A 55826-nucleotide genomic window follows, 5' to 3' on the forward strand; every position below is an offset into this window, starting at 1 on the left:
GCTGCCCGGTGGTTCGATCACGCAGACGTTGGCGGACGGCACCGTGGTGACGGTGAACCTGACGGACGAGAGTGCGAACATTTCGCCGTCGATGGGTTCGACGCCGTTGCACCGCAACGTCTGGGTCAACGGCAAGGCCGCAGTCACGCTGGACGGTGCCGGAGCCAAGGGCGCCACCATCACCCCCGGTTACATCCTCGCCTGCCAGGTCGACTTCGGCGCCAAGGGCGACGCCGGCGCCAGCAGCAAGATGACCATCGACGACGAGAGCGGCAACCTTGTGTCCGGCCCGTTGGCAGGCAAGAGCAACGGTGCCATCACCCTGGGCCCGGGCCAGGCCAAGAACGTCACCGTTCTCGACCTCGAGAAGAAGGATGCCTACGGCGGCGAGTCGCACACCGGCGGCAACAAGTTCACGGGCAAGACCGGTTCGGTCACCTGGGCCGACTCGACCCTCGGCGTGAGCGGCTGCGCCGGCTACGCCCAGGCGCGCAGCTACGTCAAGGTTGCTGTCAGCACCGACAACGTGAGCAGCAACGTCACCCTGTGGGGGCAGCCCTTCAGCATCGGCTGATTGCTTTCTCCATAAATAAGTAGGAAATACCCGGAATCGGGGCGCGGGAATACTCGTGCCCCGATTTTCGGTGTTCAAAATGCGCTATTACACGCAAATAACGCGCCTTTATGTACGGTAACGCTTACGTAAATGCACCCTTCTGGATATTACGTTTCGGACTCGAATGCTCTAACTTTGGACCGTCACTAGGTGGTTGGGCTTTCTCCGAAGGTCGGAGCAGCTACGCCTGATGAGGGGAACGAATGAGCGAGAACCGCAAGTCCGGCCTGCGCCGTGGCGCCCGTATTGCAGGCCTGGGTGCTGCTGCGGCTGTTGCACTCGGTTTGATGTCTACTGGTGCGGCGAGCGCGGATACTTTCATCCCGCTGCCTGATGGTTCGAAGGCCGGTCCGAATGCGACGTTGACGCGTACTGCGGAGAGCGCTCTGTCGTCGCCGTCGTTGGCTGCCAATGGCGCCGGTCGTACGGCGTGGGTGTCGGGAACTGTGACTGCTGATGTCAAGGGCATCAAGGAGGTCACCGACGTTCCGGAGGCGAACAGCACGACGAACAACGCGGGCACGTACAACGGTACGAATGCGACGACGACGCATGGTGTTTCGCGGGTGTCGACCGGGTACATCGTGGGTTGCCAGGTGGACATCACCGGTCTGTCGGCGAGCCCGTCGTTCTCTGCGGATCTGTCTTCGTTGACGCCGAGCCTCGGGCTGTCGGTTCCGTTGAACTCGGGTGAGGTCAAGTACGTGCCGATCGCGGCGAAGGACATCAAGAAGGACGGCGTGTACGCGCTGCAGTACCAGGATGCGGAGCTGCAGGTTCAGAAGTGCGGTGGATTCGCGCAGGCTCGGTCGTACTCGGTCGTGGAGATCGTGGGTAACGACTACTCGAAGACCGTTCTGTACGGTGCGCCGTTCAGCATCGGCTGATTTCGGTCTNTTTCGCAGTTCTTCCCANCCACTTTCTCGCGTGTGCGAGGTTTCTATCCCTGAGAGGGAACAATGATCATCAACCGTAAGAACGGTGTGCGTCTGGCCGCGGTCGGTGCCGCTGCTGCCGCGACCATGGGCTTCTTCTCCGTCGGTGCGGCGAACGCCGATACGTTCGTTCCGCTGCCCGGTGGTTCGATCACGCAGACGTTGGCGGACGGCACCGTGGTGACGGTGAACCTGACGGACGAGAGTGCGAACATTTCGCCGTCGATGGGTTCGACGCCGTTGCACCGCAACGTCTGGGTCAACGGCAAGGCTTCCGTCCACCTGGACGGCGCCGGAGCGACCGGTGCGGACATCCAGCCCGGCTACGTCCTCGCCTGCCAGGTCGACTTCGGCGCAGAAGCCGGCGCGGGCGTCGAATCGGGGAACCTCGCGGACCTCGTGACCGGGGCTGCCACATCCATTCCCGTTACGCCCGCCGGCAGTGGTGCTGTAACCCTCGGCCCCGGTGAGGCGGTCAGCGTCGACATCATCGACCTCGAGGCGGCGGACGCCTACGGCGGAGAGTCGCACTCGGCATACAACAGCTTCGAGGGTACCGACGGTTCGGTCTCCTGGGCCGACTCGACCCTCGGCGTGAGCGGCTGCGCCGGCTACGCGCAGGCGCGGTCGTACGTGAACGTGTCGGTGGAGACGGACAACGTGAGCAGCACCGTCACCCTGTGGGGACAGCCCTTCAGCCTCGGCTGATATTCGTTCCACTCATGACTCCGGGCCCGTGCAAGCAGCTGCTGCACGGGCCCGGAGTCGTCGAAACGCTATTCGCGAGTCTGCTCGAGCTTCGCGGCCTTCTCCGCCGGCATGGCGTGCGCTCCGTCGGAACTTGCTGCCGCCCCGTCGGTTTGGAGGCTCGCTTCGAGGATGTCGCGAATCTGGATCAGCAGGTCGGCCTCGCTGGCCTTCTTGTCTGCGGGTTCGGTGATGAACCGCTTCTTCGCGGCGTTGGCCGGGACGATGAGAATGAAGTACACGACCGCGGCGATGATCACGAAGTTGATCACGGCCGTGATGACGGCGCCGATGTTGATGAAGGTGGCCGGGTTGTCGGCGATTATCTGATAACCCCAACCCAGGTCGTTGGCGCCGCCCGCAACGGCGATCAGCGGATTGATCACGTTGTTGGTGAACGATGTGACGATGGCGGTGAACGCGGCTCCGACTACGACCGCGACGGCGAGGTCGAGGACGTTCCCCCGGAGCAGGAAGTCCTTGAATCCCTTGAGCATGTCGACGTCTCCTCGAGTGGGTGGCAAGTCATCCAGCACTGTCTCCCGGAAAAGCCTAGATCAGCCCGGCTCCGCGTGACGGGTCACTGAAACGTCACGGTGATCGCGCTCGTGAGGGACGCTGCGGCCACCGTCGTGGCGTCGGAGGCCGGAAGCGCCAGCATCACCACCCGTTCGCGCTGGTCACGTCCGTTCTCGGACGGAGTCACCAGCACGACGACGGCGCGGGAGGCCAGGACGGTGGCTCCGGACCGCCGGTCCGGATTCGCTGGTGTGCCGGGATCGACCGTCAGCACGTCGACGCGATCGCCCTCACGCAGGAGTTCCGTGACGGCCGGGTCGGCGAGCCGGACGGGGACGATCCGTGCGTCGTCCATGCCGGCTGCGGCAGCGGCGAGGCGTGGGCCCAGCACCCGGACGTCGGTGAGGGCTTCACCGGCGCGGGTCGGCCCGGCGAGGGTGCGTCCGTCGACGTCCGACACGGCGGTGACGGCCCCGTCGGGGAGGCTCCCGGCCTCGAATTCGACCAGTTCCACGTCGGCGTCCGTGAGGACGACGCCGGGTTGCAGATCACGCGCGGCCACCACGACCGCGGAGCGGGCGGAGCCGGGGTCCGCGCGGGCGAGGAGGGCCAGCGCGAGGCAGACGAGGGCGGCGGCCAGGACGCGCCGGGCGGCGAGAGTGCGGGCCCAGCCGGGATGGGTGAGATCCGACAGCCGGTCGGCCCATGACGGGCTCAGGCTTCGGTGTGCGCGGTTCGACCGGTGGTGACCGGTCTGGGCGGGGTCGAACGACATGGTTCGACGCTAGGAGACCGGCAGGCCCGTAGGTACGCCGAACGGGCCCGCCTGTGGATGGACGAGAAGTTGTGGATAACTCGCGAAAGCGCGAGAACTAGCTGGCAGCAGCCTTGGCCGGTGCGGCGGTCGCGGTGCTCGTGGAGCTGGACGAGGCCGTCGACGAACTTTCCGACTTGGCAGCGGGAGCAGAGTCGGTCTTGGCCGGCTCGCTGGCCGCTCCGGACGTGCCGCGGCTGTCGGTGCGGTAGAAACCGCTGCCCTTGAAGACGATGCCGACGGAGTTGAACAGCTTGCGCAGCTTGCCCGAGCATGCGGGGCAGACGGTCAGGGAGTTATCGCTGAACGACTGGACGATGTCGAAACGGTTGTCGCATTCCGTGCACGCATATGAATAAGTGGGCACTGGGTTCCTCCGCACTGTGTAGTCAAACCGCAGGTTTTAGCACTCTACAGTCGACAGTGCCAACAACGCTAATCAGGGAACTATTCCGGGCCCAGGATGCCCCCGTTGTTCGCCGAGCGCGACGAGTCCCGAGTCGGGCGTGAGGGCCCATCCCATACGCACGTCATGAGGATCCTCCGGCAGTTCGGGCACCAGTTCCTCGTCGCGGACCATCGTGATCAGCCGCGCGTCGGGGGCGGCGAGCCCGAGGGTGCGGTCGTAGAAGCCCGCGCCGCGGCCGAGTCGCACGCCGCGTCGATCGACGGCCAGGGCGGGAACGAAAATGGTGTCGGCCGAACGGATCTCGCCGGGTTCCTGCACCGGTCCGGTGGGTTCGCGCAGGCCGTAACTCGCGGGGGCGAGACAGTCCGCGCCCGTGAACTCGGACCAGTAGAGCGGGCCGGGACCGCGGGTGACGGGCACGAGGACGCGTCCGGCGACTTGCCGTAGGGCGTCCAGAAAGTCCAGCGACCCGGGCTCGAGCGCGGTGGGGACGTAGGCGCAGACGGTCGATCCGCCGGCGATTTGCTGTGTGACGAGCGCGACAATCGCCTGGTCCTCGGCGGTGCGGAGTTCGGGGGTCAGCGCACGCCGCCCGGTGAGCACCAGTTGCCGCCACTCGTCCTTCGTTCGTGCGTGCATGTCCCAACCTTAGAGCCGGCCCGGCAGCGTCTCCGGCGGGTTCCGGGAGGTGGCTGACAGGATCTTGGTGACTGACTGGTAGGTCCGCACAGTTAAGGTGTGGGCATGACAGACGCCGCCCCGCACACCGCCAGCGCCTTTCGCACGGCTGTCGTGCCCGCAGCGGGAATGGGGACGCGATTCCTCCCCGCGACCAAGACCGTGCCGAAAGAGCTGCTCCCGGTCGTGGATACCCCGGGTATCGAACTCGTTGCCGGAGAAGCCGCCGACTCGGGTGCAGGCCGGCTCGTGATCGTCACGTCGCCCGGTAAGGACGGAGTGGTCGCCCACTTCGTCGAGGACCTCGTCCTCGAGAGCAAGCTCGAGGCCAGCGGCAAGTACCACCTGCTCGAAAAGGTGCGCAAGGCTCCCGGCCTGCTCGAGGTGGAGTCCGTCGTCCAGGACCAGCCCCTCGGCCTCGGCCACGCGGTCGGCTGCGCGGAGTCGGTCCTCGACGACGACGAGGACGCCATCGCCGTGCTCCTCCCGGACGACCTGGTGATGCCGCGCGGCGTGCTCGAGACGATGTCCCGGGTCCGCCGCAAGCGGGGCGGCACCGTGCTCTGCGCCATCGACGTCCCCAAGGACCAGGTGAGCGCGTACGGCGTCTTCGAGGTCGAAACGGTCCCCGACGCCACGAACCCGGACGTCCTCAAGGTCACCGGGATGGTCGAGAAGCCGGCCATCGAGGACGCGCCGTCCACGTTCGCCGCCGCCGGTCGCTACCTCCTCGACCGCGCGATCTTCGATGCGCTCCGGCGGATCGAACCCGGCGCCGGCGGCGAACTCCAGCTCACCGACGCCATCGCACTCCTCATCAAGGAAGGCCACCCCGTTCACGTCGTCGTGCACCGGGGCACGAGACACGATCTCGGAAATCCCGGCGGCTACCTCCGCGCTGCGGTTGACTTTGCGTTGGACATGGAAGAGTACGGCCCGTCGTTGCGCGAATGGCTGATCGACCGATTGAAGCGGACGGAATCCTAGAAGCTCGGGAGGCAAGAACTTGCGGTCGGTCGAGGAGCAACAGACGATCGTGACCGCGGCCGCGGTGGCGCCGCGGCCGGTCCGTGTGGCGATCTCCGAAGCCCAGGGGCTGCTGTGTGCCGAAGAAGTGGTCACCGAGCGGCCGCTTCCCGGGTTCGACCAGGCCGCCATCGACGGTTACGCCGTCCGTAGCGTCGACGTCCAGGCTGCCGGAACCGACATCCGGGACGACGAGGGTGCGCCCGTGGAACTGTCCCTTCCCGTGGTCGGCGAGGTCACGGCCGGTTCGCGGCAGCCGATCCGGCTGCAGCCCCGTCAGGCCGTCAAGGTCGACACGGGGGCTCCGCTTCCGACGCTCGCCGACGCCGTCCTCCCGCTCGACCGCACCGACGGCGGCCGGGCCCGCGTCAAGATCTACAAACCGGTCCGCTCCGGCGACTACGTGCGCCGCGCAGGCGACGACGTGCAGCCCGGCGACGTCGCCGTCCGGGCAGGCACCATCATCGGCGCCGCCCAGGTCGGGTTGCTGGCGGCGGTGGGACGCGACAAGGTGCTCGTACATCCCCGGCCCCGGCTGTCCGTCATCTCGGTAGGTGGCGAACTCGTCGACGTCGACCGCACCCCGGGACCGGGTCAGGTCTACGACGTCAACTCCTACGCGCTGGCCGCCGCCGCCCGCGACGCCGGCGCCGACGTCAACCGGGTCGGTATCGCGAACGCCGACGCGCGCCGTCTGCGTGAGGTGGTGGAGGGTCAGCTGATCCGGTCCGAGATCGTCGTCATCGCGGGTGCGGTCGGCGGCGGAGCCTCCGAGGACGTCCGGGACGCGCTCGCCGATCTCGGCAACCTCGAGGTCGACCGGGTCGCCATGCACCCGGGATCGGTCCAGGGTTTCGGCCAGCTCGGCCGGGACGAGGTTCCGACGTTCCTGCTCCCGTCCAATCCGGTGAGCGCCCTGGTGGTATTCGAGGTGATGGTGCGCCCGCTGATTCGCATCGCACTGGGTCGCAGGCAGCCGATGCGCCGCGTCGTCACCGCCCGCACCGTCGCGCCCATCACGTCGATCGAGAACCGCAAGGGTTTTCTCCGTGGTCAGCTCATGCGCGACGAGGCCACGGGGGAATACCTCGTCCAAGCTCTCGGCGGGGCGCCGGGCGCGTCCTCGCACCTGCTCGCCACGCTGGCCGAGGCCAATTGCCTCGTCATCATCGAACCCGAGATCACCGAGGTGCGGACGGGTGACCAGGTGGACGTGGCCTTCCTGGCGCAGCGTGGCTGATGACACTGCGGCAGTGTGGAACGAGATGACACAGCATCGGCGTGAGACGAGATGACACAGCATCGGCGTGAGACGAGATGACACAGCATCCCGGTTGGCCTCCGCATCTCGGACCCCTGCGGGTGAAGGGTGGCGTCGTCACAGTGCGCGCCATCAGGTTGCGTGACGCCTCCGCGTGGAGTCGTCTGCGCACCCGTGACCGCGCGCACCTCGAACCGTGGGAGCCGACGGGGGAGGCGCCCTGGGAAGCCCGCCATCACATTTCGGGCTGGCCGGGACTGTGCAGCAGTCTGCGTTCGGAGGCCCGCAAGGGCCGGATGCTGCCGATGGCCATCGAACTCGATGGCAATTTCTGCGGCCAGATCACGATCGGCAACGTGGTGCGGGGTGCGCTGCGCTCCGCGTGGATCGGCTACTGGGTGGCCAGCGACGTCAACGGACTCGGTGTGGCCACGGCTGCGCTCGCACTGGGACTCGATCATGCCTTCGGCCCCGTGGGTCTGCACCGCGTGGAGGCCACCGTGCGTCCGGAGAACCTGGCGAGCCAGGCGGTACTCCGCAACGTCGGCTTCCGCGAGGAAGGTCTGCTGAAGCGCTATCTGGACGTCGACGGGCAGTGGCGCGACCACATTCTGGTCGGAATGACCGTCGAGGACGTGCCCGGCACCGTCGCGGATTCGCTCGTGCGGAGTGGCAAAGCCACCTGGGCGTGACCGCCGGCGCCGTCTGGGCGTGACCGGTGAATCCACCCGGATTTGCCCGCCGAATCGGACATGGACAAACGTCCAGCTACGCGGCAGTTATTTCACGGTATCAAAGCTCGCCGACCGGGACTCCGCTTTCGGTGAGTCTTTGCCCGATCGTTTCCTTCGCCTGTGCGAGGCATGTCGAGCACCACATTTTCGCGTTACGCATGTGACACCTGAGTATGGTGAGATCGGCGCGTCTGCGAAGATGTGCGTGTTCATGCGGTTAGCCTGGATGGGTCAACAGCGGTATCCATGCTGGTAGACGATTGGGAGGAGGTCGCCGAATGCCGAACTCGTTTCTCTGGATCGGGCTCGTCGTCGTGTGGCTCTTCGTCCTGGTCCCGATGCTGGTGAACAACCGCCCCCGAATTCGGCAAACCAGTGACGCAGCACTCGCGACGCGCGTGCTGCACCGCGGCGACGAACGTCCCGTGCAGCGTGGACCCGCGGCAGGGCACCGCAGCGACCCGTACTGGCAACCGGAACCGGACCACTACGGCTACGACGCGGAGGACCTTGTGGACACTCACGCAGAGGAAGACTATTTCGACGGTGAGCGGGCCCCGGTCGGCGAGTACGTGCCGGTGCGCCGGGGACGTGGCGGCTTCGATCCCGAGGCCGACGCGATCGCGCGCGAGGCCCGCTACGGGTTTCGGCAGCGATCGCTTCTCGGGCTGGTGTTCGCGACGATCATGTCGGCGGCGCTCGGCCTGATCATCTCTCCGCTGATGTGGTGGGCGTTCGCGGCCGGCGCGGCCGGTCTCGTCGCCTACATGGCGTACCTGCGCCGGCAGGTCCAGATCGAGCAGGAGATCCGTCGGCGGCGGACCGCGCGTCTCAATCGCTCGCGGCTGGGTGTCGAATCCCGGAGCGACGACGAACTCCGGCTCATCCCCGCACGGCTGCGGCGTCCGGGCGCCGTCGTCCTCGAGGTGGACGACGAGGACCCCGAATTCGATCACCTCGACCACTTCGACGACGAGCCGATGCAGCAGGCGACGATGCGCCGGGCCGCCGGTGAGTAGCCCTCGGATCCGGGCCGAAAGCCACGTCGGTGCAGGCGATTCGCTCCCTCCGCGGGTTGCCTGCTAGAGTTTGCCGAGCGGATCGCAGGATCCGCGCGGGGCTGTGGCGCAGTTGGTAGCGCGCTTCGTTCGCATCGAAGAGGTCAGGGGTTCGATTCCCCTCAGCTCCACCGCAGAAGAGGCACTCACTCCATCCGGAGAGAGTGCCTCTTCTGCGTTCCGGCCCAGGTGAGTGCCGTCGTCGGGGGTTCGAGGTACCTGGCATTCCGCTTCAAATTTGCCAAAAGGTAACTGAATGCTGTGTACTGTCCGTAGGTCATCAAGGGGTCGATCGCACGGGGTGGAAATACATGCAGGCAATGCGCAAGATCTCGCAGTTTCTCGAGCCGGCGACGGTGGTTGCGACCATCACCGCGACGATGTTGCTGGTGAACGCTCTGTGAACTCCCGTCGGCCAACCGACGCCGCGACGACCCCGACCGATCAGCACCTCCAGGCGGCAACGCCGAGCCCGTAGGGGTTCACCGAAGCTGCTCGAGTCCCACCTGGCTCGGGCATCGCTGGTGGTGCCGGTTCCCCGACACCGGCACCACCAGCACCTCCGCTCGATTCGCTCGTTACCATGACAGCGGCGATGTCGCCGTGAACGTGGTGTCGTGTCGTGAATACGAGGGGGGTGCATTGTGAGCGCGCGTCGCGTCTTTCGAAGGCTGACCGTGGCCGGGCTGGCTCTGGCCTTCCTGTCTGGGCTCGCCTGGATCACTGTTTCGGCGTTCCCGTCCGACGCCGTCGCCGGCCCCCAGTACCACGAATGCGACGGCGGCCGCTGCGAAGACGGTTCCACCGGGTCTCCCGGCGGTGGCAAACCTCGAGATCCAGACCCACCGTGCGACAGCCGGAGCAGATGCGGTGGCGGAGAGCCCAGCGGGACACAGGAACCCAGCGAGACGGCCGAGCCCAGCGAGACGGCCGAGCCATCTGGGACCCAGGAGCCGTCCGGGACCACGGGACCAACCGAGTCCGCTGAACCTACCGGGACGTCGACTCCTTCGACGTCCCGTGTCGTCGTCGCTCCGCCCAACCCGATCGAGTTGCCGCCCCCGGGCGAACCGAAGGTTGTGCGCCCGGACACGTCCGGAGGCGACGACTCCGGTGACGTGGGTTCCGGAGACGTAGGTTCCGACGCTGCTGCCGCCCCGGGCGCGGAGAGCCCGGCCGCGCCCCCGGCGTCCGGGGGAGCGCCGGCAGGAGGGTCCGGTCCCGGCGCCGCCGTGGCAGGTGCGAGCGGTTCCACGGATTCGGCGCCCCAGGACCGGCCAGCGGGGGAGACCGCCGGCAGCGACGCTCGATCGCCCGGCGCGCAGGCGCCTGCCCAGGGCGATCCCGCTGCCGCACCGCCGGGAATGGTTCCCGTGGTCCACAGTGAGCCGTTGCCCGCGATCACCGTTCTCGGTGGGGTCGGCGTGCTGCTGTGCTGCGCCGGCGGAGCGGGAGCGCTGACCTTCAGGGGTGGTCGCGCACAGCAGGCGCGCATCGCGGCCGCTCGGGCGGAATTCTTCCCGCCCGCTTCGAATGGAGGGGTGTAGTCGTGGGGGCGAACAGATCTCATCGTCGGGTGGCGGCGGCCGTGGACGCGGTGTGTGACGCGGCGGCCAGAGCCGAGGCAGTGACGCTCCGGCACGTGGTGGACGCGGTGGCCCGTGAACGGCAGCGTTCCATCGAACTCGACTTCACGAAGCCGATGGCACCCGGGGTCTGCGGCCAGCGGCGTGCGTACCCGGACCGGGACGTCATCGTGCTGGCGCCGGGCCTGCCGGACCTCGACCGCACGCTTGCGCACGAGTTGGGTCACATCGTGTTTCGGCACGAAGGCGCAGAGATCGTGGCCGCGACTCTCGAAGCCGGCGACGATCTGATCGCCTACATGCTCAGCCAGCGGTCGCGGCGGCGGGGAGACGAACAGCCGTCCGACGAGGTGGCCGAGTGGGAGGCCGAGACGTTCGCGTCGATGCTGCTCATCCGTTTGAAGACGATGCAGGGGCGCGGTACTCCCGTGTCCGTGCTCCGATACGACGAGGCGATCGGCTGATGGGCTGGCTGATTGCGCTGGTCGTATGGACGGCGGCGGGTGCCCGGATCGGCCGGGTCGCCGCGCGTCGGCCGACGCCACTGCGGGTGGCGATGGTGGTGGCCGTGTCCAGCGCGGCAATCGCGTCGACCCTCGCCGTTCCGGACGTCGCCGGCCGCCTCGACACCCTGGCCCCGACGGCCGGCCTGTCGGAGATCGTCCTCGAACTGGCATGGACGCTGTTCGCCGCCGCGAGCGCGGTCGGCGCGGTCTCCGTGTGGCCGATACTCCCACGTCCGGCGCTGCGTGCGGTGGCCGTGATCGTCTACACCATCGCCCTCGTGCTCGGAATCGGGCTTGCCGGTGGAATTCCAGTCCCCGCGCTCGTGTTCATCGTGATCGCGCTGACCGCGGTGGTCGTCACCGGCGGCCGGCACGTCGCGTGGACCCCGCTCGGCCGGGGAATCTCGCTGATCGTCGTCGGATCCGCGACGGCCCTCGCGGCAGCCGTCGTGGGACTGGTGCGTGAGCTGTCGGGGCAGACGTGGATCGTCGGCTCCTCGCCTGCGTACACCGTCGCGGCCGTGATCGTGTCGGTCGGCACCGTGTGGGTGCTCGTCGAAACCTGGCTGCGCGCACGGCAGGACCTGCGCCGCATGGACACTCTGCATTCGGTGCTCGTCACCCGGTTCCCCGAAGTGGTCGAGGGCGACGGCAAGGGCAGCACCACCGTTCTGCGCGCCTCGGACGCCGTCGCCCATGTGATGGACGCGCTGTACCTGCAGGCGGGTGCGGGCATGCTCGACACGAACGAACAGCAACTTCCGGAATCGACGGCCGCGCGCGCCGAGATTCTCGCGCGCTGGATCCACGACCCGGTCACCTCGGACGTTCTCGACACCGAATGGATCGCACCGCCCCAAGGCATGTCGCCGCGCCGATGGGTCCTCGAACTCGCGGACGCGTATACCGAGTTCGGGTCGTCGTCCTCGGCTCTCGCGCAGGCGGACACCGCGGATTCGGCTGCGGACTAGCCGGAGCGGCCCGTGAGGCCGGTCAGTCCGGCGAACCGGTGACCAGCCACCCGCACGGCGCGGCGAGGTCCTCGGCCTCGGGCGGTCCCATGGATCCCGCGGGGTACGGCTTGGCCGGGGGAGGGTCACGCAGGAGCGCGTCGGCGACGGTCCAGACGTGGGCCAGGCCGTCGGGGCGCGTGAACAGCGACCGGTCGCCGTGCAGGACGTCGAGGATGAGTCGCGAATAGGGTGCGAGGGCGTGGCCGAGCGGCACCGTGTCGAGGGGCAGCCCCAGGTGGCCCACCGACAGGCTGTCCTCGGGTCCGGGCTCCTTGACGACCATGGAGATGTCGATCTCGCCGTCGCCCTTCAGATCGAACGTCAGGACGGCGCCGTCCGGCGGAATGTCGGTGAGCGGGCCCTGCGGACTGCGGAAGACCAGGCTCACCCGTTGCTTGCTGACGCCCAGCATCTTTCCGGTGCGGAGGAGGAACGGCACTCCGCGCCAGCGGTCCGTGTCGACCCACAACCGGGCGGCGACGAACGTCTCCGTCGTGGAATCGTCCGCGACACCGTCGACGTCGCGGTACCCCTCGTACTGGCCGAGCACCACGTCGGCCGTGTCCAGGGGCCGGAACGCCCCGATCACGGATTCCCGTGCGGATTGGAGATCGTCGGCGCCCAACGTCTCCGGCGGTTCCATCGCGATCTCGGCGGCGACCTGGAACAGATGCGTCACCAGCATGTCCAGGACGGCGCCGGTGGCGTCGTAGAACCGGGCGCGGTCGTCGATGTCGAGTGTCTCGGGCACGTCGATCTGAATCTGCTCGACGTGTTCCCGGTTCCAGACACCCTCGACCATCCCGTTGGCGAAGCGCAGGATGTGCAGGTTCTGGGTGCTCTCCTTGCCGAGGAAGTGGTCGATCCGATAGATCTGCTTCTCGTCGAGGACGTGGTGCACGGCTTCGTCGAGTTCGGTGAACGCCTCCTGGGAAGTACCGAACGGCTTCTCGTACACGACGCGTGCGCCGCGGGCCAGATCGTGAGCGCCGAGCGCACGGGTGGTCTCGGCGAACGTGCTCGGCGGCAGCGCCAGGTAGTGCACCAACTGCGCGTCGGCCGCACCGAGGTCCTGCCGCGCCTGCTGCACGGCCGCGGGGAGTGTTCCCGGATTGTCGGGGGTGAAACCGCCGCCGGCGAATCTCAGCCGCCGGGCGAACGGTTCCCAGTCGGCGTCGTCGTGCGGCACTCCGAACTGGTTCACGACGTCGTGCACGTGGTCGCGGAACTGATCGTCGGAGACGTTGCCGCGCCCGGTGCCGATCAGCATCCACTCGGAGTTCAGGAGCCCCGACAGGGCGAGCTGGAAGAACGCTGGGAGGACCATGCGTTTGGACAGGTCTCCGGTGGCACCGAAGAGGACGAAGATCGTGGGACCGAGCTGCGGTCTGTCAACCATTGCTCCATCATGCGCCACGGAGCCACGCCGGGCAGGGCAATCCGGCGGTGTCGTCGGGCCCGCGCCAGTGAGTCCTACGTAGATCTCCGAAGCGATTCTCCGCGAACTCGTTGCCGCCCAACGGCTCTCGTCGTCAGCGGGACGCGTCCGGCGGGACCTCCGGCAACCCCTCGCTGGCGCGGAGTTTTTCGGCCATCGTGGTGAGCAGATTCTGCGACTCTTCGGAGAGGTCGAACGCGCGGCTCGAGAGCTTGCGGAGTCCGTATCCCTGGAGTTGCGAGAGAAGCTCGAGATCGTGGTCGATCTTCGCGGCGTAGATGTCGTTGAAGAAGTAGTCGGGCTTCACCTTGAAGAAGCGGGCGAATGCCGCGACCGTCTCGTCCGAGGGATTGGTGCGTTGGCCTGATCGGAGCTGGGAGATGTAGGGCTTCGAGATCTGATGCCCGTCCTCGATCAGCGCCGCCGCGACCTCGGCGTTGGTATGCGGTTTACGTCCCGGAGGGTGGACCGTGTCGAAAAGCTTGTTCAACCGCGCAGCAAAATCTGCCATTGTGAGCCGCCGGGTCCTCTCTCGTGCGCGCGTCAGTCGTGTGAACGACACCGTACCACGATGATAACCGATTGATAACTCACGGACATAGAGGCAAAACGCCGTTCGCTCGAGCGGGGCTTATCTCATATATGTTTCAATCACCGCGCGCCGCTCGCGCGGGGTTCGTCGGCTTTTTGGGGACTCTCTGTGCTCGTCACGCCCGTTCTACCGTTGAAAGTTCAAGGGCGGACTCGGCCCGGGCTGAGATGTGCTCGCGTCAGCGTCCGCGGTCGAGGGCGTGGCCGCATGGTTGCCGTTTCAATCACTGAGAGTTTGCTGGCACCATCGCAGGGGCGTGCGTCGCGAGGCGGGAGTGCCCATCGCCCCTGTTCAGGACCGCAGTGTTGCGTTGCGCATCGCAACGGCCAGAGGTCGCTCGCGACCCGCGGGGCTCGGTGAACACTACTGTGAACCGGTGCCGTCTGCACGGGCGGCGGGCCGCGCGCCGTCGATCCGGCTCTCGGCTGCCGCGAATGACCGGCGGTCCCGCCTCGTCAAGCTGGACGATAGTCCAGCCCAGGTGGGGTTCTAGCGGCCGCCGCAGACCTCCGAGTCTGGTCAAAACTGAAGCCGTCAGGGATGATTGTGATATGGAACACAGAATGAGTGACGCCGAGCTTCGGAAGGCGATTCGAGTTCTGCGCGAGCGCGCCGACGACGCCCGGCACCGAGGAAACGACGACGATGCCAATGGGATCGAGAGGACGATTCGTACTTATCAGGAAGAAATGACCCAGCGGTTGTGAACCGTCACGAACCGGCCCGCCGAGGGCCGGTTCGCGTCTCTTCCGGGCAAATGCGTCGCCGCGGTTGCGTGCGCGCAATCAGATTGCGTGCGTAGACTTCCAGCCGACACGGATCGGTGACGACGGGGGCGCACACGGCTATGGCGATCAAGACGCTGGACGGCAAGAAGTGCCTGATCACGGGTGCAGGTAGCGGAATCGGGCAGGCAACCGCCCTGGCTGCCGCGGCGGAAGGCGCCGAACTGTTCCTCACCGACATCAACGAAGTCGGCCTGGCGCAGACGGTCGAGCAGGTCGGCAGCGGTGGGGGCACCGTCAGTTTCTCGCGCGCGCTCGATGTGTCCGACTACGACGCGGTTGCCGCATTCGCCGCCGACGTCCACGAACAGTTCGGCAGCCTCGACGTCGTGATGAATGTCGCCGGCATCTCCGCGTGGGGGACGGTCGAGAATCTCGAACACCGTCACTGGAAGTCCATGGTGGACGTCAATCTGATGGGTCCGATCCACATCATCGAGAGTTTCGTGCCCCCGATGGTGCGGGCGGGGCGCGGCGGACATCTGGTCAACGTCTCTTCCGCCGCCGGCCTCCTGGCACTTCCGTGGCATGCGGCGTACAGCGCAAGCAAATTCGGGCTCCGCGGAGTCTCCGAGGTCCTGCGGTTCGATCTCAAACGGCACGGCATCGGCGTGAGCCTCGTGGTTCCCGGCGCGGTCAAGACGCCGCTGGTGGGCACCGTCGAGATCGCGGGTGTCGACCGCGACGATCCACGCATCCGAAAGGCGATCCACCGTTTCGAGAAGCGGGCCGTCACGCCCGAAAAAGTTGCTTCCTGCATCATCGCCGGCATCAAGAAGGACCGCTACCTGGTGTACACGTCGCCGGACATCCGGTTCGGCTACTGGTGGGCCCGCAAGTTCTCGCCGCCGTACGACTTCGTGATGCAGCGGGCGAATGACCAGTTCAGCAAGTTCCTGTAGCGGCTACGCCTCGCCGGCGCGGAGCACGGTGCCGTCGGTGAATCGGACGCCGTCGGTGCACCGGCACTCGACCTGCCCGGCGCCGAACTGCTCGGCGTGGAGGCGCGCGTACAACCCTTGCCGCGCAAGGAGTTCGGTGTGCGTGCCGCGTTCGATCAACGTTCCCTCGTCGATCACGAAGATCACGTCGGCGTGCTGAATCGTGGACAGCCGGTGAGCGATCGCGAGGGTGGTGCGTCCGCGCATCACCTCGCCGAGGGCGCGTTGGACGAGTCGCTCGGAGACCGTGTCGAGCGCGGACGTCGCCTCGTCGAGAATCAGTACGCGAGGATTCTTCAGCAGCACCCGGGCGATGGCCAGGCGTTGCTTCTCGCCGCCGGACAGGCGGAATCCTCGTTCTCCGACCAGGGTGTCGTAGCCGTCGTCGAATCCGAGGATGCGGTCGTGGATGTTGGCGGCTGCGGCGGCCGCCTCCAATTCGGTATCCGTCGCGTCCGGTTTGGCGTACCGAAGGTTGTCGGCGATCGACGCGTGGAACAAGTACGGGTCCTGGGTGACCATTCCGACCGCGTCGGCGAGTGAACTCATCGTCAGATCGCGCACGTCGTGGCCGTCGACGAGGACGGCGCCCCTGTCCACCTCGTACAGGCGCGGCACGAGGTAGCAGAGCGTGGTCTTGCCTGCCCCGGACGGTCCGACGAACGCGGCGAGCTGACCGGGTTCGATCTCCAGCGACGTGCCCGCGACCGCCCAGCGTCTGCTGCGACGTTCCGCCGGTGCGGTTTCGGGCGCCGCCGCGGCCGGGAACCGAGACGCGACGGTCGCGATGCCGCGCACGCCGCCGCCCCCACCTCCGCGGCCCAGGCTGCGCAGAGCCACCGGGTCGGGATCCGCGGTGGCCAGGCGGACGGGCGCGGGATACGCGAAGTACACGTCGTCCAGTTCCACCCGCCCGGGGGAGTCCGCGGGCAACTCGACGGCGTCCGGCCGGTTCACGATCGCGGGTTGCAGGTCGAGGTACTCGAAGATGCGGCGGAACAACGCCATCGACGTCTGGACGTCGAGCGTGACCCGCATCAGCGAGACCAGCGGTTGCAGCAACCTGGCCTGCAGCGTCGAGAACGCGACGAGTGTTCCCGCCGAGAGCGCCGCGGACCCGCCGCTGACGAGATACCCCGCCAGCAGGTAGACGAGGGCGGGAGTGATCGCCATGAACGAGCTCACGACGGCGAAGAAACCCTGCCCCGTCATGGCTTGGCGCACCTGAAGTTCCGTCTGCCGGGCGTTCTCGGTCCGATACCGGTCGAGTTCGGTGTCGGCCTGGTTGAACACCTTCGTCAGCAGCACACCCGACACGCTCAGCGCTTCCTCGGTGATCGCGGTCATGTCCGACAACGACTCCTGCGTCTTGCGCGCCAGGACCCGCCGCCGGGCGCCGACCCGCCGCTGCAGGTAGACGAAACCGGGGAGCAACGCGACCGCGAGCAGCGTCAGCTGCCACGACAGCAGCAGCATTGCGATGAGGGACGCCGTGACGGTGACGACGTTCGAGAGGATGCTCGACGCCGTGGACGTGAGGACGGACCGCACCCCTCCGACGTCGTTGGCCAGTCGCGACTGGATGGAACCCGTCTTGGTGGAGGTGAAGAACGCCAGTTCCATCTTTTCGAGATGGGCGAACAGGCGTTCCCGGAGATCCGCCATCGACAGGTTGCCGACCTTGGTGGTGAGGTAACTCTGGCCGACGCCGATCACCGAACCCGCCAGCGTCACCACGATCATGGCCACCACCAGCCACAGCAGCAGCGTCAGATGCACGCCGCTGCCGTCGGTGGGGAACAGTGCGCGGTCGAATACGGCCTTCGTGAGGAAGGGATTCACGATGCCGAGGAGCGCGGAGACGACGATCGCGGCCGCGACGAGCGCCAGCCATCCGCGGTAGGGGCGGAGGAGCGCCCAGATGCGGGGGAGTAGCGAAGGCTCGGGCGCCTGCTGTGTGGATACGGGACCGGTCGCGGACATCTCCCCATCGTGCCCACCGAGCGGAGCCCTGGCGAGTCGATTCGGTCCGGTTACGGCCGGTCACCGTGCCCGGGGATGCCGAGTTCGCCTCGCACTGCGGCGAGGAAGTCCTCCTGGGCGCCCTTCCCGGACTGGAAGTGGTCGGCGAACTGTTGCTGGCGGGTGGACAGGGCGTCCGCTGACACGACATCATCTGCCGCGAAGTCGTTGCTCAGCCAGCCGATCGTCTCGGCGCCGGCCAGATACTCGACCACCATTCGCCGTGCCGATTCCACTACCGCCTCGGATCCGATCAACTCCACCGCCGCGAACTTCGAGCCGAGCACGATATTCTGCCGCGGTAACGGCCCGAGGATTTCGAGCATCACGCCCGAGAGGACGGGGCCGTCGAAGTGGTCGAATGCCACCGACACGGAACTCGCGGTGGTGCACACCTCGTTGGCCGCGGTGAGGAACTCCGAATAGATCTGCTGCCGCTGCGTTCGCAGGAACTCGTTCGAGGACTGGTTCACCGTCGCCTCCACCTGATTCGACGTGTTCAGGAGTGTGAACGCCCCTCCGGACACGGAACCGATCAGGGTGCCGACGACGGCCATCGTAGCGACGAGCATACTGAGTCGAAACTCGTGGCGCCGCACAGTCATTCGATCGCCAGTTTCGGTGCTCTTGGTCTCGCTCATCGTCCCGCTCCCGTCGACGCTCCACCGGTGTACGTCGACTCTCCCGCACGGCCTGCGACCCGTCGCGCGTAGTCGACTACGCGGGTTGTGAAACTTTTCGAGGGGGTCGGAGCGATATGCGTAGTAGGTCGGGACTCTCCGAAATTGAAGGTCGGGGACTCTGTGAATCGAAGGTGAGCACAATGAACAAGAACGCACTCCGCACCGCAATCGCTTCGGCCGTCATCGCTCCGGTGATGCTCGTCGGCGCCGGAGCGGGCACGGCGACAGCATCCCCCATCCTCAGCACGGGTACGGCCAGTGGCGGGATCGTCATCAACGTACCGAGCGGGGAAAGCTGGAATTGCTTCGGGCTGGATTCGAATTTCGGTCTCAAAGCCGGTGTGGGACCAGTCGGTGGTTTCGCCAAGGGATCCAACGTGACCGTGTTCTGCTTCGGCACCACGGCACCGTTCTTCTTCACCGGCAGTGTGAAGGCGGGAACCTGATCTTCGCCGACCTGAGGTGAGGTCGCCGCAGAGCCCGGTTCAGCGTTCAGCGCTGAGCCTGGCCACTTGCGCCGCGAGGTACTGCTGCTCCGGCACGCTGGTGGTGCGGTTCGCCGCGGATCGGTAGTGCGCGACGGCCGATTCGGTGTCGCCGGCCATCTCGAACAGGTGGGCGCGGACGGCGTCGAGCCGATAGTGCCCGGCCAGGGTCTCGTCGAGGGTCCCCAGCATCGTCAGTCCCGTGGCCGGTCCGTGCACCATCGCCGCGGCCACCGCGCGGTTCAGCGTCACCATCGGATTGTTCGACATGCGCTCGAGTAGACCGTACAGCGCGAGGATCTGCGCCCAGTCGGTGTCCTCGACCCGATCCGCGTCGTCGTGCACCGCCGCGATTCCGGCCTGCAATTGGTAGGCCCCAACCGAGCCGTGGGCGACGGCATCCATCACCACCTGCTGGCCCTCGTCGATCAGCTCCCGGTCCCACAGCGTGCGATCCTGCTCCGCCAGCGGGATCAGCTCGCCGTGCGGACCCGTGCGGGCGGGGCGACGGGCATCGGTCAGCAGCATCAGCGCCAGCAGCCCGCCCACTTCACCGTCTTCCGGCAGCATCGCGTGTACCGCCCGCGTGAGCCGGATCGCTTCGGCGGACAGTTCGGTGCGGTGCAGATGATCGCCGATGCTACTGGCGTACCCCTCGTTGAAGATCAGATAGAGCACATGCAGCACGGACCGCAGGCGTTCCGTCCACTCGTCACCCGTCGGCCGGCGCAGTGGTATCCCGGACGACGTGATGCGTTGCTTTCCGCGACTGATCCGTTGTGCCATCGTCGCTTCCGGAACCAGGAACGCATTGGCGATCTCGGCGGTGGTGAGACCCCCGACCGCGCGCAGCGTCAACGCGATGGCCGAGGCCGGCGTGAGAGCAGGATGGCAGCACAGGAACAGCAGGAGCAGGGTGTCGTCCTGATCCGGCACGTCCGTGGCACGCATCTGCCGGGCAACCACCTCCTCCCGCGCGCGGCGGGCGATCTCGCTGCGGATCTGATCGGTCACCTTGCGGGTGGCGGTCTGGATCAGCCAACCCCGCGGATTGTCCGGTAGCCCCTCCCGCGGCCAGTGCTGGGCCGCGGCAAGCAACGCTTCCTGCACCGCGTCCTCGGAAGCCTCGAAATCGCCGGACCGCCGCACGAGCGCACCGAGGACCTGCGGCGCCAGTTCGCGCAGCAGGTTCAAGGTTGCGTAGTCGGTCTTCACAGATCGACGTCGGGTGCGCCCATCACCTGCCGGACGTCGATCGGCTGCTGGATCGGCGCCCCACCCGGACCCGGGGCCGCCGACGTCCGCGCGGCGATCTCCAGCGCCCGCGCCTCGGATTCGACGTCGATCAGGCGGTATCCTGCAAGCAGTTCCTTCGATTCGGGAAACGGTCCGTCGGTCACCACCGGAGCACCCTTGCCGTCGAACGTGACACGCTTCGCGACGTCCGGCCCGGCGAGCCCCTGCGCGTCGACGAGTTCGCCGTTCGCGACCAGCTCCGCGTTGAGGTCCTGCTGGAACCGGATGTGCGTCTGCATCTCCTCCGGCGTCCACTCCGTCATGGGCACGTCGCATCCTGCGCCGGCCTGGTAGTGCTGCAGCAACATGAACTTCGGCATCGTCTTGCTCCTCGTCGTGTGGTGCGCCCATTCTGGCGCTTTCACGTACAGGACGGAGCCCAACCGGCGTTCTCGACATCCTTCGAGAACTTTCTTCGAAGAATTTTTCAGCGGTGCCCGGCGTGCAGGCAGTCCTCGAACAGCGTGCGCACCTCGTCGACGTGCCGGTCGAGATCCGCGAGGTCCCAATCGTCGGTCGGCACGGGCGCGAGGACGTCGACGTCGACGGTGCCGGGGTGCGCGACGAGCGAGTTCCGCCACATCCGTTCGCCGGCGTTGTGGATGACGATCGGCACGATGGGCACCCCTGCCTGCATGGCCAGGTGGAATCCGCCCTTCTTGAACTTGCCGAGGCGCGGGGTCGGTGAGCGGGTGCCCTCGGGGGCGATCGCGATGGAGATGCCGGACTGCAGTTTGTCCACGGCCGGGCGGAGGGCCGCCCGTGCCTTGGTGCTGTCTGACCGGTCGATGTAGGCGACGTCGAGGAGGGCGCCCACGGGGATGAACCGGGGGTCGCGCGCGGCCTCCTTCTTCGCGACGCCGGTGACGTCGCGCCGGATGACGCTGCCGATCACCAGCATGTCGAGGGAACTCTGGTGGTTGAACATGAAGACCGCGGGCCTGGCCGACCACGCGTTCTCCCTGCCCTTGATGCGTACGTTGATGCCGCAGATCGCGAGCGCGAGGTCCGGTCCGAAGCTGCCGACCAGGTTGGCGCCGGTCTGCCGGTTCTGGGTGAGCAGGCCCGCGGAGACGCCGAACGCCGCGGCGCCCATCAGCGCGCCGATCGCGGTGGTGGTGCGGGCGATGGACATCGGGTCGGCGCCGCTCTCGGGAGGGCGCAGATGCACCGACGGCCACCCGTTCTGCCGCGCAGTGGCCGCGAGCTTGCGGTCGGGGTTCAGTGCCACGGGATGTCCCACCGACTTCAGCATCGGAACATCCTCGGCGCCGTTGGAGTACGCGAAGCTGTCACCGAGATCGGCGTCGTGCTTGTCGGCGTACTCGCGCAGTGCCTCGGCCTTGGCCGGTCCCCACAGTGGTGCCGATTCGAGCTTTCCGGTGAGCATCCCATCCAGAATCGCGGGCCGGGTGCACAGCACGTCCTCGGCGTCGATGTCGAGGTCGGCGGCCACCGACAGCGCCTGATACGGGGTGGCGGACGTGGCCATCACCACCCGGTGACCGGCGTGCCGGTGCGCGGCGAGCAGGCCGCGGACCTCGGAGAAGATCATCCTCGCGATCTCCTGCCGGAACAGCCGCTGCCCCCACTCCTGCATCTCGTCCTCCATGCGCCCGGCCAGGCTCTCCACGCCGATGCGCATCAGGTTTCCGACGTCGGCGCCCCGGAAGCGGGTCTCCACCGCGGCGTTCGTGGTGCGGAGAAGCTCGGCCACGCTGATGTCGAAGCGCCGCAGGCGGTCCCGGTAGACGACGCTCGCGGAGTACCCGCTGATCAACGTGCCGTCCAGGTCGAACGCCGCGAGGGTGGCCGGGCCCGGCACGGCGGCCGCGATGTCGTCGTGGAGACTGCGGAGATCGCTCATCTACTCACCTACCGCCCATCTGGTCGAGATTCTCGTGCGCGATGGCCCGGATGCGGAGCACCTGGCCGATCAAGGTCTGGAGTTCGGCCTCGAACTCGACCCGCCGGGCCGCCATGTTCTCGGCATTCGGTTCGACGAGTCCCCGGTTCCGTGCCAGTTTGAGCGCGGTCGTGAAGAGTTCGGCCGAAATCGACTCGCTGCTCCCGATCTGCTGCCGGAGCCGTCGCTGCTCGGCGAGCGCGAGGCACGCCGTCATGAATGCCTTCTCGTCGAACTTCCGGTCCACAGGGGTGCGCAGCAGCTGAGCCGCGACCACCGCGTACGCCTCCAGGAACGGCTGCAGAACCCGGTGCGCCAGGTGAATGCGCATCCCGGACAACAGGTTCGCCGCATGCTGGGGGTCACCCAGGTTCGATTGCCACGCCGGGTCTATCAGGTCCAGTTCGGCGCGCAGTTCCTTCCGGAAACTGTCCTTCTCGCTGAAGAAGAATTCGAACTTGAGGAGGTCGCGGATGCGGAGCGCCGCATTCCATCCGTCCTCGAGCGGGTCGGTGAACTGCTGATCGACGGCGGCGCGCAGTACCATCTCCGCGATCGCCCGCATCACCAGGAAGTGAATGGTGTTGTTGCGGTAGAACGCTGCCACGAGATGCTGGTCGCGGCCGAGGTAGAACACCCGCTCACTGCCCTGGTCGAAACTCTTCAGGACCCCGGAGTCGAGATGGGTGCGCACGGCCTTGCGGATCACCTGCGGATCCGTCAGATCCACGTCGCCCGCGGTGGGCAGCGAGCGCGCCGTGATGTAGTCGACGAGCGGTCCGAGGATGCCGCCGACCTCGGCGACGGTGAGCGCCCGGTCCTCGATGCCGAGGAACGCGAGCATGACGAGTGAGGACGCCGTGACGGGGGTGACCTCGTTGATGCGGTGGCACACCTCGAACGCCGTCTTCTGCACCGCCAGCCGCAGGTCGTCCTCCTGGCCGAGGTAGTCCGCCAGCGACATCGGCCTGCCGACGTTGACGTGCGCGACCCCGTGCCGTTGACCCTGCGCCCGAACATATCCGAAGAGCCAGCGCAGACTCTCCTTGCTCTTCGCCTGGCCGTGCGCCTCCGCGGCCATCGCCCCGACCTCGTACAGCTGGTCGTAGGTCAGCGACACCGGCACGAGGTACACGTCGGACATCCCGCTGTCCTGGAACGCTTTCGCGAGGTAGTTGAGCAGGCCGAACCGCGGTGGCCGCAGTTTCCCGGTGCGGCTGCGACCGCCCTCGATGTACCACTCGAGGTTGAACCGTTTCGTGAGCAGGTAGCGCATGTACTCGCGGAGCGTCCACTTGTAGATCTCGTCGCCCTCGATCTTGCGGCGGATGAACACGGTGCCGCTGCGCTTGCCGATCGGCCCGATCGGCCAGAAGTTGATGTTCAGCCCGCCCATCACGTGGTTGAGCGGAAGGTCGTTCGCGAGCAGGGCAGGCCGCAGCACCAGCGGGTCCAGGTACGAGCGGTGACTGGGCAGGAACACCAGGGAATGTTCCTTGTTCAGCTCCCGAAGGTCGTCGAGCCGGGTGGTGTCGACGTCGAGGCGGTACGCGCGGGAGAAGTAGCGGCCCAACTGATCCCACAGTGCGATTGCCCGCCGGCTCTGGGCGGCGACCATCTCGTCCAGTGCGCCGCGGGCCCGGCGATCCACCTCGGCGACGGGAAGATTCAACTGGGCGGACAGTTCGTGCGTGCCGTCGTGGTACCGGCTGGCGTCGGTGATCTCGTCGACGACGAACCTCGACACCTTGTACTGCGTGCCCAGCACGGTGCGCTCGGCCCGTTCGAGGGTCAGCGCCGCCTGGCGGCGGATGAAATCCGGAAGGGATCCACCCCCGTTCTCGGCGAGCCGGCGTTCGAGGTCACTGAGCGGGGCCGGGTCGCCCTCCAGAACCTGGCATCGGGCCGGGTCGTCGCGCATCACCCGGCGTTGCATGTTCTGGCCGGGGTGCAGCGGATCGCGCAGCGACAGCGTCTCCCGGAATCGCTGCGCGCCGTCCGGATGGGTCTCCTTCGGCAGCCACACCACCCGGAGCGGGGTGAGCAGCGGATCGTCCTTCCGGCGTGCCAGATCGGCGAGGGCCTGATCGGTGACGCGGACGGTGGGCGGTGGCTGACCGGAGTCGTTCGCCTGCCGCTCCAGCCACGTGCGGAGAACGTCGTCCTCCATCTCGCTCATCGTCTCGATGAGATAGACCCGTGGCCGTGTCGTCTGCTCGTCCATCGCGCCAGCCTTTCCTTTCACCCGCGGCCGAGTTCGACGATCTCGTCGAGACTCTCCTGCAGGCACGACATGAACCGCGCCGGTTCGGTCACGGCGGCGGTGTCGAGATTGACACCGATGCAGCACGTGCCGACGTGGGAGACCAGAGTTGCCATGACCGCGCAGCCGGGGGCCGGGCCGAACGGGAACATCCGCTCGATCCGGGCACCCGCGAGATACACGGGCACGGGCACACCTGCGACGTTGCTGGCCTGCAGATCGAGGCCCGTCGACTGCGAGAGGTACCAGTTGGCCAGCACCACCGTCGGGATCCGGACCAGGATCGGGGCGGCGGAATCGAGCAGCCCGAGCGCCGGTTCCTGGCGCAACCCGAGAATGATCGTGCGTACCTTCTTGATCCGCGCAATCGGGTCGCGCTCACCGACCGGTCCGGCGAACCGGGCCGCCGCGAACCGGTTACCCCCGGTCGGATCCGACGCCGAACGCATACTCACCGGCATCCCCACCGGGATCGTCTCGAGGTCGTGGCCGAACGATTCGTGATAGCGGCGGAACCCGCCCAGCAGCGCTGCCACATACGCGTCGTTCAACGAACCGCCCGCGACGTGGGCGGCGGAACGCAGTTCGTCGACACTCACCTCCAGCACGCCGAACCAGCGTCCGAGCCCCCGGTCGCGCAGCAGGTCCGACCCCGTGGTCGGGGGCGGGGTCACCACCCGGCGGATCGAGTTCGCGTAACCGGCGACCTCCGTGACACTGCCCACCGGGTCGCCGACGACCGTCATCGCCGTCCGCACCGCACCGCGGATCAGGCCGCCGAGACGGCCGGGGACGCTGCGCACATTGTCGAGCGCCTGCTCGAACAGGGCGCCGCCGCCCGACATCTGCTCCGGCAACGGCGCAGGCCGATCCGGTTTGTCCGGCGACGGTTCGGGGCGCCTGCTGTGCAGCAGCGTCATCAACTGGATGCCGCCGAGACCGTCCGTGATGCTGTGGTGCGTCTTCACCACGTAGACGGCGCGGCCGTCGTCGAGTCCCTCGATGAGCATCGCGCTCCACGGCGGCCGGGCGCGGTCGAACGGCTCCGTCGCCATGTGCCTGCACATCCGCAGCGCATGGTCGAACGTCGCAGGCTCCGGCAACCGCACCCGCGACAGGTGATAGTCGAGATCGAACTCGGGGTCGACCGACCACATCGGGTTGCCCAGCCGCAGGGTCGGCTCCACCACCCGCATCCGGATGCGCGGCACCATGTGCGACGCCCATTCGTGGGCACGCACGAGCCGCTCCCAGTCCGGCGGCTTGTCGAGGACGTCGACCGCGACGATCGGTGAGCGCAGCTTCGGCTGCACCTCCTCCATCCGCCACATCCCGGTCTCGAAGTCGGACATCGTGCGGTCCGCTCCCCAGGCGACGTCGGAGAAATCCACGTCGACGGCACTCGGTGGTATCAGAGGTTCGCCGTCGGCCATGCCCACCCTCATTCGGTTACTCGAGTTGCCCTCAGCTGCTGCTTTTCCAGTGTGGACCCGCCCCGCAGATCGCGTCCCTGGTTCCGGCGGATTGCGCTCCGGACTTTCCGCCTGAGGCGCTCCGCGCCCGTGCGTGGCTGACGAGTCCCTGGACTCCTTCGCCACTCACGGAGTTGTCGTAGGCTGCCGTCATGGCGAAAAGCTTCGACTACTCCGAACAGGTCGCGTACCCGATCGACCGCGTGCACGCGACGGTGACGGACCGGGCGTTCTGGCAGCACCGGTTCGAGGAGGCGCCGGAGAAGCTCACCCTCGACGACAGCCGCGGCCCCGGCACGCTGACGGCGACGATGCGCGACACCATCGGCGCGTCCTCCCTCCCCGGGCTGGTGCGCAAGGTCGTCTCCGGTGAACTGAAGGTCGAGCGGGCCGACGAATGGGGCGCACTCGACGGCGACCGTGCCGACGGCCGGATCAGCGGCAGTTCCACCGGGATCCCCGTGAAGATCGACTGCACGTCGGTGCTCCGCGCGTCGGGCGACGTCACGGTCCTCGACGTCTCCGGAACGGTGCAGGTCAAGATCCCGCTCGTCGGGGGACAGATCGAATCGCTCGTCAGGAAGCTGATCGGCGACATGATCGGGCAGGACCGCGACGCGATCGAGAAGTGGCTCGGCGACAGCTGACGCTCACGCCTCCGGCGCGGGGCCGTCCAGTTCGACGTCCAGCGTGCGGGCGCCCGGCCCTGCCGTCCCCAGCCGGTCGTGGCTGTTGACGATCGCGCAACTGCCCAGCGACAGGCACCCGCAGCCGATGCAGCCGGTCAGGTTGTCGCGGAGCCGGATCAACTGCTCGATCCGCTGATCCAGATCGGCGTGCCACCGCGTCGACAGCTTCTCCCAGTCCTTCCGGTTCGGGGTGCGGCCCTCGGGGAGGGTCGCGAGGGCGTCCCGGATCTCGGCCAGCGGAATCCCGACCCGCTGGGCGATGCGGATGAACGCGACCCGCCGCAGCGTGTCCCGGCGATAGCGACGCTGATTGCCGGACGTCCGCCTGCTGGTGATCAGCCCCTCGCGCTCGTAGAAATGCAACGCCGACACCGCGACGCCACTGCGCTCCGACAGCTGCCCCGGCGTCAGTTCCTTCGCTCTCCATTCGGGCATCTCCACGACAGGCAACCTTTCACCGGGTTACCTGAACAATACTCGAGGTCAGTCGCGGCGGAGATGACCGTGGAGGTGGTGCGTGAGCGGAGTCAGGTCGTGCGCCATCCACAGGTCGTACGTGAGGTCGCCGCCGCGCACCGACAACTGCCGCCGGATGCTGTGCACCGGTTTGGCGTCCGGGGACGCACTCAGCGCCACCATCGACAACTCGATGATCCCCTCCCGGATCTGACCGCGGTGGATCTCGGTGAACCCGGTCGGCTGGGCGACGAGCAGTTCCGCCTCGTCCTCGGAGACGAGCCGCAGATACCCGGACTCCGAGTGCAACGGCCGCCCGGTGCCCGCCTCCCGCGTCCGAGACCGGTACGCCAGGAACGGTTTACCGCTGGGAGCGAATTCGATCTCCTCCGTGTACGCGAAGTCGTCGATCGTCGGGTACGCGCCCTCGCCCTCCCCGCGCCACACACCGGCGAACGGCGCCAGGGCGGGCGGCACCGACGGAACCGGCGCAGACGAACTCGCCGTCGCATCCGGGTGCGCCGGCGAGAGAGTCGAGTTCTCGTCCATGAGATACCTCCGCCGCTTCACGGTACTCGCCTGCGGGGCCGAGGGACACGGTCGGCGGCGGAGCGTTTGAGCGTGCCTGCCGGGCCCGCCGGCATTACCGTCTAGACATGAACGCGTCGGGTTCTGCACCGCTGGGGGCCAACTCCGAAGTCGGGCAGCTGCGTGCCGTCCTCCTGCACCGGCCCGGGGACGAACTGAAGCGGCTGACGCCCCGCAACAACGACCAACTGCTGTTCGACGGACTGCCCTGGGTCGACCGCGCACAGGAGGAGCACGACGCGTTCGCGGACCTCCTGCGCAGCCGCGGCGTCGAGGTCCTGCTGCTGTCCGACCTGCTCAGCGAGACACTCGGCGCCAGCGGAGCCGCCCGCATCCAGGGCATCGGCGCGGCCGTCGACCCCCGCAAACTGGGCCACACGTTGGCGCAGGAACTCGCCGCACACCTCCGCGGCGTCCCGGCCGCCGAACTCTCCACCATCCTCACCGCGGGCATGACGTTCGACGAACTGCCCGTCGCCGCGAACACGGCGTCGCTGGTCCGGCGCATGCACCACGGCGGCGACTTCGTCATCGACCCGCTGCCCAACCTGCTGTTCACCCGGGACTCGTCGTTCTGGATCGGACCGCGCGTCGCGATCACCTCGCTGGCACTGCCCGCCCGCGTCCGCGAAACGTCCCTGACCGACATCATCTACGCCCACCACCCGCGTTTCCGGGGCGCCCGGCGCGCCTACGAATCCCACACGGCCCCCGTCGAAGGCGGCGACGTCCTGCTCCTGGCACCTGGCGTCGTCGCCGTCGGTGTGGGGGAGCGCACCACACCGGCCGGCGCCGAGGCGTTGGCGCGCAGCGTCTTCGAGGACGAACTGGCGCACACCGTGCTGGTGGTGCCCATCGCGCAGGCCCGGGCGTCGATGCACCTCGACACCGTGTGCACGATGGTCGACCACGACGCCGTCGTGATGTACCCGATCATCCAGGACACGCTGTCGGCGTTCACCATTCACCGCGAGGACAAGGGCGTGTCGATCCGCGGCGCCGACCCGTTCCTCGCCGCCGCCGCCGAGGCCATGGGCATCGGCAAACTGCGCGTCATCGACACCGGGCTCGACAACGTCACCGCCGAACGCGAACAGTGGGACGACGGAAACAACACGCTCGCACTCGCACCCGGCGTCGTCGTCGCCTACGAACGGAACGTCGAGACCAACGCCCGGCTAGAGGCGTCGGGCATCGAGGTATTGCGGATCGCCGGTTCCGAACTCGGTTCGGGCCGCGGCGGTCCCCGCTGTATGTCCTGCCCGGTGGCCCGCGACCCGCTGTAGGCGGCTCCGCCGCCCGTGCGCCTTTCTGGTAGCTGGAACAACCAGAAAGGCGCACGAGCGCGAAGCGCCTAAAGGATGTCGCTGACCTTCGCGGCCGGGCGGGCGAGGACGGTGCCCTTGTCCGTCACGACGATCGGTCGCTCGATGAGGATGGGGTTGTCGACCATCGCTTCCAGCAGTTCGTCCTCGGACGCCTCGGCGAGCCCGAGTTCCCTGAAGACGGCCTCCTTCTTGCGGATCGCCTCGCTCGGCTTCAGTCCGGCGTCGTCGAGAAGTTTGCGCAATCCGTCCCGCGAGGGCGGGGTGTCGAGGTACTTCACGACGGTCGGCTCGATGCCCGCGTCCCGGATCAATCCGAGGACGGTGCGGGACGTGCTGCAGCGCTGGTTGTGGTAGATGGTCGCGGTGGTCGCCATACCCGACATTCTGCACCTGGGGAACAAATGTGCCCGCACCGAACGCTGAACCGGGGGTAGTAACTCGTGACCAGTCGACGAAAGAGGGAGTGATCGATCATGGCCGAGCACAGGGACGCGACTCCGCGGCGCATCGTCATCGCGGGTGGGCACGGGAAAATCGCCCGTCACCTCATCAAGATTCTCACCGCGCGCGGTGACCGAGCGGTCGCGCTGATCCGCAACCCCGATCACGAGCACGAGGTGGCGGCGCTCGGCGCCGAACCGGTGGTGATCGATCTGGAGACGGCGAGCGCGGACGACGTGGCGAAGACGCTCGTCGGTGCGGACGCCGCGGTGTTCGCCGCAGGCGCAGGCCCGGGCAGCGGTATCGCCCGCAAGGACACCGTCGATCGCGGGGCCGCGGTTCTCCTCGCGGACGCCGCCGAGAAGGCGGGAACGCGGCGATTCGTCCAGATCAGCTCGTTCGGGGCGGGGGAGCCGATCCCCGAGGGCACCGACGAGGTGTTCGCGGCCTACCTCGTCGCGAAGACGGCCGCCGAGGAAGACCTGCGCGCCCGGACCCACCTCGATTGGACGATTCTCCGCCCGGGCGGTCTGCTCGACGACGACCCGACGGGTCATGTCACGCTCACTGCGCCGCCGCTCGAGCGCGGCACCGTCCCGCGCGCCGACGTCGCCGCAGTGATCGCGGCGCTTCTGGATCACCCGGAGACTGCGAAGAAGACGCTCATGCTGACGTCCGGTCCGACGCCGATCGAGGACGCCGTCGCAGCGCTGTAACCATTGCGGCGCCGCAACCGCGCAACTACGGTCTGATACAACGCGTGGAACAACGGAGGTGGCGCCGGCCGTGGACATCGACATCGACCCCGATTCGTCGACCGCCCCGTTCGACCAGTTGCGATTGCAGATCATCGAGCAGGTGCGCAGCGGGCAGTTGATCGCGGGAACGAAGATCCCCACGGTCCGCGCGCTCGCCGTCGAGGTCGGCCTCGCACCGAACACGGTCGCCAAGGCGTACCGGGAACTCGGCGAGCAGGGTGTCATCGAAACCCGGGGCAAGCAGGGCACGTTCATCGCGAGCGGCGGTGACCCGATCCGCGCCGGAGCCGAGAAGGCCGCAACAGGATATGTGCACGAACTGCGGAAGCTGGGGGTGTCCGACGAGGAGATCCTCGGCTTCGTGCAGTCCGCTCTCCGCGGCGCCGAATGAGGACGGCGCCGCATCCAGAACGTGTGACCCCAGAGGGTGTGACCCCAGAAAGGTAGACGCTCGGTATGGCTTCTGCGCTCTTCCGTGACTTCGCACTACTGATCGCCCGGATCGGGCTCGGCGTGATCTTCGTCGCGCACGGCTGGCAGAAGTTCTTCGACTACGGAGTGAAGGCCACCCAGGCGTCGTTCGCCGACATGGGTGTCCCGCGGCCCGACATCTCGGCTGTTGCGGCCGCCACTGTCGAACTCGCGGGTGGATTTGCTCTCATCGTGGGCGTCGCCACACCGATCGCCGGAATCCTGCTGTTTTTCGACATGCTCGGGGCGCTGATTCTGGTGCACGCGGACAAGGGTGTCTTCGTCGCGAACGGCGGGTACGAACTCGTCGTCGCACTCGGCGCCGGGTCGCTGCTTCTGGCTGTGATCGGTGCCGGACGCCTCGGCATCGACGGGCTCCTCGGAAGAGGCTCGGGATGGGGCAAAACCGCAGCTTAACGACACCGTCCGCTGGGTCTCGATTCGGTGTGAAGCGGTGGGCTAGCTTGCTTTTACCATCGAAAATGACCAACGTAGTTGTTCATGGCAATGAATACTGATCTGCCTGATCAAGGTTCCGACACCGCTGACGCGGCCGTCGGCGGAGGGCTCAAACGGGTCGGTGTTCGCACCGATCACGTCGTGTTCTCGGCCGCCGCCGCCGCGGTGTCGGCAATCGTCGTCTGGGGGCTCGTGGCCCCCGACAATCTCGACACCACGACGGGTAAGGCGCTCGACTGGCTGGTCACCGACATGGGCTGGTTGTTCGTCCTGTCGGCGTCGGGGTTCGTCCTCTTCTCACTGTGGCTCGCGTTCAGCAAGTTCGGGCACATTCCGCTCGGCAAGGACGGCGAGAAGCCCGAGTTCCGGACCGTCAGCTGGATCGCGATGATGTTCAGCGCCGGAATGGGCATCGGACTGATGTTCTTCGGTGTCGCCGAACCGCTCGCGCACTACGTGACACCCCCTCCGGGTTCCAGCGGTGGCATCGGAACTGCGATGGCCACCACCATGTTCCACTGGAGCCTGCACCCCTGGGCGATGTACGCGGTGGTCGGACTGTCGATCGCGTACGGCTCGTACCGGAAGGGTCGCAAGCAGCTGTTCAGCTCCGCGTTCATCCCGCTGCTCGGCCGCCGCGCCGAGGGGCCGATCGGCAAGTTCATCGACGTCCTCGCGATCTTCGCGACACTGTTCGGCACCGCCGCTTCGCTGGGTCTCGGCGCACTGCAGATCGGTTCCGGATTCCAGGTCGTCGGGTGGATGTCGGAGGTCAGCACGTTCCTGCTGGTCGCGATCGTCGCCCTGCTGACCCTCGCGTTCGTGGCCTCCGCCGTGTCGGGTGTCGCCAAGGGAATCCAGTGGCTCTCCAACACCAACATGGTGCTCGCCGTCGTCCTGGCGCTGTTCGTGTTCGTCGTCGGACCGACGGTCCTGATCCTCAACCTGCTGCCCACGACGATCGGCGCCTACGCCGCGCAGCTCGCGCAGATGTCGGCCCGCACCGGTGCGTCGTCCGATCCGGCGACCGGCGAATGGTTGTCGTCGTGGACCATCTTCTACTGGGCGTGGTGGATCTCCTGGACCCCGTTCGTCGGCATGTTCCTGGCCCGCATCAGCCGCGGCCGCACCATCCGGCAGTTCGTGGTCGGCGTGATCGTGGTGCCGAGCGCCGTGAGCCTCGTGTGGTTCGCGATCTTCGGCGGTGCGGGAATCAGCGAGCAGCGTGACGGAATCGACCTCGCCGGGCAGGACACCCAGGAGGGGCAGCTGTTCGGGATGCTCAACCACCTGCCGCTCACCGGCATCACGACCGTCCTGGTGATGGTCCTCGTCGGGATCTTCTTCGTCTCCGGAGCCGACGCCGCCTCGATGGTGATGGGCACCCTGTCGCAGCGCGGTTCACTGGAACCGCAGCGCTGGGTGGTCGTGTTCTGGGGTGTGCTCACCGGTGGCGTGGCCGCGCTGATCCTGTGGACCGGTGGCGACACCGCACTCGACGGACTGCAGACGATGACGATCATCGCTGCGGCGCCGTTCGTCATCGTGATGATCGGGTTGTGCTTCTCGCTGTACAAGGATCTGTCCCGGGACCAGATGATCGTCGACGGCCGGGAAATGCGGAGGGAGATGCGGAGAGTGGCGGCGAAGCGTCGTCGCGACCGGATCTCGTCCCGCTAGAGAAACAGTCTGCGAGCCGTCCGGGTCCCACGGGACCCGGACGGCTCGACTCGTTTACGGCGTCAACGCCAGCTGGGCAGCCACAGCTGGTGCTGCCACGTCTCCGGGGTGATCGGGACGGCGGTGAGGATCGGCCACAACCAGATGAAGTTGGCGACCACGAGCCCCACGTAGAGGCAGACGGCGAGCAGGCCGGTGGTGCGGCGCTCGAACGACGCCCGCGCGCTACCCAGGACGTCACCCAGCACCAGCGCGAAACCCATCACCATGAACGGCGCCAGCGCCACCGCGTAGAAGTAGTACATCTGGCGGTCCAGGGTGGTCAGCCAGGGCAGGAACGCCGCGCCATAGCCGGTGAGGACGGTGGCGTACCGCCAGTCCTTCCGCACCACGGACTGCCACAGGGCCCACGCGAGCATCGGCAGTGCCAGCCACCACATGGCGGGCGTCCCGATGAGCATGACCGCCTTGACGCAACTCGACGCCCCGCAACCGGTGACGTGATCGCCCTCGGCGAAGTAGTACAGCATCGGGCGCAGACCCATCGGCCATGTCCACGGCTTCGACTCCCACGGGTGATGGTTGCCCGCCGAATTGGTGAGGCCCGCGTGGAACTGGAGGACGTTGCCGCTGTAGTACCACAGCGACCGCAGCGCTGCCGGCAGGAACGACCAGGTGCCGCCTGTTCCGATCTCGTTGCCCACGGCATGCCGGTCCACCCCGGTCTCGCTGGCGAACCACGCCCAGTAGCTGGCCAGGTACACGAACAGCGGGACGACGACGAGCGCGTACAGCGCGGGGCCGACGTCGCGGACGCCGGCGCCGAACCACGGGCGGCGCACCCCGTAGGCGCGCCGGGCCGACACATCGAACGCGACGCTGAGCAGCCCGAAGAACACGATGAAGTAGACGCCCGACCATTTGGTGCCGCACGCCAGACCCAGCATGATCCCGGCGCCGAACCGCCACCAGCGCACACCGAGCCGCGGACCCCACTCGCTGTCGCCGATCCGGCCCTCGGCGTACACCCGGGCCATCCGCTCGCGCACCTGGTCGCGGTCCACGATCAGGCAGCCGAGCGCCGCCACCGCGAACAGGGCCAGGAAGATGTCGAGCATGCCGAGCCGCGACGACACGAACGTCACCCCGTCCGCGACCAGCAGGATTCCGGCGAGACCGCCGATCAGGGTGGACCGCGTGAGCCGGCGGACGATCCGGATCACCAGCAGCACCAAAATCGTGCCCGCCACCGCCGACGCGAACCGCCAGCCCCAGCCGTTGTAGCCGAAGATGGCCTCGCCCATCGCGATCAGTTGTTTCCCGATCGGTGGATGCACCACCAGCCCGTAGCCGGGATTGTCCTCGACCCAGCCACCGGTGAGCACCTGCCAGCCCTGCGGCGCGTAGTGCTTCTCGTCGAACACGGGAGTGCCCGCGTCGGTCGGGTACCCGAGCATCGTGAACCGGGTGATCGCCGCGATCGCCGTGACGAACAGGGTCACCACCCAGCCGCGGGCACGGTCGACGGGACCGAAGTCGGAGGGCGGCACGAGCGGCGCCGGTCCGACCAGGGACGGCTGTCGTGCGGAGGGCGTCGGTCGCTCGTCCGTCAGCATCGTCACGCCGCAATCGTAGGCTGTGGGTCATGACTGGTCGCCTAGTGCTCGCCGCAACACCGATGGGGGACGTGGGTGACGCCTCGCCGAGGCTGCGTACGGCGCTCGGGACGGCCGACGTCGTCGCCGCCGAGGACACCCGCCGCACCAAGGCCCTCGCCTCCGCGCTCGACGTGACGATCACCGGCAAGGTCGTGAGCTTCTACGACCAGGTCGAGACGGCCCGGCTGCCCGCGCTCGTCGCCGACGTCGCGTCCGGCAAGACCGTGCTCCTCGTCACCGACGCCGGCATGCCGTCGGTCAGCGACCCCGGGTACCGGCTGGTGTCGGCGTGCGTGGCCGAGGATCTGGCGGTGACGTGCCTGCCCGGACCGTCGGCGGTGACGACGGCACTCGCGCTGTCCGGGCTGCCCGTCGAACGGTTCTGCTTCGACGGCTTCCCGCCCCGCAAACAGGGTCAGCGCAAGACGTGGTTGCAGGCCTTGGTCGCCGAGCAACGCGCCTGCGTGTTCTTCGAGGCGCCGCACCGGCTCGCCGACTGCCTCGCGGACGCCGCCGACGTGCTCGGCGGCACCCGCCGCGCCGCCGTCTGCCGGGAGCTGACCAAGACGTACGAGGAGGTCCGCCGCGGCACCCTCGCCGAACTCGCCGAGTGGGCAGCCGAGGGAGTCCGCGGCGAGATCACCGTCGTGGTGGAGGGCGCCACCCTCGTCGCGTCCGACCCCGCCGACCTCGTCGACGAGGTGGAGCGACTGGTCGCCGACGGCACCCGGCTCAAGGACGCGTGCGCGCTCGTCGCCACCACCGGTGTGTCGAAGCGGGAACTCTACGAAACGGTGCTGGCGTCCCGGAAGGACTAGGCGGGCGCTACCTCCGGAGAGCACGCTCCCCGGGCGCCAGCGACGCGTCGTCGGCGGCCGCCTGCCCGGCGTGCCAGCCGTTGGCGTCGACGGCCCGGCCGCGGGCCTTCTTGGTCCGCGGAAACAGGCGGTCGAACTCGGCGTCGACGGCCTCGGACTTGGTGGCCAGGATCGGTAGCAGATCGGCGACCGGGATCGCCGCCTCGTCGGCGGCGTCGGCCGTGGCCCGGCTGTCGGCGTCGCGCAACCGCTGCCCGATGCGGCTGGCGAAGCCCGCCAGGAAACCCTTCCGGAACGACGTGGTGCGTGCGCCGCTGCGACTGTCGGCGTCCGCGAATTGCATTGCGCGCGTGGCCTGCACAAGCAGTGAGGTGAAGAGCATGTCGACCTGCTGGAGGTCGAGGGGGGCGCCGACCACGGTCGCGATGGCGAGGGAGCTGAACCACACGGTGCGCACCCGGTTGGAGTCGCCGATCTCCGTGAGAAGGTGCACCTTCTCCTTGACGTACGGATTCTCCAGGTGGATGCGGCGACTGTGCACTGAGGTGTTGCCCACCCCGGTCTGGGTGTGCAGGAGGGCCGCGCTGATCGCATAGCGCGTCATCAACTCCTGCGCCTTCGCGGTGAAGATCTCCGCCTCCTCCGCGAAATCGGTGGCCTCGGCCTTGGCGAGCAACCCGCGAATCCTGTTGAGCACCTTCGCGTCGGCCTCGGCCTCGCCCGGCATCGCCGCGGACGGGTCGGCGACCCGCACGACGGGCCACGTCGACGGCGGGGGAGTGAGCACCGTCCAGCCGGGCAGATTCGTCCACGCCAGCGACAGGTCGGTGAGCTGGTAGACGGAGTGGTACGGGTCTTCGAACAGCAGTCCGGCGGCCAGCGCCCGAACGTCGGGACCGTCGACCGGAACCCGCGCCGCCAGGTGGGACGCGCCCGGGTACTGCTCGCCGATGGTGCGGAGTTGCTCCACCCAGTCCCGGGGCGCCCGGTGTGCGGCGCGGGTGCGCTCCGCCTCGTGCAGCACCAGGGCCGCCGCCAGCGCCGCGTCGGACGGCTCCTTCGATCTCCGCGCCAGATGTATGACGTCGGCGGGCTGCCACCCGCGCTCGTACGCGCCCGACAACTCACCCATCAGGGTGTGGACTGCCGCGGCGGCCTGTGGGCTCACTTCGTCGTCGAACACGCGCGCTCCGTTCCCGAATCCACGGTGATGAGATCGAATGTATGTTCTAGTCGGCGTCATGGGGAGAGTGTGCCTGCGGGGTCCGACAAGAACGGGCCCCGCGCGTATCAGTCCTCCACGTAACGGGGGAATACGCCCGACGGCGCGGGCAGCGGTGTGCCCGCCACGATGCGTGTCGGAAGGTCGCCGAACTGCCGCGCGTCGCTCTTCTGACCCAGCAGATCCAGGATCTTCTCCGCGGCGCCCGGCATCACCGGCTGCACGAGGATGCCCACGATCCGGACCACCTCGAGCGTCACGTACAGCACCGTAGCCATCCGTGCCGGATCCGTCTTCCGCAGCACCCAGGGCTCCTGCTTGGAGAAGTACCGGTTGGTCTCACCGAGAACCGACCAGATCGCCTCCAGCGCGAGATGCAGTGCCTGGACGTCGTATTCGGCGCGCACCCGCTCCAGCAGCGCATCCGCCTGCGCGAGCATCGCCGTGTCGTCCTCGGTCAGCTCGCCCGGCGTCGGGACCTGCGCGTCGCAGTTCTTCGCGACCATCGACAGTGAACGCTGGGCGAGGTTGCCGAGTTCGTTCGCGAGGTCGGCGTTGATCCGGGTGACGATGGCCTCGTGGCTGTAGCTGCCGTCCTGGCCGTAGGAGATCTCGCGGAGCAGGAAGAAGCGCACGGCGTCGAGGCCGTACTGCTCCACCATGGCGACGGGGTCGACGACGTTGCCGACCGACTTCGACATCTTCTCGCCCTTGTTGTAGAGGAATCCGTGCACGAAGACCCGCTTCGGCAACTCGATTCCCGCCGACATCAGGAACGCCGGCCAGTACACGGTGTGGAACCGGGTGATGTCCTTGCCGATGATGTGCAGGTTCGCAGGCCAGAACTTGCCGAACTGCTCGGAATCCGTGTCCGGGTACCCGGCGCCGGTGAGGTAGTTGGTCAGCGCGTCCACCCACACGTACATGACGTGCTCGGGATGGTCGGGCACCGGAACGCCCCAGTCGAACGTCGTCCGCGAGATCGACAGATCCTTGAGACCGCCCTTGACGAAGCTGACGATCTCGTTGCGCCGCGTCGCGGGCGCGATGAAATCGGGATTCTCGTCGTAGAGGGCCAGCAGCTTGTCCTGGTACTCGGACAGCTTGAAGAAGTACGTGGACTCCTCCGTCCACTCGACCGGGGTGCCCGTCTCGGTGGACAGGCGCGAACCGTCCTCCTGCAGCGTGGTCTCGGCCTCGGTGTAGAACGCCTCGTCGCGGACCGAGTACCAGCCCGAGTACGTGTCGAGGTAGATGTCGCCGTTGTCGAGCATCTTCTGCCAGATCGCCTTGCTGGCCTCTTCGTGGTCGGCATCCGTGGTGCGGATGAACCGGTCGAAGGAGATGTTCAGCGTCTTGTCCATGGCCTCGAACACATCCGAGTTCCGCGCGGCGAGTTCGCGGACATCGATGCCTTCCTTGGCCGCGGTCTGCTGCATCTTCAGACCGTGCTCGTCGGTTCCCGTCAGGAAGTAGACGTCGAACCCGTCCAGACGCTTGAACCGTGCCAGGGCGTCGGAGGAGATGTACTCGTAGGCGTGGCCGATGTGCGGGACGCCGTTCGGGTACGCGATCGCCGTCGTCAGATAGAAAGGTGGCCGCGAGGCGGTGGAATCAGCAGCATTCATGGTGCGACCACTCTATCTGCGCGCCGCCGTTTCGTGACGCGCAGATTCGGGATCTAGCCCGGGCCGGCGCCGTCCTCGCCGGTGACGGTGCGCGACTCGTACGCCGCGCGCGCCGACTTGTCCGTGGACCGCACCTGGTCGGGAACCATCCGCCGGACCGCGAAGTCACGGGCGAACTGCGGAAAGACGGTGACCAACCGGAACAGCGGGCCGATGTACCGGGGGATGGTCACTTCGAACCGGGGACGCCGGATCACCGCGACCACCGCCTTCGCGACGTCCGCCGGCGTCAGCAGCCTGGCCGCGCCGGTCGCCGTCCCGGCCGCGAGTTCGGTGTCCACGACCCCGGGCATGATCACCGAGATCTGCACACCCGACCCGCGCAGTTCCTCGCGGACGCCGGTCAGGTAGCCGAGGACGCCGTGCTTGGTGGCGGCGTACGTCGACTCGCCGGGCGGGGCGACCTTCGACGCCGCCGACGCCACCGTGACGATCTGGCCGCGTCCCCGCTCACGCATCGCCGGGGCCGCCAGGCGCACTCCCCGGATGACTCCGTGCAGGTTCACCGCGAGCTGCCGGTCCGTCGCGGACTCGGGCTCCTCGTCGAAGCTCCCGACCCACATGACGCCGGCATTGTTGACGAGCACGTCGATCGGTCCCCAATGGTCCTCGACGGCCGCGAGGAACACCGAGAACGACCCGGTGTCGGTGACGTCCAGTTCGAGGCCCTCGACGGTCCCGCCCGCCCGGCCGAGTTCGTCCGCGGTGCGCCGGGCCGCGGCGCCGTCGATGTCACCGATCGCGACCCGCGCGCCCGCGACCGCCAGCTGTCGGGTGATTTCCCTCCCGATTCCCCTCGCGCCGCCGGTCACCGCGATCACGCGGCCGTTCATCGAGCTCGAAGTCATGGACACGGCTCCCTCCCCGTCGGGGTGAAAGTACCGCATGTGACACGTGCGGCGGCGGCGTCGACAATGTCCGCATGAGCAAAGACCGTCCCGCCCCGGAAGCCCCTGCGCCGCTGTTCCCGCTCGTCGACTCGCACACCCACCTCGACGCGTGTGGAGCCTCGGACGCCGCGAGCGTCACGGCGATCGTCGACCGGGCGGCCGCGGTCGGGGTCGAGCGGGTGGTCACGGTAGCCGACGACCTGGCGGCCGCGCAGTTCGCCGTCGACGCCGCCCACTGGGATCCCCGCGTCTACGCGGCCGTCGCCATCCACCCGACCCGGGCCAACGTGCTCGACGACGCGACCAGGGCGGAGATCGAGCGGCTCGCCGGTGATCCCCGGGTGGTCGCGGTGGGGGAGACGGGACTCGACTTCTACTGGCCGGGGAAACTCGACGGCTGCGCCACCGTCCCCGAGCAGACCGAGGGCTTCCGCTGGCACATCGACCTCGCGAAGCGGCTCGGCAAGACTCTGATGATCCACAACCGGGAGGCCGACCAGGCGCTGCTGCAGGTGCTCCGCGAGGAGGGGGCGCCGGAGACGGTGATCTTCCACTGCTTCTCCTCGGACGCCGAGATGGCGCGCGAATGTATCGACGCAGGTTACGTCCTCAGCTTCTCCGGCACCGTCAGCTTCAAGAACGCGAAGGCGCTGCGGGAGGCGGCGCCGCTGGTGTCGTCGGATCAGCTGATCGTCGAGACGGATGCGCCGTTCCTCACCCCGCACCCGTTCCGGGGCGCTCCCAACGAGCCGTACTGCCTGCCGTACACGGTCCGCGCGCTCGCCGAAATCCGCGGCGAGGACCCGGACGACCTGGCGAAGGCGTCCACCGCGACCGCCGAGCGTGTGTACGGCCTCCGGCCCGTGAGTGGGTAGGGAGTCCCTGGACTCGTCGGGCGCGCACAGGGCCGCAGGCCTTAAGTTGAAGTTTCAACTTAGAGAACTTAGGATCGTTGCCTGTTCAACCAATGGTCGTCCCGGTCGCGCGGGGACACCTCGATGAAAGGCGCATCCATGAACAACCCCGCAGTTCGGAACCTGGGAATTCTCGTCGCCCGACTGGGTATCGGCGTCATCTTCCTCGCCCACGGCTGGCAGAAGGCGTTCACCAACGGCCACGCAGGCCAGACCGCAGGCTTCGAGGCCATGGGAGTGCCGCTCCCCGGCGTCTCGGCGTTCGTCGTGACCTGGCTCGAGGTCATCGGCGGCCTCGCGCTCATCGTCGGCGCCGCAGTCCCGGTCTTCGGGATCCTGCTGTTCCTCGACATGGTCGGCGCGTTCTTCATCGCCCACGTCGACAAGGGCATCTTCGCGAGCGACGGCGGCTACGAACTGGTCCTGGCGCTCGGCGTCGCGTCGCTGCTGCTCGCCGTGGTCGGATCGGGTCGCTTCGGTGTCGACGGACTGCTCGGCGACAAGCTGCCGTGGGCCGCGAAGGAACCCGCCACCGTCTGACCCCCAGGTGAGCGGCGAAGTGTGCCCCGGCACGCTTCGCCGCTCACGTGTCAGAGGACCTTGTTCAGGAAGTCCTGGGTGCGGGACTGCTGCGGGTCGCCGAAGATCTGCTCCGGAGTTCCCTCCTCCACCACGTAACCGTCGGCCATGAAGATCACCCGGTCGGATACCTCGCGGGCGAAGCCCATCTCGTGGGTGACCACGACCATCGTCATGCCGCCCTTTGCGAGGTCGCGCAGCACCTGCAGCACCTCGCCCACCATCTCGGGGTCCAGCGCGCTGGTGGCCTCGTCGAACAGCATGATGTCCGGGCTCATCGCCAGGGCCCGCGCGATCGCGACGCGCTGCTTCTGCCCACCCGACAGATTCGCCGGCTTCGCGTCCGCCTTCTCCGCCAGCCCGACCTGCTCGAGCAACCGCACGGCCGTCGCCCGCGCCTCCTCCTTGGAGGCCCGCTTGGTCTGCACGGGCGCGAGCATCACGTTCTCGATCGCCGTCATGTGCGGGAACAGGTTGAAGTGCTGGAACACCATCCCGATGTGCTGGCGCACCCGGTCGATGTCGATCTTGGGATTGCTCACGTCGAAGCCGTCGACGACGACGTTGCCGCCGGTGATGTCCTCGAGCCGGTTGAGGCAGCGCAGGAACGTGCTCTTGCCGGAGCCGGACGGCCCGATCACGCACACCACTTCGCCGCTCGCGATGTCGACGTCGATGCCCTTGAGTACCTCGTTGTCGCCGAACGACTTCTTCAGGCCCTTCACCCGGATCTTCGGGTCCGCTGCCTCGGCCTTGTTGTCCGTCACCGGTGTCTCGGTCACTTGTTGATCCTCTTTTCGAGCCGGTTCGACAGCTTCGTCAACGCCATGATGATGATGAAATACATCACGCCGATGATCAGCCACATGTTGAAGGACTGGAAGTTGCGGGCGATGATGATCCGCCCGGTCTGAGTGAGCTCGGCGAGTCCGATCACGGACAGGATCGACGTGTCCTTCAGCGTGATCACGAACTGGTTGATGTACGACGGGATCATCGTCCGCACGGCCTGCGGCATCACGACCTTCTGCATCGACTTCAGGTAGCTGATGCCGAGGCTCCGGGACGCTTCCATCTGGCCCTTGTCCACGGACAGGATGCCGCCGCGCACGATCTCGGCCATGTAGGCGCCTGCGTTGAGGCTCAATGTGATGATGCCCGCGGTGAACGCCGACATCTGGAAGTCCAGCGCCGCCGGGATGCCGAAGTAGATAAAGAAGGCCTGCACCAGCAGCGGAGTTCCGCGGAACACGTCCACGTAGGTGGTACCGATGCCGCGCAGGACGATATTGGTCGACACCCGGAACAGGCCGAAGATCGCGCCGAGCACGAGCGCGATGGCGATCGAGACCACGGTCAGGACGATCGTCAGCCACAGCCCCTCGAGCAGCAGCGGGTAGGTGCTCTTGATCAGGCCGAGGATCGAGTTGTCGTCGTCGGAGGCGTCGGCGTTGAGGTAGGTGTCGAGGATCTCGTCGTACTTGCCGCTCGCCTTCACGTTGGCGAGACCGGTGTTGAACTCCTGGAGGAGCTGCGCGTTCTGGCCCTTCGCGACGGCGAACCCGTAGCTGGCGCCGGGGACCTTGTCGGTGACGGTCTTGAACCCGTTGCCCTGCTTGATGCCGTAGGCGAGGACGGGGTAGTCCTCGAACACGGCCACCGAGTTACCCGTGCGGACCTCGTCGAACATGCTCGACGAGTCGGCGAAGTACTTGGTGGTGAACCCGTACTGGTCCTTGATGGACTCCGCATACGTGGCGCCCTCGGTGCCGTTCTTGACGGCGACGGACTTGCCGCGCAGGTCCTCGTACGACGTGATCGAGTCGTTGGACTCGAGCACGCCCATCTGCACACCCGATTCGAAGTACGGGTCGGAGAAGTCGAACGTCGCCTTGCGGGCGTCGGTGATCGACATGCCGGCGATCATGCCGTTGGCCTGGCCGCCGGTGACCGCCTGCAGTGCGGCGTCGAATCCGACGGCGTTGACCCGGTAAGTGAACCCCTGGTCCTCGGCGATGGCGGCGAGGAGGTCCATGTCGATGCCGACGAGCTTGCCGCTCTCGTCCTGGAACTCGAACGGGGCGAACGTGATGTCGGTGGCGATGGTGTAGTCGTTGCCCGCAGCGGGCTGCTGCGCGCCGGCGATCCCGGGCGCGACGAGTGTGACGAGCAGCGTCAGCGCGGCGATCACCGCGGGCACTCTCGGACGTCTGACGAGTCTCAGAAGTCGATCGGATCTGCTGCGCACGGAACCCCAGCTTTCTTGTCGGTAATGCCCGGTCGCTTCCGGGCTTCTTGGTGCATGTCGCAAGATACTGCGTTTCGAGGGTGGTCCGGACCAGAAGCGATTGATGACGGTAAAGCGAAAACCGTCCCCGATCTCAACCTTTTCGTGATCTAGGACGCAGGTCGTAGCGGCAAAGTTGCCAGACCATCGCCGATTCGTTACCGTACCGTGATCAATCGTCCGCCAGCCTTGGGAATTCATGTGTCGCCTCTAGCCAGAATCAACAACGCCAAATCGCCCCTTCTCTACGTAGTCGTCGCGGCACTGCTCGCGACGCTCGTCGTGGTCGGTGCGTTGGCAGTGGCACGGCATAAGACCGTCACGCTCGACATCGACGGCGAGACGATCTCGCTCGGCACGATGGCCTCAGATGTCAGCGGCGCGCTCGACGACGCCGGATACACCGTCGGCGAACGTGACGCGGTCGCTCCCGCGGCCGACGCGTCGCTCTCCGACGGCGACACGGTGGTGTTGCGGCGTGCCCGCGAGATCGACCTCACCGTCGACGGGCAGCCCAAGACCGTGTGGACCACCGCGCTCACCGTCGACGACGCGCTGAAGCAGTTCGAACTCGCCGACGACGTCCACGTCTCGGCGTCCCGCTCCGAGCGTCTGCCGCTCGAGGGCACCTCGCTCGAGGTCGTCAACGCCAAGCTCGTCAAGGTCGCCGACGGCGGCGCCCCGCTCACCGACGTCCGCCTCGCCGCCCCCACCGTCGGCGAACTCCTCGCCGCCAACGGCGCCCCGCTCGAGCAGGCCGACACCGTCGTGCCCCCGGCCGACGCCCCCGTCGTCGAAGGCGCCGAGATCCACGTGACCCGCGACCGCACCGAGACCCGCACCGAGACGCTGCCGATCGCGCCGCCCGAGAACCGCGTCGACGATCCCGCTCTGGACAAGGGCAAGACCGTCGTCGAAAACCCCGGCGTTCCCGGCGAGCGCACCGTCACCGCTTCCGTGAAGACGGTCAACGGTGTCGAGGCCGGACGCCAGGAACTCAGCTCGCAGGTGCTCCGCGAGCCGGCGCCCGCGCTCGTCAAGGTCGGCGTGAAGGAACTCGCCATCTCCAACGCCTCCACCTGGGATTCGATCGCGCACTGCGAGGCCACCGGCAACTGGGCCATCAACACCGGCAACGGATTCTTCGGCGGACTGCAGTTCACCCAGAGCACCTGGGAGGCGTTCGGCGGAACCCAGTACGCCTCCCGCGCCGACCTCGCCTCCCGCGAACAGCAGATCTCCGTCGCCGAGAAGGTCCAGGCGGCGCAGGGCTGGGGCGCCTGGCCCGCCTGCACCAGCAAGCTCGGACTCCGCTGACGATCTGAAGTAAAGGAACCCGATGTCACCCTTCGCGAAGATCAACTCGGCTCGCTCGCCACTGCTGTACACCGTGGTGGCCCTGCTTCTCGCCACGCTGATCGCCGGCGGAGTGATGGCCGTGGTCCGGCACAAGAACGTCACCCTCGACGTGGACGGCGAGACGATCTCGCTGAGCACCATGACCACGAGCGTCGATGCCGCCCTGGCCGACGCCGGGTACTCGGTCACCGACCGCGACGTGGTGGCGCCGGAACGCGACGCGACCCTGTCCGACGGGGACACCGTGGTCCTGCGCCGCGCGCGCGAGGTGTCGCTGACCGTGGACGGGCAGCCCAAGACGGTGTGGACCACCGCGCTCACCGTCGAGGACGCGCTGAAGCAGTTCGATCTCGGGGAGGACGTGCACGTGTCCGCGTCCCGTTCGCAGCGACTTCCGCTCGACGGCGCCGCACTCGACGTGCTCAACCCGCTCGTCGTCAAGCTCGCCGACGGTGCGCTTCCGGTCGCCGACGTCCGCATGGCCGCGCCGACGGTCGGGGACTTCCTGGCCGCGCACGGCGCGCCACTCGAGCAGGCCGACACCGTCGTCCCGGCCGCGGACACTCCGCTGACCGAGGGGATGGACGTCACGGTCACCCGTGACCGCACCGAGACGAAGGTCGAGACGCTGCCGCTGGCTCCGGAGGAACAGCGGGTCGAGGACCCGACGATGAACAAGAGCCGCACCGTGGTCGAGAGTCAAGGAGCGCCCGGCGTCCAGGACGTCACGTTCGCGGTCAATACCGTCAACGGCGAGGAAGTCGGACGCAACCAGGTGTCCGCGACGGTCACGACGCCTGCGCAGCCGAAGGTGATCCGCGTCGGCGCGAAGCCGGGCACCGAGGTGCCGCCCGTCGAGAACGGTTCGGTCTGGGACGCTCTCGCGCAGTGCGAGGCCACCGGCAACTGGGCCATCAACACCGGCAACGGATTCTTCGGCGGCGTCCAGTTCGACCAGAACACGTGGGAGCGTCAGGGCGGCCTCAAGTACGCGCCGCGCGCCGACCTCGCGTCCCGCGAGGAGCAGATCGCCATCGCGTCGCAGACGCAGCGGACGCAGGGCTGGGGAGCGTGGCCGACGTGCTCGGGCAGGCTCGGCGTGCGTTAAAGTTCGGTTGGTGTCCGACGCCGAAGTACCCCCCGCCGCTCGAGGTCAGGCCGCACTGCTCGGCCCCGCCGAAGTGCGTGCGTTAGCCGAGGAATTCGGCGTGCGCCCCACCAAGCAGTTGGGGCAGAACTTCGTGCACGACGCCAACACGGTCCGGCGCATCGTCGCGACCGCCGGAGTGGGACGCGAGGACACGGTCCTCGAGGTCGGCCCCGGGCTCGGTTCGCTGACGCTGGCGCTGCTCGACGTCGTCGACAAGGTGATCGCCGTCGAGATCGACCCCAACCTCGCCGCCCGGCTCCCGGTCACGGTCGCCGACCGTGCCCCGGAACTCGCCGACCGGCTGACCGTCGTCGGCGCGGACGCGATGCGGGTCGCGCCGTCCGAGATCCCCGGCGAACCCACGGCACTCGTCGCGAATCTGCCGTACAACGTGGCGGTGCCCGTGCTGCTGCACCTGTTCGCCGAACTGCCCAGCCTGCGAACCGCGCTGGTGATGGTGCAGGCCGAGGTCGCCGACCGCCTGGCGGCGTCCCCGGGCAGCAAGATCTACGGCGTGCCGAGTGTGAAGGCCAACTTCTTCGGTGCCGTCCGCCGCGCCGGTGCGGTCGGCCGGGCGGTGTTCTGGCCCGTTCCGAAGGTCGAGTCGGGTCTCGTCCGCGTCGACCGCTACGCCGAACCGCCGTGGCCCGTCGACGACGAGCACCGCCGCCGCGTGTTCGCCGTCATCGATGCGGCTTTCGCTCAGCGCCGCAAGACTTTACGAGCCGCGCTCGGCGGATGGGCGGGATCGCCCGCCGAGGCCGAGCGACGACTGCTCGAGGCCGGCATCCCACCGTCCGCCCGCGGGGAGACCCTCGACGCCGCGGCGTTCGTGCGTCTCGCCGCCACCCACCCGTGAGTACTTCTCAACCGCCGGCCGTTAACAAGTACTCACGGGCCCGGGGGAGACAACCGACCAGATGTGTGGTTCACTATTGGAGGTCGTAAGTTTTGTGTTTGTGTTTCCCACGCTCGCAAATCGATGGTTGCGAGCGTTTGGACGTCCTCCACAGGAATTGTCGTAGACGGTCGTGTCAATGACCCTGGTAACCGAGCCGGTTACCTGAAGAAGTTACTGTGTTAGAGGAGATTTACATGGCAGAGGGCATCGTGAAGTGGTTCAACTCCGAGAAGGGGTTCGGCTTCATCGCCCCCGAGGACGGCAGCGCTGACGTGTTCGTCCATTACTCGGAGATCCAGAGCGGCGGCTTCCGCACGCTCGAGGAGAATCAGCGTGTTTCGTTCGAGATCGGCCAGGGCAACAAGGGCCCGCAGGCCACCGGCGTCACCCTGATCTGAGAACGGCCATGACTTCCCGGTTCGCCGGGACATGACGTTCGAGCAAGGCCCCACTCGTCACGGAGTGGGGCCTTGTCTCGTCTTCACACACCGTCGCGCTGCTACGCCGATCTGAGGTGCGCGGCCTGGTACCCGAGATTCATGGCGCAGACCAGCCAGAGTTGCAGCGCCGAACTCTCCGACGGCCCGAACAACCCGATCACCGCAGCGGCTCCGAGGGCCGCGGCGACGAAGAACGTGGCCGTTCCGAGTGCCCGCCGGGGTCTCGACGAGAAGATCACCGTTCCCGTCACGAAGAGCGCCCACAGCGTGGTGGAGACGATGGCGGCGGCGACGAACCAGGCCGTCGAATACCTTCCCGGCCACGTCCACGGCTGAGTTCCGTTGTCCAGGGTGCACACGAACGCCAACGAGAACGCCATGATCACGACGGTGGCGCCACCGAGTGCCAGATGGCCCCCGACGAGCACTTTCCCGATTGGTCCCGCCCCCGCGGGCGCCCGCGCGCGCCCCTCCTCGACAATCGTGTGCTGCATCCCCGACTACCCCGACCTTTCGTTGTCGTCACCTGGTTGGACGCCGCGCAGGACCGTTCGGTTCCACGGGATTTTCGGTCCGCGGTGACGGCTGAACGGCGTCTCGGTCAGGCGTTACCGTAGCGGTCGGCGAAGAGGCGGTGACGCTCACCCACCCGTCGGCACTCTTCGCGCAGCTCAGGGGGGTCGAGGACGGTGAAGTCGACGCCGAATGCGCTGAGCCAGTTGGCTATCGACGGCACGGAGTCGCCGCCGAGCGCCACCGCACACTGTCCGTCGGGCATTTCTTCGAGAGTTCCCCAGTCTTCGTGCACCAGGACCGCCATGTCGTCGATCGACGCGTGCAGCAGCACCCGTGCGCGGATCCGGGTGACTGCCCGGTTGATTCCGCGTGCGACGAACTCGGCGGCGCCGCCGGGCGGCAGTTCGCGGGGTGCGAATCGCGGTCCCGTCGGGATCCTGGGTGTCAGTCGGTCCACCCGGAACGACCGCCAGTCGGCGCGGGCGACGTCCCAGGCGACGAGGTACCAGCGCAGTCCGGAGCGCACGAGCCGGTACGGCTCCACTTCGCGGCGGCTCTCGGTGCCGTCGTGGGTACGGTAGTCGAACCGGAGTCGTTCGTGGTTGTGGCACACCGATGCGACGGCAGAGAGGACCCGGGCGTCGACGGCGCTCTTCGCGGGCTCGCGGTGGACGACGTCGACCTGCAGTGCCTCGAGGCGGTGCCGCAGGCGGGACGGCATTACCTGCCGGAGTTTGGTGAGTGCCCGCATCGACGCCTCTCCGATGCCGACCACGGATCCGGTCGCGCCGGATTGAAGGCCGAGCGCGACGGCCAGCACTTCTTCGTCGTCGAGTAGCAGGGGCGGCATTTCCGCGCCGGCGCCGAGTTGGTACCCACCGCCGACCCCGACCGTCGCGTCGACCGGATAGCCGAGGTCGCGGAGTTTCTCCACATCTCGCCGGACGGTGCGAGCGGTGATGCCGAGCCGGTCGGCGAGTTCTGCCCCGGACCAGTCTTTTCGGGTCTGGAGCAGGGAGAGCAGCCGGAGGAGTCGTGCCGAAGTTTCCCGCATGCACCTCAGGATGCCATCGATAGAGGACATCTTCTGTCCTCTATCGGCGGGAGATAACGGTAAGTAACGATTGCCCCACCAGCCCCACGAGTGTCACTACACTGGCGCCGACGCTCCACGGACCATCGCATAGGTATTTCGTGAAAATCCGACGGAAAGGTCTCAGCGTGACGCACTTCCGTGCTCGATCCATCTCTTCGGCGGTCAGGGGGCTGCTCGCCGCAGTCATGACCACCGCCTTCTGCCTGGCGCTGGCGGTCTCGACCACCGCGACGGCGTCAGCCTCGGCGGCCGACCTCTTCAACAGCGCGCAGGGCAGATTCGCCGCGGGGGACACCCGCGGTGCCCTCGCGGACATCGGCGGCGCCGTCGCCGGCGAGCCCGGCGACACGAACGCGCTGGCGTTACAGGCCATCTACGCCGACGCCGCCGGTGATCTGATCACCCGTGAGGCCGCGCTCGCCCGGCTGGGCGCGGCGGACGGCGGTATGCGCGCCGGCGTCGACGGGATGCTGAACGCGATCAGAATTGCCTCGTTCACGCCCCCGAACCCGCTTCCGGCAATCCAGGGACCGTCCACCGCGATCATCGTCCTCGGGTTCGGTCTGCTCCCCGACGGCACGATGCGTCCGGAATTGGTCAACCGCCTGCAGGCCGCGATGGTGCAGTCGTGGGTCTCGCCGATGTCGCCGATCATCGTCACCGGCGGCAACCCGCAGAACGGCATCACGGAGGCGGCCGCGATGCAGGGATGGTTGCAGGCGCACGGTGTGCCTGCACAGCGCATCCACCCCGAGCATCGTGCCGGATCGACGGTGGGCAACGCGCTCAACTCGGTTCCGCTCGCCCGCTCGCTCGGTGCGGGCGGCGCGATCATCGTGACGTCGGCGAATCATATCCGCAGGGCAACGGTCGATTTCAACGTCGCCGGACTGCCGGTGGTCGGGGCGATGAGCGCGGTCACCAGTGCCGGTCAGCTGATCGCCGAATTCATGCCCCTGACCAAGGATCAGCAACTCGGCATGTACCGCGACGCGATCAGGGTGTTCGGCATCCCCGCCGGCTATTGACGGGACTACGCGTCGCCCCGTCGAATGGGGGATGGGCGGCGGGGAAGTCGGTCATGGGGAGACGCTAGGACTGCGCTGTGACGGGTTCGTGTCACGCGTGTTTCCGCGGTGAGAACGGCAGCCGTTCCGGGCGCGGGCGGTGGCAGAGTGCAGTTCGTGGCAGTATTGCGACGCACCGACCGCAGGAGGACACATGCGCTTGTCGCCCCACGAGCAGGAGCGTCTGCTCCTGAGCTATGCCGCGGAACTCGCGCGCAGGCGCCGGCAACGCGGACTCGTGCTGAACCACCCGGAGGCCGTGGCCCTCATCACGGATCACATCCTCGAGGGGGCCCGCGACGGCCGGTCGGTGGCGGAGCTGATGGTGTCCGGCCGGGAGGTGCTCACCCGTGCCGACGTGATGGAGGGTGTCCCGGAGATGCTGCACGACGTGCAGGTGGAGGCCACTTTTCCGGACGGCACGAAACTCGTCACCGTCCACGATCCGATCGCGTAGGGGTGACCGTGATTCCAGGTGAAGTCTTCTGCGCCGAGGGCGTGATCGAGCTCAACGAGGGTTCTCCCCGCACGGAACTCGCGGTGGTCAACACCGGTGACCGGCCGGTGCAGGTCGGTAGTCACGTTCATTTTCCGCAGGCCAACCACGCCCTGCGGTTCGACCGTTCCGCCGCCCACGGGCTGCGGCTGGACATTCCCGCGGGCACCGCGGTGCGTTTCGAACCGGGTATCGCGCAGACGGTTTCACTCGTGCCGCTGCGCGGAACCCGGGAAGTGCACGGGCTGAGCCTCACTCCTCCCGGAAAGCTGGACGCGTCGTGACCGATCTCAGCCGCGCACGGTACGCGGAGCTGTTCGGTCCCACGACCGGCGACCGCATCCGGCTTGCCGACACCGACCTTCTGATCGAGATCACCGAGGACCGCAGCGGCGGTCCGGGACTGGCCGGCGACGAAGCGGTGTTCGGTGGCGGAAAAGTGTTGCGCGAGTCCATGGGTCAGGGTCGCGCGACGCGCGCCGAGGGCGCACCCGACACGGTGATCACCGGGGTGGTGGTGGTCGACCACTGGGGAATCATCAAGGCGGACGTCGGTATTCGGGACGGGCGCATCGTGGCGCTCGGCAAGGCGGGCAACCCCGACACGATGTCGGGCGTGCACCCCGATCTCGTGGTGGGACCGTCCACCGAGATCATCGCCGGGAACGGCAAGATCCTCACCGCAGGCGGTATCGACTGCCACGTGCACTTCATCTGCCCGCAGATCATGGACGAGGCGCTGGGTGGCGGCATCACGACGATGATCGGCGGCGGCACGGGCCCCGCCGAGGGCAGCAAGGCCACCACCGTCACCCCCGGTTCCTGGCACACCGCCCGGATGCTGGAGGCACTCGACGGCTGGCCGATGAACATCGCCCTGCTCGGCAAGGGCAACACGGTCAGCTCCGAGTCGATGTGGGAGCAGTTGCGCGGCGGCGTCTCCGGATTCAAGCTGCACGAGGACTGGGGTTCGACCCCGGCTGCCATCGACGCGTGCCTCACCGTCGCGGACGCCGCGGGGGTGCAGGTGGCGCTGCACTCGGACACGTTGAACGAGGCGGGTTTCGTCGAGGACACGCTCGCGGCGATCGCCGGACGTGCGATCCACGCCTATCACACGGAAGGGGCCGGCGGCGGTCACGCACCGGACATCATCACGGTGGCCGCGCACCCGAACGTCCTGCCGAGTTCGACCAATCCGACTCGGCCGCACACCGTGAACACCCTCGACGAGCACCTCGACATGCTCATGGTGTGCCATCACCTGAGCCCGAAGATCCCGGAGGACCTGGCGTTCGCCGAGAGCCGCATCCGGCCGTCCACCATCGCGGCGGAGGACCTGCTGCACGACCTCGGCGCCATCTCCATGATCGGTAGCGACTCGCAGGCGATGGGACGGATCGGCGAGGTCGTGCTGCGCACCTGGCAGACGGCGCACGTGATGAAGCGCCGGCGGGGTTTCCTGCCCGGCGACGCCGGCGCCGACAACCAGCGCGTCCAGCGCTACGTCGCGAAGTACACGATCTGCCCCGCCGTCGCGCACGGGCTGGAGGACGAGATCGGGTCGGTCGAGGTCGGCAAACTCGCCGACCTGGTGCTGTGGGATCCGGCGTTCTTCGGGGTCCGGCCGCACGCGGTGATCAAGGGCGGGATGATCGCGTGGGCCGCGATGGGTGATGCCAACGCGTCCATACCGACTCCGCAGCCGGTGCTTCCGCGCCCCATGTTCGGGGCGGCCCCCAAGGCCGCGGCCGCCACGTCCGTGCACTTCGTCGCGCCGCACGCCCTCGAGGACGGACTGGCGGATCGGCTGGACCTGAACCGGCGGCTGGTGCCGGTCGCGAACGTGCGGTCGCGGGGCAAGGCCGACATGCCGCGCAACGACGCGCAGCCGCGGATCGAGGTGGACCCCGACACGTTCACCGTCCGCATCGACGGCGAGGTGTGGGAAGAGCAGCCGGCGGCGGAACTGCCCATGGCCCAGCGCTACTTCCTGTTCTGATGCGCCTCGCTCACCTGATGTCGCTCGCCGACTCGAGGCTGCCCACGGGCGGGCACGTGCATTCGGGCGGCATCGAGGAGGCCGTCGCCGCCGGTGTCGTCCGCGATGTCGCTACGACGGAAGCGTTCCTGCGACGTCGGATCCGGACCGCCGGGCTCGTCGGGGGATCGGTCACCGCGGCGGTGTGCGCGGGCGGGCTCACCGCCGAACGAGCCCACGCCGAGATGGACGCGCGCACCCCGTCCCCGGCGGCGCGGTCGTCTTCGCGGGCGCAGGGACGGGGCCTGCTGCGGCTGGCCCGCACCACGTGGCCCGAAAACGACTGGTCGCCGCTCGGGCCGCGCCCGCACCTGCCGGTGGTGTCGGGCATGGTCGGAGCCGTCACCGGGGTCGGACCGCGGGAGGCGGCACTGGTCTTCGTGTACACCACCATGACCGGGTCCGCGATCGCCGCGCAGCGCCTGCTCGCTCTCGATCCCGCGCAGGTCGCCGCATGCACGTTCGGGCTGGCCGACCTGTGCGACGACATCGCCGACCGATGCGTGACCGGACTCGCGAGCGTGTCCGACCCGTTTCTGGACGTCGTCGCCGAACGGCACGTTCTGCGGGACCGCCCCCTGTTCGTGTCGTGACAGCGTTGTACCCAAAGTCGTGACAGCCGCTGCACCCAGTGAGGAGAAATCAACCATGCCACCACATTTCATCGACGGTGAACCGCACGACCACCACCACGACCGCCCTCGGCGGGTCCGGGTGGCGGGGGAACCGGTCCGCATCGGGATCGGCGGTCCGGTCGGGTCGGGCAAGACGGCGCTCGTCGCCGCGCTCTGCAGGCAACTGCGCGAGGAGTTGTCGCTGGCCGTGCTGACCAACGACATCTACACCACCGAGGACGCGGACTTCCTGCGCCGCCACGCCGTGCTGCCGGACGAACGCATCGCCGCCGTGCAGACCGGTGGCTGCCCCCACACGGCGATCCGCGACGACATCACCGCCAACCTCGACGCCATCGACGACCTGATCGCAGCCAACCCGCCGCTCGATCTGATCCTGGTGGAGTCGGGCGGCGACAACCTCACCGCGACGTTCTCCTCGGGCCTGATCGACGTGCAGATCTTCGTCATCGACGTCGCCGGCGGCGACAAGGTTCCCCGCAAGGGCGGTCCCGGTGTGACGTTCTCGGATCTGCTCGTGATCAACAAGACCGACCTCGCACCGATGGTCGGAGCCGACCTCGGGGTGATGCGCCGCGACGCCGAGCAGGTTCGCGAGGGCAGGCCCACCGCGCTGATCTCGTTGACGGAGGACCCGTCGTCCGGACCGGCGCTGGCATGGGTGCGGGAGCAGGTGCGCACGCTCGCCGCCGTGCACCCGTAGTGCGCACCGAACTGACGATCCTCGCGTCCCCCGATCGCAGTCCGCGGATCTCCGCGGCCGGGGGACTGGCGGCCCGGATCACCGGCCGCGACACGGTCCACGTGATCGGCACCGCCGCGACCCCGCTCGGCGGCGACCACTGGGACATCACCGTCCGGCTGCTGCCGGGGGCCCGGCTGACGCTGCGCAGCGTCGCGGCGTCGCTGGCCCTGCCCGGCCGCGTTGAGGTGCTGTCCACCGCGCAGTGGTCGGTGGAGGTCGGGGACGACGCGGTGCTCGACTGCGCACTGGAACCCACGGTGATCGCGGGCGGCGCGGAGCATCGCGTCGAGACGACCGTGTCCCTCGCCGAGTCGGCGACGTTCCTGCTGCGTGAGCGGGTGCAGATCGGGCGGGCGGGGGAGAGCGCGGGACGCTGGGTCGGGATCACCAACGCCGATCTCGAAGACCTGCCGCTGCTCCGGCACCAGTTGGACCTCGGCGTCGGCACCGTCTCACACGACGTGCTGGACGGTCCGGCGGCCGTCACCAGTGAACTGCGGTACCCGGACGACCGGCCGGCCGAAGTCGCAGGTGACATCCGGTCGGCGCGGACGCGTCTGCCCCTCGCCCGCGGCGGCAGCCTCACCACCCGGCTCGGCCCGCACCTGTGACGCAGGTGAGCGGCAAAGTGCGTGATGGTGCGCATTTCCGCACCCGTACCGGGAGCGCCTAAGCTCTACCCTTGTGCTTTCCGTCGTTCCTCGCCCCGTCGTCGTCAGGGCCCCGTCCAAGGTCAATCTGCATCTGGCCGTCGGGGACCTGCGTGACGACGGCTATCACGAGCTGAAGACGGTGTTCCAGGCGCTCTCGCTCGGCGACACGGTGTCCGTGGTCCCGGCGGAGACGCTGTCGGTGAAGGTCCGCGGCGAGGACGCCCGCGTCGTGCCCACCGACAGCGGCAACCTCGTGTGGCAGGCCGCCGAGATGCTCGCCGCCGAAGCGGGGCGGCGTCCCGACGTGGAGATCGCCATCGACAAGGGCATCCCGGTGGCCGGCGGAATGGCCGGCGGCAGCGCCGACGCCGCCGCGACGCTGGTCGGTCTGAACGCGCTGTGGCAGCTCGACCTGTCGCGGGAGGAACTCGACGGGTTCGCCGCGAAACTCGGCAGCGACGTGCCGTTCTCCCTCCACGGCGGCACCGCGGTCGGGACGGGACGCGGCGAGCGACTGCTGCCGGTGCTCTCCCGCAGCACGTTCCACTGGGTGCTCGCGCTGGCGAAGGGCGGCCTGAGCACCCCGACCGTGTTCCGGGAACTGGACCGGCTGCGTGCCGACGGGAACCCGCCGCGACTCGGCGGACCCGAAGACCTGATGCACGCCCTCACGACGGGCGACGCCGCGACGCTGGCCCCGTTGCTGGGCAACGACCTGCAGTCGGCCGCGCTGTCGCTGAATCCGGGACTGCGGCGGACGCTGCGTGCCGGTGTCGCGGCGGGCGCCCTGGCCGGGATCGTCTCCGGGTCCGGCCCGACCTGTGCCTTTCTATGTGCTGAAGCGGATGCCGCGGTCCGGGTCAGCGCAGAACTCGCAGGTGCGGGGGTGTGTCGCACGGTGCGAGTCGCCAGCGGACCCGTACCGGGCGCCCGAATAATCAACGACGCGGCGGAGGGATCGCACTGATGGCGAATCTGATCAATCTCGAGCAGGTATCGAAGTCCTTCGGCATCAAGCCGCTGCTCGATTCGGTATCCCTCGGAGTGCAGGAAGGCGAACGCATCGGCGTCGTCGGCCTCAACGGCGGTGGCAAGACCACCATGCTCGAGGTGCTCGCCGGGGTGGAGGCTCCCGATTCGGGGCGTGTCAGCCGGGTCGGCGGCCTCCGGATGGCGGTCGTGACCCAGCGTGGCGTCCTGCCGCCCGGCTCGAGCGTCGGCGACGTGGTGCTCGGACCGCTCGGGGTCGCCGACCACGAGTGGGCGGGCGACGCCCGCATCCGGTCGATCCTGGCCGGCATCGGCATCGACAACCTCGGTCTGGAGGTGTCGGTCGACGGACTGTCCGGTGGCGAGCGGCGACGCGTCGCGCTGGCGGCCGCGCTCGTCCAGGACCTCGATCTGCTGGTGCTCGACGAGCCGACCAACCACCTCGACGTCGAGGGTGTGCAGTGGCTGGCGGAACATCTCGTCACCCGTCGGAGCGCGCTGGTCGTCGTGACCCACGACCGGTGGTTCCTGGACACCGTCGCCAACCGCACGTGGGAAGTGGTGGGCGGCAGGGTCGAAAGCTACGAGGGCGGATACAACGACTGGATCTTCGCCCGGGCGGAACGCTCCCGGCAGGCCGACGCGTCCGAGGAACGCCGCCGCAACCTCGCCCGCAAGGAACTGGCCTGGCTGCGGCGCGGCGCACCCGCCCGCACGTCCAAGCCCAAGTACCGGATCGAGGCCGCCGAGGCGTTGATCGCGGATGTCCCGCCGCCCCGCGACAACGTGGCGCTGGCGTCGTTCGCGCAACGCAGGCTCGGCAAGGTCGTCATCGAACTCGAGGACGCGCGCCTGGAGACGCCGGACGGGCGGGTGCTCGTCGACGACCTCACCTGGCGGTTGGCGCCCGGTGAGCGCGTCGGTCTGGTCGGCGTCAACGGCTCCGGCAAGACGACGCTCCTGCGCACGCTCGCCGGGGAGATCTCGCCGGCGTCGGGCAAGCGCATCCAGGGGCAGACGGTGCAC

At 68.0% G+C, this 55826-nt stretch carries 59 protein-coding genes and 1 tRNA gene (1 of these 60 running past the window's edge); 36 read left to right on the forward strand and 24 right to left on the reverse strand.

Annotation, left to right across the window (positions count from 1 at the left end):
* The 3 genes from CA951_RS28135 to CA951_RS28145 all read left to right on the forward strand — a co-directional run.
* Positions 1-574: MspA family porin (locus CA951_RS28135; RefSeq protein ID WP_143543101.1), on the forward strand; the 574-nt coding region annotated here is incomplete at its 5' end.
* 245 nt (positions 575-819) lie between these two features.
* On the forward strand, positions 820-1503 hold the full coding sequence (locus tag CA951_RS28140) for an MspA family porin (protein ID WP_087559976.1): 684 nt from the start codon (positions 820-822) through the stop codon (positions 1501-1503).
* A gap of 72 nt (positions 1504-1575) precedes the next feature.
* A complete protein-coding gene (locus CA951_RS28145; RefSeq protein WP_087559977.1) occupies positions 1576-2259 on the forward strand; it encodes an MspA family porin in 684 nt (227 codons plus the stop codon).
* 68 nt (positions 2260-2327) lie between these two features.
* On the opposite strand, the gene mscL is transcribed toward CA951_RS28145, so the two are convergent.
* From mscL to CA951_RS28165, 4 genes are all read right to left on the reverse strand, one after another.
* Positions 2328-2795, reverse strand: coding sequence for a large conductance mechanosensitive channel protein MscL (mscL, locus tag CA951_RS28150; protein WP_087559978.1), 468 nt, complete (start codon positions 2793-2795; stop codon positions 2328-2330).
* Positions 2796-2878: 83 nt separating this feature from the next.
* On the reverse strand, positions 2879-3592 hold the full coding sequence (locus CA951_RS28155) for an SAF domain-containing protein (RefSeq protein ID WP_087559979.1): 714 nt from the start codon (positions 3590-3592) through the stop codon (positions 2879-2881).
* 97 nt (positions 3593-3689) lie between these two features.
* Complete coding sequence (locus CA951_RS28160) at positions 3690-3998, reverse strand: FmdB family zinc ribbon protein (protein ID WP_015889437.1); 309 nt, start codon at positions 3996-3998, stop codon at positions 3690-3692.
* A gap of 72 nt (positions 3999-4070) precedes the next feature.
* Positions 4071-4679, reverse strand: a complete 609-nt coding sequence (locus CA951_RS28165) for a 5-formyltetrahydrofolate cyclo-ligase (RefSeq protein ID WP_087559980.1) — start codon at positions 4677-4679, stop codon at positions 4071-4073.
* 105 nt (positions 4680-4784) lie between these two features.
* Between CA951_RS28165 and CA951_RS28170 the strand changes: the two genes are divergently transcribed.
* From CA951_RS28170 to CA951_RS28210, 8 genes are all read left to right on the forward strand, one after another.
* Positions 4785-5705 (forward strand): UTP--glucose-1-phosphate uridylyltransferase, encoded by a 921-nt coding sequence (locus CA951_RS28170; protein WP_087559981.1) that lies wholly within the window; start codon positions 4785-4787, stop codon positions 5703-5705.
* A 19-nt stretch (positions 5706-5724) separates the two neighbouring features.
* Positions 5725-6984, forward strand: coding sequence for a gephyrin-like molybdotransferase Glp (glp, locus tag CA951_RS28175; RefSeq protein WP_087559982.1), 1260 nt, complete (start codon positions 5725-5727; stop codon positions 6982-6984).
* A gap of 77 nt (positions 6985-7061) precedes the next feature.
* A complete protein-coding gene (locus tag CA951_RS28180) occupies positions 7062-7697 on the forward strand; it encodes a GNAT family N-acetyltransferase (protein ID WP_087559983.1) in 636 nt (211 codons plus the stop codon).
* Between the two features lie 320 nt (positions 7698-8017).
* Complete coding sequence (glpR, locus tag CA951_RS28185) at positions 8018-8758, forward strand: gephyrin-like molybdotransferase receptor GlpR (RefSeq protein ID WP_087559984.1); 741 nt, start codon at positions 8018-8020, stop codon at positions 8756-8758.
* 97 nt (positions 8759-8855) lie between these two features.
* A tRNA-Ala gene (locus tag CA951_RS28190) sits at positions 8856-8928 on the forward strand.
* A 987-nt stretch (positions 8929-9915) separates the two neighbouring features.
* Complete coding sequence (locus CA951_RS44535) at positions 9916-10344, forward strand: hypothetical protein (RefSeq protein WP_256974114.1); 429 nt, start codon at positions 9916-9918, stop codon at positions 10342-10344.
* 2 nt (positions 10345-10346) lie between these two features.
* Complete coding sequence (locus tag CA951_RS28205; RefSeq protein ID WP_087559986.1) at positions 10347-10847, forward strand: ImmA/IrrE family metallo-endopeptidase; 501 nt, start codon at positions 10347-10349, stop codon at positions 10845-10847.
* Positions 10847-11860 (forward strand): hypothetical protein, encoded by a 1014-nt coding sequence (locus tag CA951_RS28210; protein WP_087559987.1) that lies wholly within the window; start codon positions 10847-10849, stop codon positions 11858-11860. The genes CA951_RS28205 and CA951_RS28210 overlap by 1 nt, the downstream gene beginning before the upstream one ends.
* Positions 11861-11882: 22 nt before the next feature.
* On the opposite strand, the gene CA951_RS28215 is transcribed toward CA951_RS28210, so the two are convergent.
* Positions 11883-13301 carry a glucose-6-phosphate dehydrogenase (NADP(+)) gene (locus tag CA951_RS28215; RefSeq protein ID WP_087559988.1) on the reverse strand — a complete coding sequence of 473 codons (1419 nt, stop codon included), beginning with the start codon at positions 13299-13301 and terminating at the stop codon, positions 11883-11885.
* Between the two features lie 133 nt (positions 13302-13434).
* A complete protein-coding gene (locus CA951_RS28220) occupies positions 13435-13851 on the reverse strand; it encodes a helix-turn-helix domain-containing protein (RefSeq protein WP_087559989.1) in 417 nt (138 codons plus the stop codon).
* A gap of 644 nt (positions 13852-14495) precedes the next feature.
* On the opposite strand from CA951_RS28220, the gene CA951_RS43545 reads away from it, so the two are divergent.
* A complete protein-coding gene (locus CA951_RS43545; protein WP_005561362.1) occupies positions 14496-14639 on the forward strand; it encodes a hypothetical protein in 144 nt (47 codons plus the stop codon).
* A gap of 140 nt (positions 14640-14779) precedes the next feature.
* Entirely contained in the window at positions 14780-15619 is an 840-nt protein-coding gene (locus CA951_RS28225; RefSeq protein ID WP_087559990.1) for an SDR family oxidoreductase, read from the forward strand.
* A 3-nt stretch (positions 15620-15622) separates the two neighbouring features.
* Here CA951_RS28225 and CA951_RS28230 read toward each other — a convergent pair whose 3' ends face one another.
* Both CA951_RS28230 and CA951_RS28235 read right to left on the reverse strand, forming a co-directional pair.
* On the reverse strand, positions 15623-17641 hold the full coding sequence (locus CA951_RS28230; protein ID WP_087559991.1) for an ABC transporter ATP-binding protein: 2019 nt from the start codon (positions 17639-17641) through the stop codon (positions 15623-15625).
* Positions 17642-17691: 50 nt separating this feature from the next.
* A complete protein-coding gene (locus CA951_RS28235; RefSeq protein ID WP_256974115.1) occupies positions 17692-18252 on the reverse strand; it encodes a hypothetical protein in 561 nt (186 codons plus the stop codon).
* 251 nt (positions 18253-18503) lie between these two features.
* Here CA951_RS28235 and CA951_RS28240 point away from each other — a divergent pair, with 251 nt between their 5' ends.
* Positions 18504-18809 carry a hypothetical protein gene (locus CA951_RS28240; protein WP_087559993.1) on the forward strand — a complete coding sequence of 102 codons (306 nt, stop codon included), beginning with the start codon at positions 18504-18506 and terminating at the stop codon, positions 18807-18809.
* Between the two features lie 39 nt (positions 18810-18848).
* On the opposite strand, the gene CA951_RS28245 is transcribed toward CA951_RS28240, so the two are convergent.
* The 5 genes from CA951_RS28245 to CA951_RS28265 form a co-directional block, all read right to left on the reverse strand.
* The gene (locus CA951_RS28245) at positions 18849-20063 is read right to left on the reverse strand and encodes an RNA polymerase sigma factor (RefSeq protein ID WP_087559994.1); all 1215 of its coding nucleotides are present in this window, start codon (positions 20061-20063) and stop codon (positions 18849-18851) included.
* The gene (locus tag CA951_RS28250) at positions 20060-20464 is read right to left on the reverse strand and encodes a YciI family protein (protein WP_087559995.1); all 405 of its coding nucleotides are present in this window, start codon (positions 20462-20464) and stop codon (positions 20060-20062) included. The genes CA951_RS28245 and CA951_RS28250 overlap by 4 nt, the downstream gene beginning before the upstream one ends.
* A gap of 107 nt (positions 20465-20571) precedes the next feature.
* The gene (locus CA951_RS28255) at positions 20572-22011 is read right to left on the reverse strand and encodes an HAD-IB family hydrolase (RefSeq protein WP_087559996.1); all 1440 of its coding nucleotides are present in this window, start codon (positions 22009-22011) and stop codon (positions 20572-20574) included.
* A 4-nt stretch (positions 22012-22015) separates the two neighbouring features.
* Positions 22016-24274 carry a glycerol-3-phosphate 1-O-acyltransferase gene (locus CA951_RS28260; RefSeq protein WP_087559997.1) on the reverse strand — a complete coding sequence of 753 codons (2259 nt, stop codon included), beginning with the start codon at positions 24272-24274 and terminating at the stop codon, positions 22016-22018.
* Positions 24275-24291: 17 nt separating this feature from the next.
* Entirely contained in the window at positions 24292-25746 is a 1455-nt protein-coding gene (locus tag CA951_RS28265) for a wax ester/triacylglycerol synthase domain-containing protein (RefSeq protein ID WP_087559998.1), read from the reverse strand.
* Positions 25747-25937: 191 nt separating this feature from the next.
* Here CA951_RS28265 and CA951_RS28270 point away from each other — a divergent pair, with 191 nt between their 5' ends.
* The gene (locus CA951_RS28270) at positions 25938-26432 is read left to right on the forward strand and encodes a DUF2505 domain-containing protein (RefSeq protein ID WP_087559999.1); all 495 of its coding nucleotides are present in this window, start codon (positions 25938-25940) and stop codon (positions 26430-26432) included.
* A gap of 3 nt (positions 26433-26435) precedes the next feature.
* Here the strand turns inward: CA951_RS28270 and soxR are convergent, their stop codons facing one another.
* Positions 26436-26915, reverse strand: a complete 480-nt coding sequence (gene soxR, locus CA951_RS28275; protein ID WP_087560000.1) for a redox-sensitive transcriptional activator SoxR — start codon at positions 26913-26915, stop codon at positions 26436-26438.
* Between the two features lie 42 nt (positions 26916-26957).
* A complete protein-coding gene (locus tag CA951_RS28280; RefSeq protein ID WP_087560001.1) occupies positions 26958-27479 on the reverse strand; it encodes an FABP family protein in 522 nt (173 codons plus the stop codon).
* A gap of 107 nt (positions 27480-27586) precedes the next feature.
* Here CA951_RS28280 and arcA point away from each other — a divergent pair, with 107 nt between their 5' ends.
* Entirely contained in the window at positions 27587-28804 is a 1218-nt protein-coding gene (gene arcA, locus CA951_RS28285) for an arginine deiminase (protein WP_087560002.1), read from the forward strand.
* A 68-nt stretch (positions 28805-28872) separates the two neighbouring features.
* On the opposite strand, the gene arsC is transcribed toward arcA, so the two are convergent.
* Positions 28873-29229, reverse strand: coding sequence for an arsenate reductase (glutaredoxin) (arsC, locus tag CA951_RS28290; protein ID WP_087560003.1), 357 nt, complete (start codon positions 29227-29229; stop codon positions 28873-28875).
* A gap of 90 nt (positions 29230-29319) precedes the next feature.
* Between arsC and CA951_RS28295 the strand changes: the two genes are divergently transcribed.
* The 4 genes from CA951_RS28295 to CA951_RS28310 all read left to right on the forward strand — a co-directional run bounded on the left by CA951_RS28295 (position 29320) and on the right by CA951_RS28310 (position 32655).
* Positions 29320-30003 carry an SDR family oxidoreductase gene (locus tag CA951_RS28295; RefSeq protein WP_087560004.1) on the forward strand — a complete coding sequence of 228 codons (684 nt, stop codon included), beginning with the start codon at positions 29320-29322 and terminating at the stop codon, positions 30001-30003.
* 58 nt (positions 30004-30061) lie between these two features.
* The gene (locus tag CA951_RS28300) at positions 30062-30436 is read left to right on the forward strand and encodes a GntR family transcriptional regulator (RefSeq protein WP_087560005.1); all 375 of its coding nucleotides are present in this window, start codon (positions 30062-30064) and stop codon (positions 30434-30436) included.
* Between the two features lie 65 nt (positions 30437-30501).
* Entirely contained in the window at positions 30502-30933 is a 432-nt protein-coding gene (locus tag CA951_RS28305; protein ID WP_087560006.1) for a DoxX family protein, read from the forward strand.
* Between the two features lie 90 nt (positions 30934-31023).
* On the forward strand, positions 31024-32655 hold the full coding sequence (locus CA951_RS28310; protein WP_373414499.1) for a BCCT family transporter: 1632 nt from the start codon (positions 31024-31026) through the stop codon (positions 32653-32655).
* Between the two features lie 62 nt (positions 32656-32717).
* Here CA951_RS28310 and CA951_RS28315 read toward each other — a convergent pair whose 3' ends face one another.
* Positions 32718-34271 (reverse strand): dolichyl-phosphate-mannose--protein mannosyltransferase, encoded by a 1554-nt coding sequence (locus CA951_RS28315; protein WP_087560107.1) that lies wholly within the window; start codon positions 34269-34271, stop codon positions 32718-32720.
* A gap of 29 nt (positions 34272-34300) precedes the next feature.
* Here CA951_RS28315 and rsmI point away from each other — a divergent pair, with 29 nt between their 5' ends.
* The gene (gene rsmI / locus CA951_RS28320; RefSeq protein WP_087560008.1) at positions 34301-35131 is read left to right on the forward strand and encodes a 16S rRNA (cytidine(1402)-2'-O)-methyltransferase; all 831 of its coding nucleotides are present in this window, start codon (positions 34301-34303) and stop codon (positions 35129-35131) included.
* 7 nt (positions 35132-35138) lie between these two features.
* Here rsmI and CA951_RS28325 read toward each other — a convergent pair whose 3' ends face one another.
* From CA951_RS28325 to CA951_RS28335, 3 genes are all read right to left on the reverse strand, one after another.
* The gene (locus CA951_RS28325; RefSeq protein ID WP_087560009.1) at positions 35139-36314 is read right to left on the reverse strand and encodes a DUF2786 domain-containing protein; all 1176 of its coding nucleotides are present in this window, start codon (positions 36312-36314) and stop codon (positions 35139-35141) included.
* A 107-nt stretch (positions 36315-36421) separates the two neighbouring features.
* Complete coding sequence (metG, locus tag CA951_RS28330; protein WP_087560010.1) at positions 36422-37981, reverse strand: methionine--tRNA ligase; 1560 nt, start codon at positions 37979-37981, stop codon at positions 36422-36424.
* 53 nt (positions 37982-38034) lie between these two features.
* The gene (locus CA951_RS28335; protein WP_087560011.1) at positions 38035-38928 is read right to left on the reverse strand and encodes an SDR family oxidoreductase; all 894 of its coding nucleotides are present in this window, start codon (positions 38926-38928) and stop codon (positions 38035-38037) included.
* A gap of 35 nt (positions 38929-38963) precedes the next feature.
* Between CA951_RS28335 and CA951_RS28340 the strand changes: the two genes are divergently transcribed.
* Both CA951_RS28340 and CA951_RS28345 read left to right on the forward strand, forming a co-directional pair.
* On the forward strand, positions 38964-39806 hold the full coding sequence (locus CA951_RS28340) for a TatD family hydrolase (protein WP_087560012.1): 843 nt from the start codon (positions 38964-38966) through the stop codon (positions 39804-39806).
* Between the two features lie 138 nt (positions 39807-39944).
* Positions 39945-40385: a DoxX family protein gene (locus tag CA951_RS28345; RefSeq protein WP_087560013.1), complete on the forward strand. Its 441-nt coding sequence runs from the start codon at positions 39945-39947 to the stop codon at positions 40383-40385.
* A 50-nt stretch (positions 40386-40435) separates the two neighbouring features.
* On the opposite strand, the gene CA951_RS28350 is transcribed toward CA951_RS28345, so the two are convergent.
* A complete protein-coding gene (locus CA951_RS28350; RefSeq protein WP_072941110.1) occupies positions 40436-41206 on the reverse strand; it encodes an amino acid ABC transporter ATP-binding protein in 771 nt (256 codons plus the stop codon).
* A complete protein-coding gene (locus tag CA951_RS28355) occupies positions 41203-42672 on the reverse strand; it encodes an amino acid ABC transporter substrate-binding protein/permease (protein ID WP_373414469.1) in 1470 nt (489 codons plus the stop codon). Before CA951_RS28355 ends, CA951_RS28350 begins: the two co-directional genes overlap by 4 nt.
* A 240-nt stretch (positions 42673-42912) precedes the next feature.
* Between CA951_RS28355 and CA951_RS28360 the strand changes: the two genes are divergently transcribed.
* The 4 genes from CA951_RS28360 (at position 42913) to CA951_RS28375 (ending at position 46519) form a co-directional block, all read left to right on the forward strand.
* Positions 42913-44028: a resuscitation-promoting factor gene (locus CA951_RS28360; RefSeq protein WP_087560015.1), complete on the forward strand. Its 1116-nt coding sequence runs from the start codon at positions 42913-42915 to the stop codon at positions 44026-44028.
* Positions 44029-44050: 22 nt separating this feature from the next.
* The gene (locus tag CA951_RS28365) at positions 44051-45178 is read left to right on the forward strand and encodes a resuscitation-promoting factor (protein ID WP_087560016.1); all 1128 of its coding nucleotides are present in this window, start codon (positions 44051-44053) and stop codon (positions 45176-45178) included.
* A 10-nt stretch (positions 45179-45188) separates the two neighbouring features.
* Positions 45189-46079: a 16S rRNA (adenine(1518)-N(6)/adenine(1519)-N(6))-dimethyltransferase RsmA gene (rsmA, locus tag CA951_RS28370; protein WP_087560108.1), complete on the forward strand. Its 891-nt coding sequence runs from the start codon at positions 45189-45191 to the stop codon at positions 46077-46079.
* Between the two features lie 236 nt (positions 46080-46315).
* Positions 46316-46519, forward strand: a complete 204-nt coding sequence (locus CA951_RS28375; RefSeq protein ID WP_005255446.1) for a cold-shock protein — start codon at positions 46316-46318, stop codon at positions 46517-46519.
* Between the two features lie 101 nt (positions 46520-46620).
* On the opposite strand, the gene CA951_RS28380 is transcribed toward CA951_RS28375, so the two are convergent.
* Positions 46621-47055, reverse strand: coding sequence for a hypothetical protein (locus tag CA951_RS28380; RefSeq protein ID WP_087560017.1), 435 nt, complete (start codon positions 47053-47055; stop codon positions 46621-46623).
* Positions 47056-47162: 107 nt separating this feature from the next.
* A complete protein-coding gene (locus tag CA951_RS28385; protein WP_087560018.1) occupies positions 47163-48131 on the reverse strand; it encodes a YafY family protein in 969 nt (322 codons plus the stop codon).
* Between the two features lie 227 nt (positions 48132-48358).
* On the opposite strand from CA951_RS28385, the gene CA951_RS28390 reads away from it, so the two are divergent.
* The 9 genes from CA951_RS28390 to CA951_RS28430 all read left to right on the forward strand — a co-directional run.
* Entirely contained in the window at positions 48359-49201 is an 843-nt protein-coding gene (locus CA951_RS28390) for a YdcF family protein (RefSeq protein WP_087560109.1), read from the forward strand.
* A gap of 193 nt (positions 49202-49394) precedes the next feature.
* Complete coding sequence (locus CA951_RS28395) at positions 49395-49697, forward strand: urease subunit gamma (protein WP_005255454.1); 303 nt, start codon at positions 49395-49397, stop codon at positions 49695-49697.
* A gap of 8 nt (positions 49698-49705) precedes the next feature.
* Positions 49706-50020, forward strand: a complete 315-nt coding sequence (locus CA951_RS28400) for an urease subunit beta (RefSeq protein WP_087560110.1) — start codon at positions 49706-49708, stop codon at positions 50018-50020.
* Positions 50017-51738: an urease subunit alpha gene (locus tag CA951_RS28405; RefSeq protein WP_087560019.1), complete on the forward strand. Its 1722-nt coding sequence runs from the start codon at positions 50017-50019 to the stop codon at positions 51736-51738. The genes CA951_RS28400 and CA951_RS28405 overlap by 4 nt, the downstream gene beginning before the upstream one ends.
* The gene (locus CA951_RS28410; protein ID WP_087560020.1) at positions 51738-52370 is read left to right on the forward strand and encodes an urease accessory protein UreF; all 633 of its coding nucleotides are present in this window, start codon (positions 51738-51740) and stop codon (positions 52368-52370) included. The genes CA951_RS28405 and CA951_RS28410 overlap by 1 nt, the downstream gene beginning before the upstream one ends.
* A 55-nt stretch (positions 52371-52425) precedes the next feature.
* On the forward strand, positions 52426-53115 hold the full coding sequence (gene ureG / locus CA951_RS28415; RefSeq protein ID WP_087560021.1) for an urease accessory protein UreG: 690 nt from the start codon (positions 52426-52428) through the stop codon (positions 53113-53115).
* On the forward strand, positions 53115-53768 hold the full coding sequence (locus CA951_RS28420) for an urease accessory protein UreD (RefSeq protein WP_087560022.1): 654 nt from the start codon (positions 53115-53117) through the stop codon (positions 53766-53768). Before ureG ends, CA951_RS28420 begins: the two co-directional genes overlap by 1 nt.
* 73 nt (positions 53769-53841) lie before the next feature.
* Positions 53842-54777 carry a 4-(cytidine 5'-diphospho)-2-C-methyl-D-erythritol kinase gene (locus tag CA951_RS28425; RefSeq protein ID WP_072941090.1) on the forward strand — a complete coding sequence of 312 codons (936 nt, stop codon included), beginning with the start codon at positions 53842-53844 and terminating at the stop codon, positions 54775-54777.
* Positions 54777-55826, forward strand: the 5' portion of a protein-coding gene (locus CA951_RS28430; RefSeq protein ID WP_087560023.1) for an ABC-F family ATP-binding cassette domain-containing protein. 735 nt of this gene lie beyond the right edge of the window; the window shows 1050 of its 1785 coding nt (coding positions 1-1050); its start codon is at positions 54777-54779; the stop codon falls past the right edge of the window. Before CA951_RS28425 ends, CA951_RS28430 begins: the two co-directional genes overlap by 1 nt.

This window comes from Rhodococcus sp. NCIMB 12038 (genome assembly GCF_002165735.1).
Taxonomy (GTDB): domain Bacteria; phylum Actinomycetota; class Actinomycetes; order Mycobacteriales; family Mycobacteriaceae; genus Rhodococcus_F.

What these genes read in the sequence shown, in the direction of transcription:
- CA951_RS28365 (WP_087560016.1), top strand. Translation starts at nt 44,051, where the DNA reads ATGTCACCCTTCGCGAAGATCAACTCGGCTCGCTCGCCACTGCTGTAC.
- CA951_RS28345 (WP_087560013.1), top strand. Translation starts at nt 39,945, where the DNA reads ATGAACAACCCCGCAGTTCGGAACCTGGGAATTCTCGTCGCCCGACTG.
- ureG (WP_087560021.1), top strand. Translation starts at nt 52,426, where the DNA reads ATGCCACCACATTTCATCGACGGTGAACCGCACGACCACCACCACGAC.
- CA951_RS28145 (WP_087559977.1), top strand. Translation starts at nt 1,576, where the DNA reads ATGATCATCAACCGTAAGAACGGTGTGCGTCTGGCCGCGGTCGGTGCC.
- CA951_RS28390 (WP_087560109.1), top strand. Translation starts at nt 48,359, where the DNA reads ATGACCACCGCCTTCTGCCTGGCGCTGGCGGTCTCGACCACCGCGACG.
- CA951_RS28410 (WP_087560020.1), top strand. Translation starts at nt 51,738, where the DNA reads ATGCGCCTCGCTCACCTGATGTCGCTCGCCGACTCGAGGCTGCCCACG.
- CA951_RS28375 (WP_005255446.1), top strand. Translation starts at nt 46,316, where the DNA reads ATGGCAGAGGGCATCGTGAAGTGGTTCAACTCCGAGAAGGGGTTCGGC.
- CA951_RS28155 (WP_087559979.1), bottom strand. Translation starts at nt 3,592, where the DNA reads ATGTCGTTCGACCCCGCCCAGACCGGTCACCACCGGTCGAACCGCGCA.
- CA951_RS28235 (WP_256974115.1), bottom strand. Translation starts at nt 18,252, where the DNA reads ATGCTCGTCGCTACGATGGCCGTCGTCGGCACCCTGATCGGTTCCGTG.
- mscL (WP_087559978.1), bottom strand. Translation starts at nt 2,795, where the DNA reads ATGCTCAAGGGATTCAAGGACTTCCTGCTCCGGGGGAACGTCCTCGAC.
- CA951_RS28340 (WP_087560012.1), top strand. Translation starts at nt 38,964, where the DNA reads ATGAGCAAAGACCGTCCCGCCCCGGAAGCCCCTGCGCCGCTGTTCCCG.
- arcA (WP_087560002.1), top strand. Translation starts at nt 27,587, where the DNA reads ATGAACGCGTCGGGTTCTGCACCGCTGGGGGCCAACTCCGAAGTCGGG.
- CA951_RS28335 (WP_087560011.1), bottom strand. Translation starts at nt 38,928, where the DNA reads ATGCGGTACTTTCACCCCGACGGGGAGGGAGCCGTGTCCATGACTTCG.
- CA951_RS28220 (WP_087559989.1), bottom strand. Translation starts at nt 13,851, where the DNA reads ATGGCAGATTTTGCTGCGCGGTTGAACAAGCTTTTCGACACGGTCCAC.
- CA951_RS28305 (WP_087560006.1), top strand. Translation starts at nt 30,502, where the DNA reads ATGGCTTCTGCGCTCTTCCGTGACTTCGCACTACTGATCGCCCGGATC.
- CA951_RS28265 (WP_087559998.1), bottom strand. Translation starts at nt 25,746, where the DNA reads ATGGCCGACGGCGAACCTCTGATACCACCGAGTGCCGTCGACGTGGAT.
- CA951_RS28140 (WP_087559976.1), top strand. Translation starts at nt 820, where the DNA reads ATGAGCGAGAACCGCAAGTCCGGCCTGCGCCGTGGCGCCCGTATTGCA.
- CA951_RS28165 (WP_087559980.1), bottom strand. Translation starts at nt 4,679, where the DNA reads ATGCACGCACGAACGAAGGACGAGTGGCGGCAACTGGTGCTCACCGGG.
- arsC (WP_087560003.1), bottom strand. Translation starts at nt 29,229, where the DNA reads ATGTCGGGTATGGCGACCACCGCGACCATCTACCACAACCAGCGCTGC.
- CA951_RS28310 (WP_373414499.1), top strand. Translation starts at nt 31,024, where the DNA reads ATGAATACTGATCTGCCTGATCAAGGTTCCGACACCGCTGACGCGGCC.
- CA951_RS28295 (WP_087560004.1), top strand. Translation starts at nt 29,320, where the DNA reads ATGGCCGAGCACAGGGACGCGACTCCGCGGCGCATCGTCATCGCGGGT.
- CA951_RS28170 (WP_087559981.1), top strand. Translation starts at nt 4,785, where the DNA reads ATGACAGACGCCGCCCCGCACACCGCCAGCGCCTTTCGCACGGCTGTC.
- CA951_RS43545 (WP_005561362.1), top strand. Translation starts at nt 14,496, where the DNA reads ATGAGTGACGCCGAGCTTCGGAAGGCGATTCGAGTTCTGCGCGAGCGC.
- CA951_RS28215 (WP_087559988.1), bottom strand. Translation starts at nt 13,301, where the DNA reads ATGGTTGACAGACCGCAGCTCGGTCCCACGATCTTCGTCCTCTTCGGT.
- CA951_RS28230 (WP_087559991.1), bottom strand. Translation starts at nt 17,641, where the DNA reads ATGTCCGCGACCGGTCCCGTATCCACACAGCAGGCGCCCGAGCCTTCG.
- CA951_RS28395 (WP_005255454.1), top strand. Translation starts at nt 49,395, where the DNA reads ATGCGCTTGTCGCCCCACGAGCAGGAGCGTCTGCTCCTGAGCTATGCC.
- CA951_RS28260 (WP_087559997.1), bottom strand. Translation starts at nt 24,274, where the DNA reads ATGGACGAGCAGACGACACGGCCACGGGTCTATCTCATCGAGACGATG.
- CA951_RS28255 (WP_087559996.1), bottom strand. Translation starts at nt 22,011, where the DNA reads ATGAGCGATCTCCGCAGTCTCCACGACGACATCGCGGCCGCCGTGCCG.
- CA951_RS28280 (WP_087560001.1), bottom strand. Translation starts at nt 27,479, where the DNA reads ATGGACGAGAACTCGACTCTCTCGCCGGCGCACCCGGATGCGACGGCG.
- CA951_RS28240 (WP_087559993.1), top strand. Translation starts at nt 18,504, where the DNA reads ATGAACAAGAACGCACTCCGCACCGCAATCGCTTCGGCCGTCATCGCT.
- rsmI (WP_087560008.1), top strand. Translation starts at nt 34,301, where the DNA reads ATGACTGGTCGCCTAGTGCTCGCCGCAACACCGATGGGGGACGTGGGT.
- CA951_RS28380 (WP_087560017.1), bottom strand. Translation starts at nt 47,055, where the DNA reads ATGCAGCACACGATTGTCGAGGAGGGGCGCGCGCGGGCGCCCGCGGGG.
- CA951_RS28250 (WP_087559995.1), bottom strand. Translation starts at nt 20,464, where the DNA reads ATGCCGAAGTTCATGTTGCTGCAGCACTACCAGGCCGGCGCAGGATGC.
- CA951_RS28270 (WP_087559999.1), top strand. Translation starts at nt 25,938, where the DNA reads ATGGCGAAAAGCTTCGACTACTCCGAACAGGTCGCGTACCCGATCGAC.
- metG (WP_087560010.1), bottom strand. Translation starts at nt 37,981, where the DNA reads ATGAATGCTGCTGATTCCACCGCCTCGCGGCCACCTTTCTATCTGACG.
- CA951_RS28315 (WP_087560107.1), bottom strand. Translation starts at nt 34,271, where the DNA reads ATGCTGACGGACGAGCGACCGACGCCCTCCGCACGACAGCCGTCCCTG.
- CA951_RS28210 (WP_087559987.1), top strand. Translation starts at nt 10,847, where the DNA reads ATGGGCTGGCTGATTGCGCTGGTCGTATGGACGGCGGCGGGTGCCCGG.
- CA951_RS28385 (WP_087560018.1), bottom strand. Translation starts at nt 48,131, where the DNA reads ATGCGGGAAACTTCGGCACGACTCCTCCGGCTGCTCTCCCTGCTCCAG.
- glpR (WP_087559984.1), top strand. Translation starts at nt 8,018, where the DNA reads ATGCCGAACTCGTTTCTCTGGATCGGGCTCGTCGTCGTGTGGCTCTTC.
- CA951_RS28225 (WP_087559990.1), top strand. Translation starts at nt 14,780, where the DNA reads ATGGCGATCAAGACGCTGGACGGCAAGAAGTGCCTGATCACGGGTGCA.
- CA951_RS28180 (WP_087559983.1), top strand. Translation starts at nt 7,062, where the DNA reads ATGACACAGCATCCCGGTTGGCCTCCGCATCTCGGACCCCTGCGGGTG.